At 27.7% G+C, this 48,347-nt stretch carries 40 protein-coding genes and 1 riboswitch; of the genes, 35 read left to right on the forward strand and 5 right to left on the reverse strand.

What is annotated here, in order from left to right; all coding sequences use genetic code 11:
• Positions 1–1,170: N-acetylglucosaminidase (locus Q1J60_RS10150; RefSeq protein WP_300261694.1), on the forward strand; the 1,170-nt coding region annotated here is incomplete at its 5' end.
• A gap of 248 nt (positions 1,171–1,418) precedes the next feature.
• Positions 1,419–1,727 (forward strand): hypothetical protein, encoded by a 309-nt coding sequence (locus Q1J60_RS10155; RefSeq protein WP_300261696.1) that lies wholly within the window; start codon positions 1,419–1,421, stop codon positions 1,725–1,727.
• A 20-nt stretch (positions 1,728–1,747) separates the two neighbouring features.
• On the opposite strand, the gene Q1J60_RS10160 is transcribed toward Q1J60_RS10155, so the two are convergent.
• Entirely contained in the window at positions 1,748–2,956 is a 1,209-nt protein-coding gene (locus tag Q1J60_RS10160) for a 3D domain-containing protein (protein WP_300261701.1), read from the reverse strand.
• A 217-nt stretch (positions 2,957–3,173) separates the two neighbouring features.
• A riboswitch (cobalamin riboswitch) is annotated at positions 3,174–3,352 on the forward strand.
• A 122-nt stretch (positions 3,353–3,474) separates the two neighbouring features.
• Between Q1J60_RS10160 and Q1J60_RS10165 the strand changes: the two genes are divergently transcribed.
• The 15 genes from Q1J60_RS10165 to pepV all read left to right on the forward strand — a co-directional run bounded on the left by Q1J60_RS10165 (position 3,475) and on the right by pepV (position 17,709).
• Positions 3,475–4,317 (forward strand): sirohydrochlorin cobaltochelatase, encoded by an 843-nt coding sequence (locus Q1J60_RS10165; protein WP_300261702.1) that lies wholly within the window; start codon positions 3,475–3,477, stop codon positions 4,315–4,317.
• A complete protein-coding gene (locus tag Q1J60_RS10170; RefSeq protein ID WP_300261705.1) occupies positions 4,317–4,946 on the forward strand; it encodes a precorrin-8X methylmutase in 630 nt (209 codons plus the stop codon). Before Q1J60_RS10165 ends, Q1J60_RS10170 begins: the two co-directional genes overlap by 1 nt.
• 17 nt (positions 4,947–4,963) lie before the next feature.
• Positions 4,964–6,058 carry a cobalt-precorrin-5B (C(1))-methyltransferase CbiD gene (gene cbiD / locus Q1J60_RS10175; RefSeq protein WP_300261708.1) on the forward strand — a complete coding sequence of 365 codons (1,095 nt, stop codon included), beginning with the start codon at positions 4,964–4,966 and terminating at the stop codon, positions 6,056–6,058.
• Positions 6,059–6,089: 31 nt separating this feature from the next.
• Positions 6,090–6,701: a precorrin-6y C5,15-methyltransferase (decarboxylating) subunit CbiE gene (cbiE, locus tag Q1J60_RS10180; RefSeq protein ID WP_300261711.1), complete on the forward strand. Its 612-nt coding sequence runs from the start codon at positions 6,090–6,092 to the stop codon at positions 6,699–6,701.
• Positions 6,702–6,720: 19 nt separating this feature from the next.
• The gene (gene cbiT / locus Q1J60_RS10185) at positions 6,721–7,314 is read left to right on the forward strand and encodes a precorrin-6Y C5,15-methyltransferase (decarboxylating) subunit CbiT (protein WP_300261714.1); all 594 of its coding nucleotides are present in this window, start codon (positions 6,721–6,723) and stop codon (positions 7,312–7,314) included.
• On the forward strand, positions 7,314–7,976 hold the full coding sequence (locus Q1J60_RS10190) for a cobalt-factor II C(20)-methyltransferase (protein ID WP_300261716.1): 663 nt from the start codon (positions 7,314–7,316) through the stop codon (positions 7,974–7,976). Before cbiT ends, Q1J60_RS10190 begins: the two co-directional genes overlap by 1 nt.
• A gap of 37 nt (positions 7,977–8,013) precedes the next feature.
• A complete protein-coding gene (cobM, locus tag Q1J60_RS10195) occupies positions 8,014–8,769 on the forward strand; it encodes a precorrin-4 C(11)-methyltransferase (RefSeq protein ID WP_300261719.1) in 756 nt (251 codons plus the stop codon).
• Positions 8,770–8,771: 2 nt separating this feature from the next.
• Positions 8,772–9,773: a cobalt-precorrin 5A hydrolase gene (gene cbiG / locus Q1J60_RS10200; protein WP_300261722.1), complete on the forward strand. Its 1,002-nt coding sequence runs from the start codon at positions 8,772–8,774 to the stop codon at positions 9,771–9,773.
• Between the two features lie 128 nt (positions 9,774–9,901).
• On the forward strand, positions 9,902–10,624 hold the full coding sequence (cobJ, locus tag Q1J60_RS10205) for a precorrin-3B C(17)-methyltransferase (RefSeq protein ID WP_300261724.1): 723 nt from the start codon (positions 9,902–9,904) through the stop codon (positions 10,622–10,624).
• 18 nt (positions 10,625–10,642) lie between these two features.
• Complete coding sequence (locus Q1J60_RS10210) at positions 10,643–11,407, forward strand: cobalt-precorrin-6A reductase (RefSeq protein ID WP_300261727.1); 765 nt, start codon at positions 10,643–10,645, stop codon at positions 11,405–11,407.
• A gap of 13 nt (positions 11,408–11,420) precedes the next feature.
• On the forward strand, positions 11,421–12,419 hold the full coding sequence (locus tag Q1J60_RS10215; RefSeq protein WP_300261728.1) for an ABC transporter substrate-binding protein: 999 nt from the start codon (positions 11,421–11,423) through the stop codon (positions 12,417–12,419).
• 88 nt (positions 12,420–12,507) lie between these two features.
• Positions 12,508–13,566, forward strand: coding sequence for a FecCD family ABC transporter permease (locus Q1J60_RS10220; protein ID WP_300261731.1), 1,059 nt, complete (start codon positions 12,508–12,510; stop codon positions 13,564–13,566).
• Between the two features lie 5 nt (positions 13,567–13,571).
• Positions 13,572–14,327: an ABC transporter ATP-binding protein gene (locus Q1J60_RS10225; protein WP_300261733.1), complete on the forward strand. Its 756-nt coding sequence runs from the start codon at positions 13,572–13,574 to the stop codon at positions 14,325–14,327.
• A gap of 488 nt (positions 14,328–14,815) precedes the next feature.
• Positions 14,816–16,126: a uracil-xanthine permease family protein gene (locus tag Q1J60_RS10230; RefSeq protein ID WP_300261736.1), complete on the forward strand. Its 1,311-nt coding sequence runs from the start codon at positions 14,816–14,818 to the stop codon at positions 16,124–16,126.
• Positions 16,127–16,311: 185 nt separating this feature from the next.
• Positions 16,312–17,709, forward strand: coding sequence for a dipeptidase PepV (gene pepV, locus Q1J60_RS10235; protein ID WP_300261739.1), 1,398 nt, complete (start codon positions 16,312–16,314; stop codon positions 17,707–17,709).
• Between the two features lie 68 nt (positions 17,710–17,777).
• On the opposite strand, the gene perR is transcribed toward pepV, so the two are convergent.
• Positions 17,778–18,197 carry a transcriptional regulator PerR gene (gene perR / locus Q1J60_RS10240; RefSeq protein WP_300261741.1) on the reverse strand — a complete coding sequence of 140 codons (420 nt, stop codon included), beginning with the start codon at positions 18,195–18,197 and terminating at the stop codon, positions 17,778–17,780.
• Positions 18,198–19,080: 883 nt separating this feature from the next.
• Here perR and Q1J60_RS10245 point away from each other — a divergent pair.
• A complete protein-coding gene (locus Q1J60_RS10245; protein WP_300261743.1) occupies positions 19,081–19,416 on the forward strand; it encodes a hypothetical protein in 336 nt (111 codons plus the stop codon).
• A gap of 25 nt (positions 19,417–19,441) precedes the next feature.
• Positions 19,442–19,618, forward strand: coding sequence for a hypothetical protein (locus Q1J60_RS10250; RefSeq protein ID WP_300261745.1), 177 nt, complete (start codon positions 19,442–19,444; stop codon positions 19,616–19,618).
• Between the two features lie 61 nt (positions 19,619–19,679).
• Here Q1J60_RS10250 and Q1J60_RS10255 read toward each other — a convergent pair whose 3' ends face one another.
• Complete coding sequence (locus tag Q1J60_RS10255; protein ID WP_300261747.1) at positions 19,680–21,152, reverse strand: nicotinate phosphoribosyltransferase; 1,473 nt, start codon at positions 21,150–21,152, stop codon at positions 19,680–19,682.
• A gap of 153 nt (positions 21,153–21,305) precedes the next feature.
• Between Q1J60_RS10255 and Q1J60_RS10260 the strand changes: the two genes are divergently transcribed.
• The 4 genes from Q1J60_RS10260 to Q1J60_RS10275 all read left to right on the forward strand — a co-directional run bounded on the left by Q1J60_RS10260 (position 21,306) and on the right by Q1J60_RS10275 (position 27,373).
• Positions 21,306–23,300, forward strand: a complete 1,995-nt coding sequence (locus Q1J60_RS10260; protein ID WP_300261749.1) for an ATP-dependent helicase — start codon at positions 21,306–21,308, stop codon at positions 23,298–23,300.
• A gap of 204 nt (positions 23,301–23,504) precedes the next feature.
• Positions 23,505–24,701: a M20 metallopeptidase family protein gene (locus tag Q1J60_RS10265; protein ID WP_300261752.1), complete on the forward strand. Its 1,197-nt coding sequence runs from the start codon at positions 23,505–23,507 to the stop codon at positions 24,699–24,701.
• A 59-nt stretch (positions 24,702–24,760) separates the two neighbouring features.
• A complete protein-coding gene (locus tag Q1J60_RS10270) occupies positions 24,761–25,735 on the forward strand; it encodes an RluA family pseudouridine synthase (RefSeq protein WP_300261755.1) in 975 nt (324 codons plus the stop codon).
• A 21-nt stretch (positions 25,736–25,756) separates the two neighbouring features.
• Positions 25,757–27,373: a putative polysaccharide biosynthesis protein gene (locus tag Q1J60_RS10275; RefSeq protein ID WP_300261758.1), complete on the forward strand. Its 1,617-nt coding sequence runs from the start codon at positions 25,757–25,759 to the stop codon at positions 27,371–27,373.
• Positions 27,374–27,414: 41 nt separating this feature from the next.
• On the opposite strand, the gene Q1J60_RS10280 is transcribed toward Q1J60_RS10275, so the two are convergent.
• Positions 27,415–30,021 (reverse strand): calcium-translocating P-type ATPase, PMCA-type, encoded by a 2,607-nt coding sequence (locus Q1J60_RS10280; RefSeq protein ID WP_300261761.1) that lies wholly within the window; start codon positions 30,019–30,021, stop codon positions 27,415–27,417.
• A 319-nt stretch (positions 30,022–30,340) separates the two neighbouring features.
• Here Q1J60_RS10280 and Q1J60_RS10285 point away from each other — a divergent pair, with 319 nt between their 5' ends.
• The 5 genes from Q1J60_RS10285 (at position 30,341) to Q1J60_RS10305 (ending at position 40,726) form a co-directional block, all read left to right on the forward strand.
• Complete coding sequence (locus Q1J60_RS10285; protein ID WP_300261797.1) at positions 30,341–31,696, forward strand: MATE family efflux transporter; 1,356 nt, start codon at positions 30,341–30,343, stop codon at positions 31,694–31,696.
• A gap of 102 nt (positions 31,697–31,798) precedes the next feature.
• Positions 31,799–34,147, forward strand: coding sequence for a helicase C-terminal domain-containing protein (locus tag Q1J60_RS10290; protein ID WP_300261764.1), 2,349 nt, complete (start codon positions 31,799–31,801; stop codon positions 34,145–34,147).
• Positions 34,148–34,246: 99 nt separating this feature from the next.
• Positions 34,247–36,235: a YgiQ family radical SAM protein gene (locus tag Q1J60_RS10295; protein ID WP_300261766.1), complete on the forward strand. Its 1,989-nt coding sequence runs from the start codon at positions 34,247–34,249 to the stop codon at positions 36,233–36,235.
• A 292-nt stretch (positions 36,236–36,527) separates the two neighbouring features.
• Positions 36,528–39,455 carry an acyl-CoA dehydratase activase-related protein gene (locus Q1J60_RS10300; protein WP_300261769.1) on the forward strand — a complete coding sequence of 976 codons (2,928 nt, stop codon included), beginning with the start codon at positions 36,528–36,530 and terminating at the stop codon, positions 39,453–39,455.
• Positions 39,456–39,463: 8 nt separating this feature from the next.
• The gene (locus Q1J60_RS10305; protein WP_300261772.1) at positions 39,464–40,726 is read left to right on the forward strand and encodes a 2-hydroxyacyl-CoA dehydratase; all 1,263 of its coding nucleotides are present in this window, start codon (positions 39,464–39,466) and stop codon (positions 40,724–40,726) included.
• A 300-nt stretch (positions 40,727–41,026) separates the two neighbouring features.
• On the opposite strand, the gene Q1J60_RS10310 is transcribed toward Q1J60_RS10305, so the two are convergent.
• A complete protein-coding gene (locus Q1J60_RS10310; protein ID WP_300261775.1) occupies positions 41,027–41,605 on the reverse strand; it encodes a metal-binding protein in 579 nt (192 codons plus the stop codon).
• Positions 41,606–42,002: 397 nt separating this feature from the next.
• Here Q1J60_RS10310 and yjeM point away from each other — a divergent pair, with 397 nt between their 5' ends.
• From yjeM to Q1J60_RS10345, 7 genes are all read left to right on the forward strand, one after another.
• Entirely contained in the window at positions 42,003–43,499 is a 1,497-nt protein-coding gene (yjeM, locus tag Q1J60_RS10315) for a glutamate/gamma-aminobutyrate family transporter YjeM (RefSeq protein WP_300261778.1), read from the forward strand.
• 288 nt (positions 43,500–43,787) lie between these two features.
• Positions 43,788–44,207: a hypothetical protein gene (locus Q1J60_RS10320; RefSeq protein WP_300261781.1), complete on the forward strand. Its 420-nt coding sequence runs from the start codon at positions 43,788–43,790 to the stop codon at positions 44,205–44,207.
• A 16-nt stretch (positions 44,208–44,223) separates the two neighbouring features.
• On the forward strand, positions 44,224–45,027 hold the full coding sequence (locus tag Q1J60_RS10325; protein ID WP_300261784.1) for a hypothetical protein: 804 nt from the start codon (positions 44,224–44,226) through the stop codon (positions 45,025–45,027).
• Between the two features lie 35 nt (positions 45,028–45,062).
• A complete protein-coding gene (locus tag Q1J60_RS10330; protein WP_300261787.1) occupies positions 45,063–45,467 on the forward strand; it encodes a type II toxin-antitoxin system PemK/MazF family toxin in 405 nt (134 codons plus the stop codon).
• A 14-nt stretch (positions 45,468–45,481) separates the two neighbouring features.
• Positions 45,482–45,751 carry a hypothetical protein gene (locus tag Q1J60_RS10335; protein WP_300261790.1) on the forward strand — a complete coding sequence of 90 codons (270 nt, stop codon included), beginning with the start codon at positions 45,482–45,484 and terminating at the stop codon, positions 45,749–45,751.
• 56 nt (positions 45,752–45,807) lie between these two features.
• Positions 45,808–46,911 carry a CAP domain-containing protein gene (locus Q1J60_RS10340; RefSeq protein WP_300261792.1) on the forward strand — a complete coding sequence of 368 codons (1,104 nt, stop codon included), beginning with the start codon at positions 45,808–45,810 and terminating at the stop codon, positions 46,909–46,911.
• A gap of 182 nt (positions 46,912–47,093) precedes the next feature.
• On the forward strand, positions 47,094–48,347 hold a 1,254-nt coding region (locus Q1J60_RS10345), incomplete at its 3' end, for a SpaA isopeptide-forming pilin-related protein (RefSeq protein WP_300261795.1).

The following is a 48,347-nucleotide window of genomic DNA, read 5'->3' on the forward strand; positions in this document are numbered from 1 at the left end:
TTAAGTGGAAACTCAAAGGTAACGATAATAGGAGAAGAAGGAGCATTCTATAAAATAGAATACAATGGTTCACATGGATATGTAGCTAAGGAATATATAAAAGATGTTACTGAAAGTAATAATAGTAACCAAGATACACAAATACCAGAAAAACCAAGTAAACCAGAAAATACTAAAAAAACTGGTACTGTAACTGCATCTAACGGATTAAATGTAAGAAAAGAAGCTAATATTTCATCTCAAATTGTTGGGATATTAAATAATGGGGAAAACGTTGAAATACTAGGAGAAGAAAAAGAATTTTATAAAATAAGTTATAAAGGGAAAGAAGCTTATGCATCTAAAAACTATATAAATATTTTTGCTGGTAACTCAAATGTTAATCCAGGATTAGATATAGAAAATGCTTCAAAAACCAATTATGGAGTATCACTTAATGAATATATAACTTTACAACAAAGAAATAATCCTTCAAATTATTCATATTCAGAGTTTGAAAAATATATAAATCCAGCTAAGGCTACTAATAAACTGCAGTTCTTAAGAATAGATAAGTTTAGATCAGTTAATGTAGGTGTGTTAAGTAGTAGATTAAATAATAAAGGTGTTTTAACAGGTCAAGGACAAGCTTTTGTAAATGCGGCTAGGGCTTTTAATATAGATCCTTTATATTTAGTTGCTCAATGTCTACACGAAACAGGTAATGGATCAAGTAAACTTGCAAAAGGAGTAACAATTACTGAAATTGCAGATGAAAATAAACCTATATATAACAATAATGGTCAATTAGTAGGATATCATATGATTAAACTATCTAAGCCAGTAACAGTTTATAATTTATTTGGAGTAGGTGCTAAGGATAATTCATCAGTTTTTCCTAATAGAGCTCTAATATTAGGAACAACATATGCTTATAATAGAGGATGGACAAGTATTGATAATGCCATAAAGGGTGCTGCAGAATTTGTTTCATTAAATTATGTTCATAGTTCAAGATATAGTCAAAATACCCTTTATAAGATGAGATATAATCAAAATATATCGAATATTTGGCATCAATATGCTACAACTCCATGGTATGCATCAAGTATTGCTGATATTATGAGTAGTTATCAAGATTTATATTTAGAAAATAATTTTACATTTGATGTACCTGTATTTGCAGGATAATAATTATAGTAATTTACATTTTAATTAAAATGGGAGTCAAGTGACTCCTATTTTTTTATATTAATTATTCTATGCTTTATCTTAGGTTAAAATAATATACTTAAAAAATAAGGATATTATTGTAGAATTGCTTAAGTATTACAAGGCTTAGTTATCTAATAAAATAATAAAAATCTTAAATAAGTAAATGAATAATTAAAACTTTTATTAAGTAAAATAGTAGAGAAGTATTTTTAGGAGAATAGATTTTGGAACTTTTAGATTGGAAATTTATTTTTATTATAATAACTTTTGCTTTCATAGGATTATTATGTATAATTAAAAGATCAAAGGTTGGGCTAACCGCAGCCTCAGTGGGGATTATTGGAAGTTTAATTTTGTGGGGATTTTTTAAAGTAAGTACTAAAGTTAGAAATTTTTTAGATGGAGTAGGTTTAAGTTTTAAAGATTTATTAAATTTTTTATTTATAATTATTATTGCAATAATAGCATTTTTAGTGATTTTTCTTTTTTTAAAAGTATTTGATAATTTTGGAAGTAAAATAAGAAAAAGATAAGACGAAAAGTCTTATCTTTTTTACCATTCACCAGGATAAGCAATTATGTGTAATGTAACTTGACGTCTTCCCCAAGATGTACATTCAGCATGAGAATTCATATAAAGGTCAATAATATTTCCTTTTATAACTCCACCTGTATCTGATGCTATAGCATAACCATAACCAGGGATGTACACTTTTGATCCTAAGGGAATTACACTAGGGTCAACTGCTATTGTACTTATTCCATTAGGGTCTCTTACAGGTTTAAGACCCATAGCAGTTAACATTCCATCACTATATGCAGTGGCTTCCATAGAAAGTGTTTTCTTATATTTGCCATCGCTACTAGGTTGATTAGAACTATTATTTGATATATCTGAGGAATTAGCAGAATTGTTTTTTGCTGCTTCTTCAGCTTTTAATGATTCAATTTTATTTTTAGCAACTTGTACAGAATTATTTGCTGTATCTTTTACGGAATCAATATTAAGTTGTGGTATTAATTGATTCAATGTGCTTACTGCACTTTCAATTTCATTAATTGATGAAGATGAATTTATAACTGAAACTGAATAAGATATTAAAGAAATTTCATTTTCTTTAATTACTTCTAAAACAGCCTCCTTTTGTCTATTTAATTCATCAATTTTCTTTTGTTCTTCAAGCTTTTTGCTATCTAAAGTTTTAAGAGAGTCTTCAGTTGAAGCTTTCAATTCTTTAAGCTCAACTTGATCTCTTTCTAGTTTTTTAATATCACTATTAAGAGAATCTTTTTGTTCATCTAAACTTTTTATAAGGTTTTTATCTAAAGCTGAAACTCTTGCTAAGGCATCTAATCTTGTTATTAAATCTGATATGTCTTCAGATTTAAGTAAGAAAACTATTGGATTCATAGAATCCTTGCTTTTATACATAGCACGCATTCTTTTACCTAAAACAGATTGTTTTTCATCTATTTCAGTTTTTAAAGTGCTTACTTTACTTTCTGTTTCTTTTAAATTTTCTTCAGTATCTTTGATCTTAGCTTTATTATCTACTAACTTAGCATTTAATTCTTGTATTTCATTATTAAGCTTTGATACTTGAGAGTTAAGTGAAATAACTTCATTATCTAATTTTGAATATTTTACTTTGTTCTCCTGTATAGTAGATTTCTTATCATTTACTGTATCAGCAAAAACCACGTGAGTAGCTGAAAGACTAATTGCTATAGCAATTAAAGCTGATAAAATTCTTTTTTGCATAAACTACACTCCTTTAGTTAAACTGTCCACAACTTAAGTGCATTTCATCATATATTACTGAATTATAACATAAAAGTCAAATGTAATACAAATTTAACCTTTAAACATTTAAAATATGGTAAGAAAAATTAATGATTTAATTATAATATAAATATAAGAAATAAGAAATTCACCTTATATTGAAATAATTAAGATTATATATTATAATTAAAAAAAATAATATTGTATATTTTTAGGTTTGATTTTAATTAAAAGGGAAAGTGGTTAAAGTCCACTACAGCCCCCGCTACTGTGATAGGATACAAGTTTCTATTTGACCACTGATTATATAAATTGGGAAGGGAGAAATGAGGATAAGCCTTAAGTCAGGATACCTGCCTAAGAATCATGAACTAAGCTTCGGAGGGAAGAATTTAGTACTTATTTGTTCATAAATTTGAGGAATAATTACTTTTACTTGTAAGCATCTGTTCTTTTACACAGATGCTTTTTATTTTAAAAATTTTTAGAGGTGAAATATGAAAAAAGCTATATTAATAGTAAGTTTTGGAACAAGTCATTTAGATGCATTAAACAATTCTATAAAAAAAATAGAAGATTCAATACAAGAAAAATTCAAAGAATATGATATTTTTAGAAGCTTTACATCACATATGATAGTAAGAAAACTTAAAGAAAAATATAACATGGAAGTATTATTTCCGGAAGATGCTTTGAAAAACTTAGCAGAAGAAGGATATGAGGAAGTTATTGTTCAGCCACTTCATATTATTCCAGGAGAAGAGTTTGATTACATAAAGCATATGGTAAAGGAATATGAACCATGTTTTAAAAAAATAGAGATAGGAAGACCAATATTCTATTATGAAGGGTTTGAATCAGGTCCAGATGATTATTCACATTTTGTAGACGTAATGAAAGGTGTAATAGAAAATAATTCTCCATGTGTATTTGTTGGCCATGGTAGTGCTCATCCATCAAATGCTGTTTATGGATGTTTACAATCTGTTTTAATGGATAAAGACTATGAAGATGTTTTTGTAGGAACTGTAGAAGGATATCCTAATTTTTCAAATGTTTTAAAGAAAGCTAAGAAGAAAGATATAAAAGAAATAACAATAATTCCTTTAATGGTTGTAGCTGGGGATCACGCTAAAAATGATATGGCTTCAGATGAAGAAGATTCATGGAAGAGCAGATTTGAAAGTGAAGGAATAAAGGCTAATGTTGTGTTAAAAGGATTAGGGGAATACGAAGAGTTTGGAAATTTATACATAGAGAGAATTAATGATGTTATTAATGGTACATATAAAGGACTTGGAGAGACTAAAAAGAAGAAGCATAGAAGGGAAATGAAATAATGGATTATATGAAAAGCCCTATGGGAATTGAAAAAAGAAGTTTTGAAATTATAGGTTCTGAAATGCATGAAAATAATTTTTCAGAAGATGAATTACAAATAGTAAAAAGAGTTATACATACTACTGCAGACTTTGAGTATCAAGATTTAATAGAAATAAGTAGAGGAGCCATAGAAGCGGGAATTTCTGCATTAAAGTCTGGAGCTAAAATATATACTGATACAACAATGGCATTATCAGGAATGAATAAAAGAGCATTAAAAGAATTAAATGCATCAGTTGAATGTTATGTTGGATTGGAAGAGGTATTTAAATTAGCTAAAGAAAAAGAAATAACTAGATCAATGGCAGGTGTTGAACTTGCAGCAAAGGAAAATGTAGATATATTTGTTTTCGGAAATGCTCCAACTGCTCTATTTAAACTTAGAGAACTTATTAAGGAAGGGAAAGCTAATCCAAAGCTTATAATAGCAGTACCAGTTGGGTTTGTAGGAGCTAGTGAAAGTAAAGAGAATTTAGATGAACTTGGAATTCCTTACATAAGAGTTAAGGGAAGAAAAGGTGGAAGTACAGTAGCGGCTGCTATAATAAATGCATTACTTTATATGAATTATAAAAGAGATATGTAATAAAGAAGGTAATCTAAATGTTTGATATGTATATAGAAAGTGGTGGAAAGAAACTTAGATGTGGATACACTACAGGATCTTGTGCAGCAGCAGCTGCTAAAGCTGCCACTTATATGCTTTTTTATAAAAAATATATAAGTGTTGTAGAAATAGATACTCCTAAAAATATAAAACTTAATTTAGAAATACAAGATACACAGATTGAAAAAGACTCAATCTCTTGCTCTATATTAAAAGATGGTGGAGATGATATAGATGCTACCACAGGTCTTGAGATATTTGCTAAGGCAGAAGAAATTCAAGAAGGTTTTGAACTATGTGGAGGAGAAGGCGTTGGAGTAGTGACTAAAGAAGGGCTTTTTGTAGAAAAAGGACAACCTGCTATAAATCCAGTACCTAGAGAAATGATAAGAAAAGAAGTTTTAAGTGTTCTTCCTAATGATAAGGGAGTTAGAATAACAATTTTCGTTCCGAGAGGAAGAGAAATTGCTAAAAAAACATTTAACCCTAGGTTAGGAATAGTTGATGGAATATCAATACTTGGTACTACAGGAATAGTTTATCCAATGTCAGAAGAAGCATTAAAGGAATCTATTAGAATTGAAATAAGACAAAAAGCCTTAAATAATAAAGAGCTTGTATTTGTATTTGGAAATATGGGAGAAAGATTCTTAAGAGAAAGAGGATATAAAAAAGATAATATAGTTGTTATATCTAATTATGTAGGTTTTTCTATAGAGTGTGCCTTAGCTCAAGGAATAAAGGATTTAACTATAGTAGGTCATATAGGAAAGTTAAGTAAGATTGCCTTTGGATGTTTTAATACACATAGTAGAGTTTCAGATGTTAGACTAGAAGTTATAGCTTTAGAACTCACTTTAATGGGATATGATTTGGAACTAGTACAAAAAGTTTTAGATCAAAAAACAAGTGAAGGAGCCGTAAAACTTCTAGGAGATGATTTTAAGGAATTATATGAGAGAATTGGAGAAAAGATATTAAATAGATTAGATATATATGCTTATGATGAAGCAAAATTTAATATTCTTATGTACTATGGATCAAAGGAAATGAAATTACTATATGAATCTAAAAATTCAAAACTTGTTTGATTAAACTTAAATTAGAAAGGAATGAAGGCTATTGGTTAAAATATTAGGATTAGGACCAGGCCATGAAGACTATATAATTCCTAAAGTTATTAAAGAACTAGAAAAAAGTGATTATATAGTTGGTTTTGAAAGAGCAGTTTCTAGCTTAAAGTTTTTAAATAGTATAAATGATGAAAAATTTAAGATTGTAAAAGGGCTAAAAGAAATAATAGAATTTTTAAATGAAAATAAGGAAAATAGAGTTTCAATAGTTGCCTCAGGAGATCCAACCTTTTATGGAATTACAAATTATATATGTAAAAATTATGAGGGAGAAGTTTATATTGTTCCTGGAATAAGTTCTTTTCAATATTTAACATGTAAAGTTAATAAAACTTGGAATGATGCTTTTGTAGGAAGTATGCATGGAAGAGAAGAGAATTTTATAGAAGTTGTTAAAGAAAATAAACTTTCTATTTGGTTAACTGATAAAAAGAATACTCCAACTGAGCTAAGTAAAAGGTTAATAGAAAATTCTATAGAATGTACTATATATGTTGGAGAAAATCTTTCTTATGAAAATGAAAATATAACAATTGGAAACCCAAAAAAAATTTGTGAAAAGGATTATGGAGATTTATCTGTAATTATAATTGAAAGATAAATTTTCATTTGGAGGATATATGAAATTTATAAAAGACTCAGAATTTATAAGAGGAAAGTGTCCTATGACAAAAGAGGATATTAGAATTTTTACTATTAGTAAATTAGATTTAGATAAAGATTCTAATTTTTTAGATATAGGAAGTGGAACAGGCAGTATTACTATTCAAGCTTCTAAATTTATAGAAGAGGGAAAGGTATTTTCTATAGAAAGAGATGAGGAAGCCATAAGGGTAACTAAAGAGAATTTAAAAAAGTTTCAGTGTAAAAATGTTACTTTATTAGAGGGTGACGCTATAGAGCATATGCAATCACTTTCAAATGAAATTAAAAAAGAGAAAATTTCAAAATTTGATTCTATATTTATAGGAGGATCTGGTGGAGGTCTTGAAAAAATTATAAATATATCAGATGAAATCTTAAAAAAGGATGGAGTTTTAGTATTAAACTTTATAACCTTAAACAATGCATATAATGCAATAGAATTCTTAAAGAAATTAGAATATAAAACAGAAATTTCTTTGGTTAACATAAGTAAAAACAGAGAAAATACATACATGATGATTAGCAATAATCCAATTTTTATTGTTAAGGCGTTTAAGGAGGAAATTTAATGGCAATATTATATGGAATAGGTGTAGGTCCAGGAGATAGTGAACTATTAACAATAAAGGCAGTAAAGGCTATTGAAAATAGTGATGTTATAGTAGCTCCAAGTGCAGAAGAAGGTGGAGAGAGCATAGCATTAATAGCTGCTAAGGAATACATAAAAGAAGGAACAGAAGTAGTCGTTAAACATTTTCCAATGGGAAAGAAAAACAGAGCTTTAAAAGTTAAAGAGGCTTATGACTTTATTTTAGAAAAACTTAATGAAGGAAAAAATGTAAGTTTTTTAACTATAGGGGATCCTTATATTTATAGTACTTATATACATTTATTAAATTATGTAGAAGAACATGGTTTTAATGTAAAAACTATTCCTGGAATAACATCTTTTTGTGCAGCTGCTAGCATAGTTGATAGAACATTAGTTGTGGGTAATGAACCATTACTTGTCCTTCCAGCTGCTAGAGTACATGATATAAAAGATGAAAAGTTCGTTGTAATAATGAAAGTTTATAAAAAAGAAGAAGAAGTTCTAGATGTCTTAGAAGAAAAAGGATTTGATTATGTGCTAGTTAGTAGAGCTGGTAGAGAAGGAGAAAAAGTTTTAAAAACTAGAGAAGAAATTTTAAATCATAGAGATTACATGTCTTTAATACTAGCAAGCAAATAGAGAAAAAATTATTTTTTATTAGGAGGCAAAGGATAAGATGTTATATTTTATAGGTGCAGGTCCTGGAGCTGTTGATTTAATAACTATTAGAGGAAGAAATTTATTAGAAAAAGCGGATGTTGTAATATATGCAGGATCTTTAGTAAGCAAAGAACATTTAGATGTTTGTAAAGAGGGAGTTAAAATATATAACTCAGCTTCAATGACTTTAGAGGATGTAGTTGAAGTTATAAAAGAAAATGATGGGGAAGATAAAGTAATAGTAAGGCTTCACACTGGAGATCCATCAATATATGGAGCTATTAAGGAGCAAATGGATGAACTAGACAAATTTAATATAAAATATGAGGTTGTACCAGGAGTAAGTTCCTTTACAGCAGCAGCTTCAGCTATAAAGAAAGAATTTACTCTTCCATCAGTAACTCAAACTGTTATATTAACTAGAGTTGAAGGAAGAACACCAGTACCAGAGACAGAAGATTTAGAAAAGTTAGCTTCAATAGGGGCTTCTATGGCATTATTCCTTTCTATATCAATGATTGATAAGGTAGTTGAAAAATTAAAGAGAGGATATGGAAGAGAAGATGTTCCTATAGCTGTAATTTCTAGAGCAACATGGGATGATCAAGAAATAATCATAGGAACACTAGAAAATATATCAGAAAAGGTTAAGGAAGCTGGTATAAATAAATGCGCTCAAATATTAGTTGGAGATTTCATTGACTGTAACTATGAGAAGAGTCTTCTTTATGATAAGCATTTTACTCATATGTTCAGAAAAGGAATTGAATAAATATGATTGGAATAATAAGTGTTACTGAAAAAGGAGACTTTATAGGGGATAAGCTTAAGAATTTTTTTGAAGAAAATAATATTAGTTTCAAAGAAATTTATAAAAGTAAATGTGAAGATTTTTCTTTAAAAGGAGCCACAAAGGAAATGTTTCAAGCTTGTAAGAATATTATTTTTATAAGTTCAACAGGTATTGCAGTAAGAGCTATAACTCCTTTTATAGTAAAAAAAGATAAGGATCCAGGGATTGTTGTGGTTGATGTAAATAATAAGTTTACTGTAAGTTTAGCTGGAGGACACATTGGTGGAGCTAATGAATTAACTTTAGAGATAAGCAAAGTTTTGAATAATATTCCAGTTATAACAACTGCAACAGATAATCAAAATAAAGTTGCACCAGACATGGTTGCTAAAAGTAATAATCTTATTATAGAAGATTTAAAAAAGGCCAAAGATATGGCTTCAAGACTAGTAAATAATAAAAAAGTTTATTTTATGGATGATAATAATTTTATTAAATTGCCTTTAGGATATGAAAATACATGTTTATTAAAAGATAATACTCTTTGGATAACTAATAAGGAAAAAAGTGAAGAGGAAAATCTTAAGGGAGTTTTAAGATTAATAAGAAAAAATATACTACTTGGAGTAGGATGCAGAAAAGGTGTACCTTCACAAGAGTTAATAGATTTTGTAAAATCTTCACTTAAAGATTTAAATATTGATAAGAGAGCTGTCTTTAAAATAGGTTCAATAGATTTAAAAAAAGAGGAAAAGGCTATTTTAGATTTAAGTGAATATTTGAGTTGTCCTTTTGAGACCTTTTCTAAAGATGAGATTAAAAGTGTTCAAGATGAATTTGAAGGTAGTGATTTCGTAGAAAAATCTGTTGGAGTAAGAGCTGTATCAGAGCCAGTAGTTGTTTTAATGAATGGAAATATTATAGTAAATAAACTAAAGAAAAATGGAATGACGTTAACTATTGGAGAGCTTAAGATAAAATAAAGATTAAAATATTTACTAAGTTGAAATTGATTTAAAAAATTATTTAAGAGCTTAATATGGAATAAAGTAAAATTTTTCAATTCTTATATAATTAGTATTATTAAGCTACATAATAAGGAGGAATAAAAATGGGGAAATTATATGTAATTGGAATTGGACCAGGTGGATTAGATGAAATGACTTTAAGAGCGGTTAAGGCTATTGAAGAATCTGATATAATAGTTGGTTACACTAAATATATAGAAATGGTTAAAGACTTAATAAAAGATAAGGAAATTTTCAAAACTGGTATGCGTGGAGAAGAGGAAAGATGTAGAGAGGCTTTAGAACTTAGTAAGAATAAAAATGTTGCTTTAATAAGTACTGGAGATTCAGGAATTTATGGTATGGCTGGACTTATCTTAGAGATGAGAAAAGATGAAAATGTTGAAATAATACCTGGTATTACAGCATCTAGTGCAGCAGGTTCAATTTTAGGGGCTCCTTTAATGCATGATAACTGTAACATAAGTTTAAGTGATTTAATGACTCCTTATGAAGATATAAAGAAAAGAGTTCGTTTAGCAGCAGAGGGCGATTTTGTAATTTCTCTTTATAATCCAAAAAGTAAGGGAAGACCACATTATTTAAAAGAGTGTGTTGATATAATTAAAGAATTTAGAGGAGAGGAAACTCCTATAGCAGTTGTTAGAAATGCATTAAGAGATGGAGAAAGTAAAGAAATATTTACTTTAAAAGACTTTAATGATGAAGCTGTTGATATGTTCTCAATAGTAATTATAGGAAACTCAAAAAGTTATATTAAAGATGGATACTTTATAACTCCAAGAGGATATAAAATAAAAAAATAAAACTGATGGGGTGAGAATATGATTGCACTTATATTAGGAACTTCAGAAGGAAGAGAGTTTTTACAAAAGCTTAAAGGATTTGAAGATAAAATAGTTATATCTACAGCTACAGAATATGGTGGAGAACTTTTAAAAGAATTTAAGGTTGCATTTATGAATACAAAACCTTTAGATAAAGAAGGGCTTTTAAATTTTGCTAAAGAATTTAATTTGAAAGGAATAGTTGATGCCTCTCATCCTTATGCAAAGAATGTTAGTGAAAACACAATAAAAGTATGTAATGAATTAAGTATAGAATACATAAGATATGAAAGAAATGGTGTATTAAAAGAGTTAAACCATACTAATATTATTAGAATAAGTGGGTTAGACAAGCTTAAAGAATTAGATTCTATTATTGATGGACCTATTTTAAATACTACAGGAAGTAATGGAGTAAAGCAAATATTAGAATCTTCTCTTGAAAATAGAGTTATTCATAGAGTGTTACCTTCAAAAAAGGTTATGAATGATCTTATAGATTTAGGGGTTAAGATAGAAGATATAATTGCTATAAAAGGACCTATTGGATATGAACTTAATAAGGCTTTTATAGGTGAATACAAAGCAAAGGCTCTTTTAACTAAAGATAGTGGTGAAAGAGGTGGTGCTTTAGAAAAAGCAAAGGCTGCACTAGATTCAAATATTAAATTAATAATAGTTGAAAAGCCTAAGGTAGATTATGGTAGATGTTTTTCTGATATAGATGAAACAGTAAAATACATTAAAAATATTTTGAAATAACCGGGGGGATAAAATGAAAAGAAAAAGAATTTTAAGTTTAGCTACTATAGGGTTAGTATTTTCCTTAGCTTTAGGAGGATGTACTGGAAGTTCAAAGGAAACTACAGCCTCAAAGAATACTGAAGATGGTTATCCAGTAACAATAAGTACATATGATCAAAGTGGTAAGGAATTTCAGGAAACTTTTGAAAGTAAACCTAAGAGGGTTATTAGTACAAATCAAACTACTACAGAAATAATGCTTGATTTAGACCTTCAGGATTCCTTAGTTGGAACATCATTTATGGATAGTCCTATACTTCCAAGATTAGAAGATAAGTATAAAAAGATAAATGTACTATCAGAAACATATCCAAGTAAGGAAGCTGTTTTAGCTTTAAATCCAGATTTAATAATGGGATGGAAAAGTGTATTTTCAGATAAAAATCTAGGTTCTGTAGAGTCATGGAATGAAAAAGGGGTTAAAACTTTTATTCAAAGAAATTCTGGTATTTCAAAAGAGCAGACTTTAGATGATGTTTATTATGATATAAATGATATAGGTAAAATATTTAATATAGAAGAAAAATCAAATAAATATGTTGATGATATGAAAGCAAGAATAAATAATATTTCTGAAAAAATAAAATCAGTTAAAGAGCCTATGAAAGTTTTAGTAATAGAAGGTGAAGGAGAAAATAAATATAGAGTTTATGGACCTAAAACTTTAGTTTCTGATATGGTTTCAAAAGCTGGTGGTACTAATGTGGCAAAGGAATCAGGTAGTGTTGGAGTTGAAAATATAATAGAAATGAACCCAGAGGCTATAGTTCTTATACATTACTTAAATCAAAATAAAGATAACAAAGAAGAAAAATCATTATTAGAAAATCCAGCTTTAAAAAATGTAACTGCAATAAAAGAAAATAAAATAATATACACTCCTCTTTCAGAAACATATGCAGGTGGTGCAAGAACTGTAGAGGGAATAGAAAGAATAGCAAAAGGATTATATCCAGACTTATTAAAATAAAATTAAGTAAAATGAGCTCTAAGGAACTAATTTAAATAAAGCAGTTTCTTAGAGCTTAATAATATATTTTAGGGAGAGATAAGTAAGATTGTTTAAATTAAGTGGGAGAAAAGACAAAAAAGTTTTCATTGTAGTTTTATTTATTATACTTTTTATAGCATCTATAATATTAGGAATATCATTTGGAGCTGTTGATATTCCACCTTATGATGTTTACAGAGTATTTTTATATAAGGTTTTTGGAATTAAGATTGGGAATTTAGATCAAATATTAAATAGCACTATATTCGATATAATATGGGGTGTGAGAATGCCTAGAGTGCTTTTAGGAGCTTTTGCAGGTATGTCCTTAGCTATTGTTGGCGTAATTATGCAAGCTACCATACAAAACCCTTTGGGAGATCCTTATATATTGGGATTATCATCTGGAGCATCCTTAGGTGCTACTTTTTCAATATTAATAGGATTTTCAGGAGTATTATCAAGTTTTGGAGCACCATTAGGAGCATTTTTAGGAGCTTTGATGGCATCAATATTTGTTTACTTTTTGGCTAAAATAGGAGGACGTATAACACCATTTAAGATGATATTAGCTGGTATGGTAATAAGTTCTATATGTTCATCACTAACAAGCTTAATAATATTTTTATCAAAGGATAACGAAGGGATAAGAACTGTTAACTTTTGGATGATGGGAAGTTTGGCAGGAGCTACATGGAGTAATATAGTTCTTCCTATATCAATATCGGTTATACCACTAATATATTTTTTTACGCAATATAGAAATTTAAACTTAATGGTATTAGGAGATGAAACATCTATTACTTTAGGATTAAATATTGAAAAGCATAGAAAAATATATATGATACTTTCATCTTTGGTAACTGGAGTTATTGTATCAGTATGTGGAACTATAGGGTTTGTTGGAATTATGATTCCACACATTGTAAGACTTATATTTGGAACAGATCATAAAACTTTACTACCTTTTAGCGCTTTAGTTGGAGCTATATTTCTTATATGGGCAGATGTAATTGCTAGATGTGCTATTACTAATATGGAACTTCCAATAGGAATAATTACTTCTGTAATAGGAGCACCTTTCTTATTATGGCTTATGGTAAAAGGAATTGGAGAAAAGGAGTAAGGATTATGATAAGATTAGAAAATCTAGGAGTTTCTATAAGTAAAAGTCAAATCATAAATGGAGTTTCATTTCATGTTAATAAGGGTGATTTTGTTGGACTTATAGGGCCAAATGGAAGTGGAAAATCAACCATATTAAAAACTATATATAAGTTAATTGATAAAAAATATGGTGCAATATACATAAATGGCAAAGAAATAAATACTGTTAGTATAAAGACAATGGCAAGGGAGTTAGCTGTAGTAAGTCAATTTAATCAATATAATTTTAGTTTTAAGGTTAAAGATATTGTTCTTATGGGAAGAAATCCATATAAAAAAACTTTTCAATTAGATAATAAAGAAGATTATGACATAGTAAGAGAGGCTTTAGAAAAAGTTAATATGCTTGAATATAAAGAAAGAGATTTTTTGAATCTTTCAGGAGGAGAAAAACAAAGGGTACTATTAGCAAGAGCCTTAGCACAAAAAACAGAAATTCTTTTATTAGATGAACCTACAAATCATTTAGATATTAAATATCAAATAGAAATAATGAATATAGTTAAAGAGTTAAATATAACTGTATTAGCTGCACTTCATGATATGAATTTAGTTTCAGCTTACTGTAATAAGGTATATATGATTGACAAAGGAAAAGTAGTTTATGGAGGAGAAACAAAAGAAGTCTTAACTCCTAAAAATATAAAAGATGTTTTTGGTGTTGAATGTGAGATAGGAGAAAATTCAAAAGGAAATATAACAATAAACTTTTTATTTTAGATTTTTACTCTGTTTTAAGTTTATAACTTAAGACAGAGTTTTTATTATTAAACATGGTATAATTTAAAGCTTTTGTTGATTTTAGCTAGATATAAATAAAAAAATGCAAATTTATAAAAGGGTTTGGAATAAAATAATATAAAATTACAATAAAAAGTTTGTTTTGAAGTTTGGAGTAAATTAACTCACCATTAATTGTGTAGATAAATTATTAATAAAATGTAAAAAGCTATATTATGTGTTGAAAAACAATATTAATTTAAATATAATCTAATAAAATAAAACTATTCTTTAAAAGATAGTCCAGAGAGGCTATAAGAATTAATTATTTAGATTATAAATAAAAATTTTATTTAATTTAAAGAATTAACTTCTTGCCTTTGATTTCTGGTAAGAAGTTTTATTTTACCTTTTTAAATCAGTCCCGTGAGGCTGAAAAGAGGAGAAACAGAGCTTTCTCCTTAAGAAAAAATAAGGAGGCTTAAATTATGGCACAACAAGTAATAAATAAAGAACAAGGAAGTATAAAGACATTAGGAATTTTATCTTACTTTAAAAATGGAATTTTAGGATTACAACATCTAGTGGCTATGTTTGGAGCTACAATACTAGTACCACTAGTAACTGGCCTAGATCCATCAGTAGCTTTATTCACAGCTGGGATAGGTACTTTAATATTTCACTTATGTACTAAAGGAAAAGTTCCAGTATTTTTAGGATCATCTTTTGCATTTATACCTGTAATACAAGTAATTGCATCTAAATATGGAGATTTAAGATATGCTCAAGGTGGTATATTTTTTGCAGGATTAGCTTATGTATTAATTTCTTTTGGAATAAAGAAAATAGGTGTAGATAAAATAAAAAGATTTTTACCGGCAAGAGTAGTAGGGCCAATGATAATGGTTATAGGCTTAAATCTTATACCTAATGCATTAGAGATGGCTGGAGTAAAATCTTTAATAGCTGGAGAGACAGGATCTATGACTTCAGTTTTAATAGCTACTACTACATTAGGATTAGCATTAATAATAAGTAAGTTTGGAAAGGGATTTTTCTCACAGTTAGCAATAATAACAGCAGTAGTTGTAGGATATACTTTAAGTTTAATTTTAGGACAAGTTGATACAAGCTTAATTCAACAAAGTACTATGGTTGCAGTACCAAACTTTACATTGCCAAAATTTGATTTTGGAGCAATAATGGTAACTTTACCAGTTATTTTAGCTGTATCAATGGAACATATAGGAGATATAACTACTAATGGACAAGTTGTAGGTAAAAACTTTATAGAAGATCCAGGATTAAATAGAACCGTATTAGGAGATGGATTAGCCACTTTAGTTGCATCTTTATTAGGAGGACCAGCTAATACTACTTATGGTGAAAACACAGGAGTGCTAGCTATAACTAAAAATTATAATCCATCAATTTTAAGATTAACAGCTGTTTTTGCCATAATACTAAGCTTTATAGCGAAGTTTGGAGCAGTTATAAGAACAATTCCACAATCGGTAATGGGAGGAATAAGTTTAATGTTATTCTCTATGATTGCTTTTGTGGGAGTTAAAACTATAAAAAATGAAGGGGTTAAGTTAAATAAAACTAATCTAATATTAATGGCATCAATAATCTTTGTAGGTTTATCAGGTTTATTTATGTCAGAGCCTATAGGAATTGAAATAAGTGAAGCTGTAAGTATATCAGGCTTAAGCTTAGCAGCTTTAATAGGTGTTATTTTAAATTTAATAATTACTAAATTTGAATCAGCAAAAAGTAGGAAAGAAGTAGTTGCTTAAAGAAAAATAGCAAGTCATTTATTTATGGCTTGCTATTTTAGTATTAAGTATTTACTTTTATATATTCATTTCTTAGTCTATTGTTTAAATAAAATAGATTAGAAAATTTTGTTTAAATGTGGTAAAATATTAATAATAAATATTAACATTTTGTTAGCTTAAAGTTGATGAGAGGAAGTGTCAAAATGAATTTAATAGGTAACAAAATTGATGAAATGAAAGATGATTTAATTGAGTCAGTACAAAATATTATTAAAATCAAAAGTGTTGAGGATGAACCTAAAGAGGGAATGCCTTTTGGTGAAGGAGTTTCTAAATCTTTAGAATGTGCCTTAGAAATTTCAGAGAAATTAGGTTTTAAAGTAGTTAATTTAGATGGACATGTAGGATATGCTGAATATGGTGATGGAGAAGAGTATGTAGCTGCTTTAGGACATTTAGATGTTGTTCCAGAAGGTGATGATTGGATTTATCCAGCATATGGTGCAGAAATACATGATGGAAAAATATATGGAAGAGGTACAACTGATGACAAAGGTCCAATAATGGCATCACTATATGGATTAAAAGCTATAAAAGAATTAGGGTTACCAATATCAAAGAAAATAAGAATAATATTTGGTACTAATGAAGAAACTGGAAGCAAGGATATAGAATATTATTTAAAACATGAAAAAGCTCCAGTAGCAGGATTTACTCCTGATGCAGAATTTCCTATAATAAATGGAGAAAAGGGTATAACTATTTTTGACATTGTTAAAACTTTTGGAGAAAAAACAACTGATGGAGATGTATTCATTGAGAGTATAAAGGGTGGACTAGCATCAAATGTAGTTGCTAGTCTTTGTGAAACAAAATTAAAAGTTAAAGAGGCAAATAAAGTTTGTGAAGAAATATCAAAATTTGCGAAAGAAAATAATATAAAATTTGAATTATCACATAAAAATGATGAAATAGAGTTAAAAGTATTCGGAGTTTCAGCTCATGGTAGTACTCCTGAAAAGGGTATAAATGCTATAATGAAAACAATTAAAATTTTAGCAGAATTAAATTTAGCACAAGAAAATATAAAAGCTTTCATTAAATTCCTAAATGATAACATAGGAGAAGATGTCTATGGAGAAAAATTCGGAATCTTATTACAAGATGAAGAATCAGGAAAATTAAGTTTTAACGTTGGAGTAATTGATTTAAATGATAAAGTAGGAAGACTTACTTTAAATTTAAGATATCCTGTAACTAAGACTTTAGATGATATGATGAATCCATTTAATGAAAGAATAAAAGGTACTGGAATAGAAATAGAAAACTTTGAACACCAAAAACCACTATATTTCTCTCCAGATCACCCTTTAATAAAAACTTTAAAGAATGTATATAAAGATGAAACTGGAAAAGAAGGAGAATTAATGTCTATTGGAGGAGGGACATATGCTAAAGAAATGCCTAATATAGTAGCATATGGACCAATATTTCCTGGAGAACAAGATGTTATTCATAAGCCAAATGAATATATTAAAATAGATGACTTAATTTTAATAAGCAAAATATATGCAAAAGCTTTATATGAATTAGCTAAATAATTTGATTTAGTTAAAAAATATAGATTAATATTTAAATATAAAAAAGAGTGGTAAATTACCACTCTTTTTTATTCATGCTTATTTTGACATTCTTCACATATTCCATAGAAATACATTTTATTTGAAAGTATTCTATAATTTGAATGTTTTTGGGCTTCTTCATTTAGATGAGTATAATCTAAATTTTCAAGATCATCAACTCTACCACAAGCTAAACATTGAACATGACAGTGATCATTTGAGTTACCATCATATCTAAAGTTTCCTTCACCAACATTAATTTCTTGTATTAATTCTACTTCTACAAGAGTTTTTAATGCCTTATAAACTGTAGCTAATGACATTGTAGGATAGTCTTCCTGTAAAGCCTTGTAAATAATCTCAGCAGATGGATGTTCTTTAGTACTCTTTAAGTATTTATAAACAGCAATCCTTTGAGGAGTTAGTTTTAATTTTTTTTCTTTAAAAATAGTAGTTATATTGTCCATTTCCACCATCCCTATCATGTATAAGAATTAAATATATTATATAATAATTATTATTATATGTCAAAGATTATCTTTTGCTATTAATTTTTATTGAATAAATTTAATTTTCAATTAATATTACTTAATAAAAAATTAATGAAAAAACTTGTAAAAAGAGCCTTTTTATGATAAAATTCATTTGAACTTTGTTAATTAGTTAACTAAATTTTTCCGTGTTTATTTAATTTTCCTTTAAGAACAGTTTTAACTGTTCTTTTTTTATATGATGAATTGTAAAGATAAGTGTGATGATTAATTAAGAAATTACTATATTGAGTCTTTTAAACCTAAACATTTTATAAATGTAGAATTTATATTTTTTCAAATTAAAAAATTCTCTCTATTTTCCTAGTTAAAACATGTTAATATGATTATAGCTTATATTTATCAAAATCATTAGTGTATTATTTTATTTCTCAACTATAGTGATACATTAAGAAGAATTAAATATAGGCTTTTTGTGTTGCACTTCAGTATATAAATCTAGTATATAAAAAGTAAAAAAAGGTATTAAAAATTTTAATACCTCTAAAAATACCTTTATTTTAAATTGATTTTAATTTAAATATTTTCAAACGCTATTAACTATTTTACTTGTATAAAAAGATAATTGCAAGTAAAGTAATTACAATTAATATTAATATATTATAAATAGATTATATTTTTTAATTGTTTTTTTAGAAATTTAAGGTAAAGTTATTAATAATTTTTAATAAATTAATATATTATTAATAATAAAAACAATATTTGTAAATAATAATTTATATAGAAATGGTGAGACTTTACTTAAAGTTTAAAAAGTGGTAAACTTTACTATATAAATAAATTACTTAGGAGGTTAATTATGTCAAAGTATAAAGTTGGAGACGAATTAATTATTGTTACAGATCCTAATCAAGAAACTAAAAAATTAAAAGATTTAAGTTTTTTAAAGAAAGATGGAGATTTTGCTTGTTTATCATGGGGTATAAAAATTATTGATGTATTATATGAAAAACCAAATGTTACATTAACTTATAAAAATGTTATGGGAGAGATTAACAAAGTCTTTGCTGTATGTAAAGATGTTGCTAATTTCGATCACGAAAAAGTTTTGGAAAAGGCTTTACTTAAAGCTTTCCAAAATGAGCTTACAAACATTACAGTTATAAAAAATTCAGGATTAAATACTATATTATAATTAAAGAGGGGATTGAGAGTATAATATGGCATATTGTCCATTTTGGTCAAATGAGAGGGAGAAAGTTAAGTGCTACAATGAATGTCCAATGAATGAGAAAATCACAGGAGAAGAATGTGTATTTTCATTATATTTAGACAAAAGTTTTTTGATTGAGGAAGATTATGAAAAAACAAATTTAGTTTTAAGTCAAGCAAATTAATAAGAGACGCTTCTTTATTTTGAAGCGTCCCTTATTTTGGTTTATAAAATAAATATAAGTTCTATTTATATATGTTAGAATATCTATGAAGTAAATTATGTTTTAAATTCCATAAACCGTTTGATAGATCTACATAATAAGTGTGAGGATTTTCAAATCTTAAAATTTCTGGCCAAAGTTTTTCACATTCTTTTTGAGCGTAATCTCTAATTTCCATTACTGTTGGATTTTTGTAACATACTTTTCCATTTTCAAAGATTTTAACTAGTAAATCTTTAATATAATAATTAGTTAAGGTTTTTCTTTTCCATGCATGAATAGGATCAAAAATCTCTAATGGATTATTAGTATCTATTTCTTCATCATTTAATAATATTAAATCAGCCAAAGCTGTATGAGTATCATTATCAAATATTCTTATTATTCTCTTAAATCCAGGGTTTGTTATTTTTTCTTCATTTTCGCTTATCTTTATTCTAGGAATTATATTACCTTCCTCGTCTTCTACTGCAACTAATTTATAAACACCACCAAAAACTGGTTCAGATCTAGCTGTTATAAGTCTTTCTCCAACTCCAAATGCATCTATTGAAGCTCCTTGGCTTAACACATCTCTTATTATATATTCATCTAGAGAATTTGAGACTATTATTTTACAATCTGTATATCCAGCATCATCTAACATCTGTCTACATTTTTTAGATAGATAAGTTATATCTCCACTATCTATTCTTATTCCTTTTGGTCTTTTTCCTAAAGGTTTTAAAATCTCATCAAATACTTTAATGGCATTAGGAACACCAGACTTTAAAACGTTATAAGTATCTATTAATAATGTACAGTTATCAGGATATGCTACTGCCCACGCTTTAAATGCCTCATATTCATCTCCAAAAAGTTGAATCCAACTATGAGCCATAGTGCCTATAGCAGGTATATCAAACATTTGATCAGCTATTGTACAGGCAGTAGAATGACAACCACCTATAGCAGCTGCTCTTGCTCCATAAATTGCTCCATCATATCCTTGAGCTCTTCTAGAACCAAATTCCATTACAGTCTTATCCTTAGCTGCTCTACATATTCTATTAGCTTTAGTAGCTATAAGAGTTTGGTGATTTATAGTAAGAAGTATCATAGTTTCTACAAATTGTGCTTGTATTACAGGACCTTTAACAATAACCAAAGGTTCATTTGGGAAAACAGGATTACCCTCTGGAATTGCCCAAACATCACAAGTAAATTTGAAGTTTATTAAAAATTCTAAGAATTCATCACAAAATAATTCTTTTGATCTTAAATAGGCTATATCATCTTCTGAAAAGTTTAGATTTGATAGGTATTCAATTAACTGCTCAACACCTGCCATTATACAATAGCCACCACCATCAGGTACTCTTCTAAAATACATATCAAAATAAGCAATTTTATTTTCTATGTCATTTTTAAAATATCCATTTGCCATAGTAAGCTCATAGAAATCAACTAGCATTGTAAGATTTCTAGATTTTTTTACATCAAACTTATAATCCATATAAAAATTATCTCCTTTTAATAAGTTATCAATAACTATTGTAACCAGTAGTTAGAATTATTACAATATATATGTTACTAAAATATTATGGTTTACCAAGGCAATTTTAGTCAATAATTAAAATGAATTTTATTAAACATTAGGAGAATTATAATGTCTAATTTAGATGAATATCAAAATGAAGCTGTAAGAGCAGAGAGTAAAAGTGTTCTTGTTATAGCTCCACCAGGAGCTGGAAAGACCACAGTAATATTAAATAGAATAAAATATCTTTTAGAAGAAAAAAAGGTTAAAGGAATAAATATTATAGTAATAACTTTTACGAAAGCTGCAGCAGAAAATATGAAAAGTAGATTTAAAGAAATGCATAAGGAAGGAATCATTCCATTCTTTGGAACATTTCATGGTATTTTTTATAAAATTTTACTTAGAAATAAACAGGAAATAAAACTTATAGAGTCCAAGGATGCTTATAATGTAATAAGGAAAGTATTATCTTCTTATATAGAAGAGGTAAGCGATGAAAAAATAAAGGAGGTATTAAACAATATATCAAGAAAGAAAGTTTCTTCTAAGGATTTAAACATATCAATGACTAAAGATATTTTTGATAAATGTTATGAAGCATATGAAACTTTTAAAAATGAGAGGGGACTTTTAGATTTTGATGATTTACAAATAAAAGCAGTAACACTTTTAAAAAAAAATCCACATGTATTAGGGTATTATAGAAATTTAATAAAATATATATTGGTTGATGAGTTTCAAGATTGTGATGAAGTTCAATTAGAGTTTTTAAAAATTATAAATAATGATGTTTTTTGCGTTGGAGATGAAGATCAAAGTATATATTCATTTAGAGGAGCAACACCTAAATGTATGATAAACTTTGAGGAAAATTTTGAAGGAAGTGAGAAGGTTTATTTAAAGTATAATTATAGAAGCTTAAAAAACATTGTGGAAGTATCTAAGGATGTTATAAAGCATAACAAAGAGAGATATCAAAAAGAGATAATAGCTTTTAATCAAAATAAAGGGAATATAGAGCTTAAAAAGCCTTTTAATGAGACAGAGGAAGCAAATATAATTGCCTTAAAAATAGAACAAAGTAAAAGATTAGGAAATAAATATTCTGATAATGCTATTCTTTATAGAACTAACATGGAGAGTAGAAGTTTTATTGATGCTTTTATTAGAAGAAAAATTCCCTTTAAACTTTTAGATAAAGAGTATAATTTTTTTAACCATTTTATATGTAGGGATTTAATTGCATATTTAAGACTATCAATAGATCCATTTAATAAAGAAGATTTTAATAAAATAATAAATAAACCCTTTAGATATGTTTCAAAAAGTGCTATTTATGGAGTAATGAATTCTAAGAATAGAGAAAATGTTTTTGATATATTAATGAATGTAGAAGGTATACATCCATTTCAAATGAGAAAATTTGAGGAGTTAAAAAATGATATAGCTTATTTAAATAAGCTTTCTTTAAATAGCGCTATTGATTTTATATTAAGTGATTTAGAGTATAGTCAGTATATAAAAGAGTATTCCTCTAAATTTAAGCAAAATCAAGATGACTTATTAGATATTTTAGAAGAATTTAAAAGTTCAGCTATGGAATTTAAATCTATAATAACTTTTCTTTCTCACATAGAAAGTGTTGAAGAAAATTTAGAAAATATAAATTCTGTAGGAAATATAGACTCTGTCATATTAAGTACCATGCACGGAGTAAAGGGTATGCAATTTAAAGATGTGCACATTGTTAATATAGTTGATGAAACAATACCTCATAAAAATAGTATGGAAAACATAGAAGAGGAGAGAAGACTTTTTTATGTAGGTATAACTAGAGCTATAAACAATTTATATCTGTATGTACCTAAGATTGTAAGAGGTAAATTTAAAGATTCGTCTATATTTTTAAATAATACAAACTTGGATAGCCAATGTAATATAAATGATTATGGATTAAATGAAGGAGATGTCATAAGACATAATTATTTTGGTATAGGAGAAATTTGCACAATAGAGAATGGTACTGTTGATATTAAATTTGTTCAAGGACAAAATAAAAAATTTTCTTTAAGAACATTAATTGAAAATAATTTAATAGAAAAAATAATTTGTGAAGTTTAACTGTAGTAGTAACAAAGGAAATTAGGTGATTTAAAGAAAAATTTTCTTTGTTACTAAAATTTTTAATATAGTACACTTAAATAATATACTCGTAAATGAGTATAAAATATAATTGAAGAAAAAAACATAGTAATATATAATCAAAAATATATAAATTAAATAATATATAACATATAATTTATAAATAAAAAGTAGGTGTTAAAAATGAATATAAATTTAATGGATGAAGCTCAAGAATTAAAAGATTTACTTATAGCTTTAAGAAGAGATTTTCATGAAAATCCTGAATTAGGTTTTGAAGAGTGGAGAACTTCAGGAAAAATAAAAGAATTTTTAGCTAATGAAGGTATTGAATATATAGAAACTGCTAAAACAGGAGTATGTGGAATAATAAATGGAAAACTAAAAGATGAATCTAAGAAAGATAGATGTATTGCTTTAAGAGCTGATATTGATGGACTTCCTATGGATGATAAAAAGACTTGTTCATATTCATCAAAAGTTAAAGGAAGAATGCATGCTTGTGGACATGATGCGCATATAACAATATTATTAGGAGTAGCTAAATTATTAAATAGACATAGAGATAAGTTTAGCGGTACTGTTAAATTATTATTTGAACCAGCAGAGGAGACAACAGGTGGAGCTCCTATAATGATAGAAGAAGGAGTTTTAGAAAATCCTAGAGTAGAAAAAATAATAGGTCTTCATGTTGAAGAAACTTTAGATGCTGGACAAATAATGATAAAAAAAGGAGTAGTTAATGCAGCATCTAATCCTTTTACAATAAAGATAAAAGGAAGAGGAGGACATGGAGCATATCCTCATATGGCTATAGACCCTATAGTTATGGCTTCTCAAGTTGTTTTAGGATTACAAACAATAGTAAGTAGAGAAATAAAACCTGTAAATCCAGCGGTTGTCACAGTAGGAAGTATAAATGGAGGAACTGCTCAAAATATAATACCAGATGAAGTCATATTAAAAGGAGTTATAAGAACAATGACTTTAGAGGATAGAGCTTATGCTAAGGAAAGACTAAGAGAAATAACTACATCTATTTGCACTGCCATGAGAGGTGAATGTGAAATATATATAGAAGAAAGTTACCCATGTCTTTATAATAATAGTGAGGTTGTAGATTTAGTAACTGAGGCTGCAAAAGAAATTATTGGTTCTGAAAATGTTAAGGAGCAAGAATCACCAAAGCTTGGAGTTGAAAGTTTTGCATATTTTGCTTTAGAAAGAGAATCAGCATTTTATTTCTTAGGTGCTAGAAATGAAGAGAGAAATATTATTTATTCAGCTCATAATAGTAGATTTGATATAGACGAGAATTTATTACCAATTGGAGTTTCAATTCAATGTAAAACTGCATTAAATTATTTGACAAGGGAGTAAATTAATATTAATCTATAGAATAGTAATTATAATATGATTTAAATTAGGAGTGAAGCAATTTGAAAATAGAGATAGGTACAAATGAAGCAGGACAGAGATTAGATAAGTTCTTAAGAAAATATTTAAAGGATGTACCTCTAAGTGCAATATTTAAAGCCCTAAGAAAGGGAGATATAAGAGTAAACGGAAAGAAACAAAAAGAAAAGTATTCTCTTTTAGAAGGAGATGTTATAGAGATAAGATATCTTCAAAGTGTAGTAACTAAGGAAAAGAAAAAGCCTAATTTCCAAATGGTTGACTCAGGATCACTTCAAGTGGTATATGAAGATGAAAATATGATTTTAGTTGAGAAATGGCCAGGAGTATTAGTTCATTCAGATAAAAAGAATGGAACTCCAACCTTAACTGATTATGTATTATCATACTTATTTAGAAAAGGAGACTATGTTCCAGAAAATGAATTAACTTTTACTCCTGCATCTTGTAATAGATTAGATAGAAATACTTCAGGAATAGTATTTTTCGGTAAGAATTTTGAAGGATTAAAATTACTTAACGAGATGATAAGAGAAAGGAAAGTTAAGAAGTATTACTGTGCTTTAGTAAAGGGAAAAATACAGCCTGGAAAATATGAGGCATATATATCAAAAGATGATGAGTCAAACAAGTCAACGGTTTATGATACTGAAAGGAATGATACAAAGAAAATAAAAATGGATGTTAAGGTTCTACAAACTAATGGTGCTTTTTCATTATTAGAAATAGAACTTATAACTGGAAGAAGTCATCAGTTAAGAGCTCATTTAGCTCATTTAGGAAATCCTATTGTTGGAGACTTTAAATATGGTGATAATAAAATGAATTCCTTCTTTGAAAATAAATTTGGATTAACATATCAATTCCTTTATGCTTATAAGGTTACATTTAAAGATGTTCCTGAAAAGTTTGATTATTTAAAAAATAAAACTATAGCTCAAGGATTACCTCCAATGTTTAAAAAGATAAAGAAGGATGTATTTAAATTTAGGATTTAGTTTTTAAGATAGGAGATTTTTATGAAAGAGCAGTCTATAACTAAAGGCTTTGCAATACTTTCCATTGCAAGCATAGTTGCTAAATTATTATCTTTAATTTATGTACCTTTTCTTACTAGAATTGTAGGAAGTGTTGGTATGGGGATATATGGCAAAACCTATGACATATTTGTTTTTGTATATGCCTTAACAAATGTAGGTTTACAAACAGCTATATCAAAATATGTTTCAGAGTTAGATGCAGTTGGTAATTATAAAGATGCTTTAAGAGCATTTAAGATTTCAAGAGCATTTTTACTTGGAGTTGGTACTATATTTACTATAGTGCTAATGTTAAGTGCTAATTTTATAGCAAATATGAGTGAGACACCACAAATGGTTTATCCAATAATATTCTTATCACCAACAATTATGATAACAACTGTGTTAGTTACTTATAAAGGATATTTCCAAGGAAGATCTCAAGCAACACCAATAGCTATAGCAACTGTTATTGAACAAGTTGTCAATGTATTTTTAAGTTTATTATGTGCATATTTTCTTATAAAGAAAAGTGTGTCTTTAGGAGTTGCAGGAGGAACTATAGGATCTTCTGTTGGAGCATTAATGGCAGTATTATATTTGATATACATATATAATATATATGGAGTTGAAAAGGAAGCTAAGAGAAAACAAGATCCTGAAGTTAGAAGAATTACAGGTAAAAAAATAGCAAGAACTCTATTTAAATATGGATTACCAATAACTCTTAGTACTGGTCTTCAAAACTTAGGAAATATAATAGATATGTTAACAGTAAGTAATAGACTTGTTGACGCAGCTCAGTTTTCCCAAAGTTATGCTAATGAACTTTATGGATATTTTTCAACAAGATATAAAATTTTATTAAATGTTCCAATGGTATTTATAACTTCTTTAGGATATATGGCATTACCTGCAATATCAAGAGCTTATGCTTTAAAGGATAAAAAAGAGATAAAAAATAAGATTAATTTCTCTATGAGAGTTACATATCTTTTATCAATACCATCAGCCTTTGGATTAGCTTTATTAAGTGAAAACATATATAAATATATTTTTGCAGATTCAAATGGATATATGATGATGGTAATAGGTGCTGCTATGATACCATTAACGGCAATAGTACTTATGCAAAATGTAATACTTCAAAGTGTAAGTCAATTTTACTATGTATTATTCACCTTAGCTCTTAGTATTATAGTGAAGTTTACATTAAATATGACTTTAGTTGCAAATCCAGATATAAATATTTATGGAGCTGTAATTTCTGGAATGGTAGCTTTCGTAATTTCTTTAGTACTTAATCACTTTAGAATGAAAAAAACATTAAAGATGAAAATATCAATGTTAAAATATGCATTTAAACCTTTATTAGCATCAATATACATGGGTATAGGAATAATACTTAGTAAATATGTAATATCTTTATTTATAGATTTTAATAAGTTAAGTTTAATATTAGGTATAGTTATATTGCTATTAATTATAGCTATAGGTGCATTTATGTATCTTCATGCAATTATAATTTTAGGTGGAATTAAAAAGGCAGATATAGAAGAAATTTCACCTAAACTTTTAAGAGTTATGCCAAAATTCTTAAGAAAAAATATAAAATAATAAAAAAGTAAGGTATATTAATGTACCTTACTTTTTTATTTTTAATTTCTAAATAATTTTAACATTTCATTTATTGCAAATGGAATTAAGGATACAAGCATAACCAAAATCCAATCATATAAAAGTAAAGGAGTAACTTTAAATATATTAGCAATAAAGGTTATTGAAATTATTATTACTTGAAGAAAGATTCCAAGTAATATTGAATATACTAAGTATCTGTTAGAAAACAGTCCTAAGGAGAATGCTGATTTAGTATTACTTCTTAAAGACAGTGATAAAAACAATTGAGAGACACTTAGTACAATAAAGGCCATTGTTTGAGCATGAATTAAGGAATCATCATAAAGTCTTTCGCCTAATTTAAATGCAAATAGTGTTATTCCTCCTATTAAAACTCCATTTATTACAAGTTGAACTTTATCAGATTTAATAAATATACTTTCCTTAGGATTTCTAGGAGGATTATTCATAACATCTTCCTTTGTTTTATCAACTCCTAAAGCTAGAGCTGGAAAACTATCTGTAATTAAATTTACCCAAAGAATGTGTATTGGTTGAAGGGGAGAATTCCAATTTAGTAGTATAGCTGTAAATAGTGTTATTATTTCACCTAAATTACAGGATAATAAAAATACTATAGATTTTTTTATATTTAGATAGATCTTTCTTCCTTCTTCTACAGCAGAAACTATTGTTGAAAAATTATCATCAGTAAGAATCATATCTGAAGCACCTTTAGATACATCCGTACCTGTTATTCCCATAGCTACACCTATATCAGCTGCTTTTAAGGAAGGTGCATCATTAACTCCATCTCCAGTCATAGAAACTATATTTCCATGAGATTTAAAGGCTTTAACTATTTTCACTTTGTGTTCAGGAGACACTCTTGCAAAAACTCTGTAATTTATAATTTTTTCATTGAATTCTTCTTCTTTAAATTTATTTATTTCATGACCAGTAATGGCTTGTGAAATATCTTCTGCTATTCCTAGTTCATTTGCAATAGCAAAGGCTGTGTTTTTATGATCTCCAGTTATCATAACTGGAGTTATTCCAGCACTTTTACATAGTTTAATAGAATCTTTAACTTCTAGTCTAGGTGGATCAATCATTCCAACCATACCAATAAAAATCAAATCTTTTTCTAAAGAATCTAAAACTATATTTTCTTTAGATGTATCTTTATATGCAAAGGAAAGAACTCTTAAGGCTTTGTCTGACATTATATTAGAGTTTTCTAAAACTTTATCTTTATATTCTTTGGTGAAGTCTAATAATTCTCCATTTATAGATATTTTATTACAAATTGAAAGTATAGAATCTAAGGCACCCTTAGTAAACACACGAACTTTATTACTATCTACTAAATTTACTGTAGTCATTAACTTTCTATCAGAATCAAAAGGAATTTCATCTATTCTTTTAAATTCTTTTTCAAGTTTTTCTTTTAGTATATTAAGCTTAAAAGAGGATTCTAAAAGTGCTATTTCAGTAGGATCGCCAGTTTGGTTTTTTTCTGAGTATGTGGCATCATTACAAAGAACCATACAATCTGCTAAAAGTTTAGATTCATTTTCATTTAAATTAAATTCATTTTCTTTTATATAAGAATCATTTGTGTAAATAGTAGTTACTGTCATTTTATTTTGAGTTAATGTACCTGTCTTATCAGAACATATTATACTTACAGAACCTAAGGTCTCTACAGCAGGAAGTTTTCTTATTATTGCATTCTTTTTTACCATTCTCTGAACTCCTAGTGCTAATACGATAGCAACTATGGCAGGTAATCCCTCAGGAATAGCCGCAACAGCTAAAGAAATAGAAGTTAAGAACATTTCAAGTAAATCTCTTCCTTGGAAAAATGAAATAATAAAAATTAGTAGGCATATGCTTACAGCTAAAAACCCTAAAATTTTCCCAAGTTCGCTTAATTTTTTTTGTAATGGAGTGTCTTCATTTGATTCCTGTTCTATCATTTTAGCTATTTTACCAATTTCAGTATTCATTCCAGTACCAACAACAATTCCAACTCCACGGCCATATGTAGCTAGGGTAGACATAAAAGCCATGTTATTTTGGTCTCCAATAGGAACTTCTTTGTCGGGTAAAAAAGAAGCATCTTTTTCTGAAGGAATAGATTCACCTGTGAAAGCAGATTCTTCGATTTTTAAGTTTGCTGTATCAATTAATCTGAGATCTCCAGGAATATATCTACCTGCATCTATTATTACAATATCACCTGGTACAATATCTTCTGAAAGAATTTCTTTTAAAGAACCATCTCTTTTAACAAGAGCTTTAGGAGTGGAAAGTTCCTTTAAAGCGTCTAAGGCTTTTTCTGCTTTAGATTCTTGAACAACCCCTATAACTGCATTTATTAATATAACTAACAGTATTATTAAAGCATCACTTATTTCTCCTAAAAATGCAGAGATTATTGACGCTATAATTAGTATATAAATCATTACATCTTTAAGCTGATATAAGAACTGCTTAAATAAAGTTTTCTTCTTTTTAGTTACAAGTTTATTTTTTCCATACTTTTCAAGCCTTCTTAATGCTTCATCAGAGGAAAGACCATTCTTTTCCTCCACATCTAATTCCTTTAATATTTCATTTTTTGATTTTTTGTACCACAAAAATAATCACATCCTTTCTCATTATATTAGCTTATAGATTTTTATAAAAAAAATACTAAAATAATAAATTTTTATTTTATATAAAATAATATGCTTATTGAAATATAATTTTATAATTTTTAATAATATTTTAATTTTTTATAAAATTAAGAGAAAAACAACAGAAAATTTAGTAAAATGAATTTAACTACGTTAAATAACTTTTAAATTTACTTATGGTTTAAATCTAAAAAATTACTAATAGATATTTATTCAGCTAATTTGTGGAAGGAGTTTAAATAAGGTGAATAATATTGAGAAAAAATCAACAGATTTAGGAATGGATCGTATTGGAAAGCTACTTTTTAAACTAGCTATGCCAGCTATAATAGCTCAGCTTGTTAATGTTCTATACAATATAGTCGATAGAATGTTTATAGGAAGGTTACAATCTGGGGACATGGCCATGGCTGGAGTTGGTGTAGCCTTTCCTATTATAATGATAGTTTCTGCCTTTAGTGCTTTAGTTGGTATGGGAGGAGCTCCTTTAGCAGCAATTAAAATGGGAGAAAAGAAAAAAGTGGATGCTGAAGAAATAATGACAAATAGTTTTTCTGCACTTATAGGATTAGCTTTAATTTTAACATTATTTTTCTTTATATTTAAGGAGCCTATTTTATGGGCTTTTGGAGCTAGTGAGGCAACTATAGGGTATGCTTTAGATTATTTAAGCATTTATTTAATAGGTACTATATTTGTTCAAATTGCCTTAGGAATGAATCCTTTTATAAATACACAAGGATTTGCTAAGGTTGGAATGATAACAGTTATGGTAGGAGCTATAATAAATATTGTATTAGATCCAATTTTAATCTTTGGATTTAATATGGGCGTTAAGGGAGCCGCTTTAGCAACTATAATTGGTCAATGTGCCTCAGCCATATGGGTAGTACATTTCTTATTTGGAAAACAAAGTATTCTTAGAATAAGAAAAAAATTCTTAAAGCCAAAATTTAAAATACTATTTTCAATAATGGCTTTAGGAATATCTCCATTTATAATGCAAGCTACTGAAAGCTTAGTAATAATAAGTATGAATAATAATTTGTTAAAGTATGGTGGAGACTTAGCTGTGGGAGCAATGACTATTATGAGTAGCGTAATGCAAATAATATTACTTCCATTAATGGGACTTTCACAAGGGGCACAACCTATAATAAGTTATAACTATGGAGCTAATAAGCTACATAGAGTAAAAAAAGCCTTTAAATTACTTTTGATATCATCAATGATATTTACCACAATTATGTGGAGTGCATTAATGATATTGCCAGAGGTGTTTGTAAAGATTTTTAATAGTAGTAATTTTCAATTAATGGAGATAACTTCATGGAGTATTAGAATATATTTTGCAGGTATTTTACTTTTTGGTGCTCAAGTTGCTTGTCAACAAACTTTCTTAGCTTTAGGACAAGCAAAAATATCATTAATTTTAGCATTACTTAGGAAGATTGTGCTTTTAATACCATTTATATATTTACTTCCAATAGTTTTTGAAAATAAGCTTAAAGGTGTTCTTATGGCGGAACCTTTTGCAGATATAATAGCAGCTCTATCAACAGTGACATGCTTTACTGTATTTTATAAAAAACATTTATCACAAGGTTTAGAAGAAGAGATAAAAAGAAATTCTTAATAAAAACAAAAAGCCTAGAAAGATTAAATTTTTCTAGGCTTTTTGTTTTTTATTAATTATGTGATAAAGTTTATATATACACAGTGAAAATGGGTGATTTAAGTGAAAAATGAATTAATAAAGATTTCTATAAGAAACTTAGTTGAATTTGTTTTAAGAAAAGGAAGTATAGATAGTCGTATGAAAGCATCTGTAAGAGCTTTAGAAGGAATAAAAGGGCACAAAAAAATACAGAGTTCTTATTCTGAAGAGGATAGATCTGAAGTTAACTTAAAAGAAGATATTGACTTTGAAGAATTTACTTTAAGGGTAGAAGGTAGAGCAGATGGAATATTAGAGGAAAATGAAAGAATAATTATTGATGAAATAAAAACTACTACAAAAAACGTAATGGATATAGATTATGATTTTAATGAATTACATTGGGCACAGGCTAAAGTATATGCTTATATATACAGCAAAGAGAAAAATTTAGACTCAATAATAGTTCAATTAACTTATTACAATATTGAAGACTTTGGAACAAAGTTTTTAAGAAAAGTATATAGTTTCAATGAACTTAAAGAGTTTTTCTATGATTTAATAGAAAAATATAAGGAATGGATACTTTTAGAGAAGAAATGGATAGACTTTAGAAATGATTCTATAGATAGTTTTAATTTCCCTTTTGAGTCCTATAGAAAGGGACAAAGGGAACTTGCTGTTAGAGTTTATAAGTCTATTACAGAAGGAAAAAAGTGTTTTGCAGAAGCACCCACTGGCACTGGTAAAACAATGTCTACATTATTTCCTGCCGTAAAAGCTTTAGGAGTCAGAAAAACTGACAAGATTTTTTATATAACTGCTAAAACTACCACAAGAGAAATTGCAAATAATAGTTTGCGTATCATGAGAGAAAAAGGATTAAATATAAGAAGTATTAATATAACTGCAAAGGAAAAATGTTGTAAGATGGAAGAAAAAAAGTGTGTTCCAGAATATTGTCCTTATGCTAATGGATATTTTGATAGGGTTAATATTGCTTTAAAGGAAGCACTAAATAATAAGGAAGATTATGATTTAGAATATATAAATAAATTATCCTATGAATATAATATTTGTCCATTTGAATTTTCTCTTGAGCTAAGTAATTTTTGTGATGTAGTAATATGTGATTATAATTATATATTTGATCCTCAGGCTTCTTTAAAGGGAATATTAGAAGGAAAAGCCAAGGGTTATACCATTTTAATAGATGAAGCTCATAATCTTTTAGATAGGGGAAGAAGCATGTATTCTTCAAAAATATTTAAAGATGATTTTTTAAAACTAAAAAGAGAATTTAAAAGTAAAGATAGGGGCATATATAACTCTTTAGATAAAGTTAATAAATATTTAATAGAAAAAAGAAAGGTTTTAGAAAATTTAGAAACTAAAAGTCTTGTAGAAAAGGAAGAACCAAGTGATTTATATGGAATTTTAAGAGGTTTTTTAGAAAAGGTAGACATTTATGAAAGTAAGTCTAATGAAGAAAATTCAAATCTTTTAGAGCTATATTTTAATGTGTATGAATTCTTAAATATATGTGGGTATTATGGAGAAGAATTTATTAGTTTATATAAATTAGATGGAAATAATTTGGAGTTGTCAATTAACTGTTTAGATCCCTCTAGGATACTTAAAAGTATAATGAATAAATTTAAATCAGTTATAATTTTTTCGGCCACTCTCATTCCTATGGATTACTTTAAAGAACTTTATGGAGAGAAGGAAGGAGATTATTCTGTTAATTTAACTTCGCCATTTGATTATAAAAATAAGCTTACTATAGTTGGAAGGGATGTATCAACAACCTATTCTAATAGAAAGAAAACTCTTCCTAAAATAGTTAATTACATAATAGAATGTGCAAAAAGCAAAAAGGGAAACTATCTTGTATTTTTCCCTTCTTATGAATATATGTGGATGGTTCATGAGGAAATTAAAAAAAGAGAATTTGATTTTAGCTTAGTAGCTCAAGGGAATCATATGAATGAAGAAGAAAAAGAAGAGTTTTTATCTTTGTTTAAAGAAGGAGGAGAAAAAACACATCTTGGCTTAGCTGTTTTAGGTGGACATTTTTCAGAGGGAATAGATTTAACTTTAGATAAACTTATTGGAGTTATAATTATTGGAGTTGGTATGCCTAAAATTTGTTTAGAGAGAGAAAGTATAAAAGAGTATTATAACTCTATAGGTAAAAATGGTTTCGACTATGCCTATGTTTATCCTGGAATAATTAAGGTTCTTCAAGCAGCGGGAAGATGTATTAGAACAGAAAATGATAAGGGAGTAGTACTTTTATTAGATGATAGATACTTTACAAATAAATATAAGAATTTACTTCCAAAAGAATGGTTTTTTAATATTTTAGTAGAAAGTGAAGAGAGAATAAAAAATACTTGCAGAAATTTTTGGAATGAAGTTTACTAAAAATTATTTTGATACAGACTCTTTTTAATGTTATAATCATATGAAGATTTATTTATAGGAGTTTTAAATAAGCTTAAGAAGAGACAAGTAGGTGAAGAGATGAGTGAAAATAAGTTTTTGCCAATTTGCAAAGATGATATGATAGAAAGAGGATGGGAGCAATGTGACTTTGTAATAGTTACAGCAGATGCATATATAGACCATCATAGTTTTGGTACAGCAATTATATCTAGGGTTTTAGAGAATGCTGGATATAAGGTTGGAATAATAGCTCAACCAGATTGGAAGAGCGTTGATGATTTTAAAAAATTAGGTAGACCTAGATTAGGATTCTTAGTTAATGGTGGCAATATGGATCCTATGGTTAATCACTATACAGTAAGCAAAAAGTTAAGAAATAAAGATTTATACACTCCTAAGGGAGAAATGGGTAAAAGACCAGATAGAGCTACAATAGTTTATTGCAATAAAATAAGAGAAGCTTATAAGAATATTAATATAGTAATTGGTGGAATTGAAGCTAGTTTAAGAAGATTTGCTCACTATGATTATTGGGAAAATAAGGTAAGGAAATCAATATTAGTTGATAGTGGAGCTGACCTTTTAGTATATGGAATGAGTGAAAAACAAATTGTTGAAGTAGCTGACTTCTTAAATCAAGGTTTTGATGGAAAATACATAAGACATATACCAGGAACATGTTACATAGCTGATAATTTAGATGAAATTTATGAAGAACATATAGTTTTACCATCATTTAAAGAAGTTTCAAGTGATAAGAGAACTTATGCAGAGTGTTTTAAAATTCAATATGATGAACAAGATCCTGTAAGAGGAAGAACTTTAGTTCAAGAACATAATGGAAAATACGTTGTTATAAATAAACCAGAAATGCCTCTTTCAAGGGAAGAATTAGATAGAGTTTATGCTCTTCCATATCAAAAGACTTATCATCCTATTTATGAAAAAGATGGCGGTATAGCTGCTATTGAAGAGGTTAAGTTTAGCTTAGTAAGTTCAAGGGGATGCTCAGGAAACTGTTCATTCTGTGCAATAACATTCCATCAAGGAAGAATTGTAACTAGTAGAAGTGAAGATTCTATAGTAGAAGAAGCTGAAGAAATAACTAAATATGATGATTTCAAAGGATATATACATGATATAGGTGGACCTACAGCTAACTTTAGAAAGCCAGCATGTAAGAAGCAATTAACTTTAGGAGCTTGTAAGCATAAAAGATGTATGTCACCAGGTATATGTAAGAACATGGAGGTAGACCATAGAGAATATCTTCATTTATTAAGAAGAGTAAGAAAATTACCAGGAATTAAAAAGGTATTTATACGTTCAGGACTAAGATATGATTATATAATGGCAGATAAGGATGATACTTTCTTCAAAGAATTAGTTGAGCATCATGTAAGTGGTCAATTAAAAGTTGCACCGGAGCATGTATCTCCAAATGTTTTAAAGTATATGGGTAAACCAGCAGGAAAAACTTATGATGAGTTTAGAAGAAAATTCTTTAGAATTACAGAAAGATTAGGAAAGAAACAATTCATTATTCCTTATTTAATGTCAAGTCATCCAGGATGTAAGTTAGAAGATGCAATTATGCTTGCCGAATATTTAAGAGATATAAATTATCAACCAGAGCAAGTACAAGATTTCTATCCAACTCCAGGAACATTATCAACTACAATGTTCTATACTGGATTAGATCCTTTAACAATGGAGGAAGTATATATTCCTAGAAGCAAAGAAGAAAAAGCAATGCAAAGAGCTTTACTACAATTTAAAAATCCAAAGAATTATAATATAGTTTATGATGCTTTAGTTAAAGCTGGTAGAGAAGATTTAATCGGTAATGGACCAAAATGCTTAATTAGAGATAAAAATAGCTTTGGAAAGGGAAATAATCATAGTAATCACAAAATTGGTGGAAGAAAGATCAAAAATGAGAACAAGGAAAGAAGAGAGTCAGAAGATAAAAAAAGAAGTTCTCATAGCAAAAAACAAAGAGGAAGTAAATCAAGAAGTTTTGATCAAAAGAGCCAAAGAGGGTCAAAAGTAAAAAAAAGAAGATAATTAAATATAAAAAAGTGGTTATTAAGTAAAAACTCTTAATAACCACTTTTTTTATGCATATATTTACAGTTAATTATTAATCTTTATTTTAATGAAAATATTAATTAATTTTAAAAGTAAATTTAAATTTTGCTTATTACTAAAAATTTAAATTAGATGATATAATTAAATAATTATGATATAGTTAATAAAGAGTTAACAAAAAATGAATTGTTTCTTCAAATTTTATTCATATTTTTAAATGATAATTAATAGAAATATATCAATTATTAATAAAGAGGTGATATTAACTTTGTATTACAAAATAGGTATTGATGCAGGGTCTACAACCTTAAAGTGTATAGTATTAAATGAAGAGGATAATATAGTTTATTCAAATTATGAAAGACATTACTCTAAGGTAAGAGAAAAGCTAATCGAAGAACTAGAAAATATAAGAGGGATAATTGAGAATAAAAAATTTAAGATAGCTATAACTGGATCTGCAGGTTATGGAATTTCAAAAGAGTATAATTTACCTTTTGTTCAAGAAGTATTCGCTACAACCTTAGCTATAAAAAGATATTATGATGATGTGGATGTAGCAATAGAACTTGGAGGAGAAGATGCCAAGATAATTTTTTTAACTGGTGGTTTTGAGGAGAGAATGAACTCAAGTTGTGCAGGAGGAACAGGAGCCTTCATAGATCAAATGGCTCATCTTATGGGACTTACTGTAAATGAAATGGACAACTTAAGTCTTAAACATGAGAATATATATGAGATTGCTTCAAGATGTGGAGTTTTTGCTAAAACTGATATACAACCTCTATTAAATCAAGGAGCAAGAAAAGATGATATTTCAGCTAGTGTATTTCAATCTGTTGTAAATCAAACAATAGGTGGACTAGCACAGGGAAGAAGTATTGAAGGAAAAATAATGTTTTTAGGAGGTCCTTTATATTTCTGTAAGGGATTAAGAGAGAGATTCATAAAAACATTAAAGTTAAAGGATAATGATGTTGTTTCTCCTGAAAATGCACAGGTTTTTGTAGCTATTGGAAGTGCTATATATTCTAAAGAAGATAATAGAAAATATGAATATGATGAACTACTTAGTATAATAAAAGAAAATCATAATGAAATATCAACTATGAATATAATAGATCCATTGTTTAATTCTGAAGAAGAATATAATGAGTTTAAAGAAAGGCACAATAAAGCTAAAGTTATAAGTAGTGATATAAATAATTATACTGGAGAGGCATACATAGGAATTGATGCTGGAAGTACTACAACAAAGGTTGTTTTAATAGATAAATGCGATAATATTTTATATGAATATTATGGATCTAATAAAGGAAATCCTATTGAAGTTGTAAAAAAAGAATTAAAGCATATTTATAATATATGTGGAGAAAGAATTAAGATAGTTGGTAGTGCAGTTACTGGATATGGAGAAGAACTAATAAAAAAAGCTTTTTCAATTGATTTTGGAATAGTAGAAACTGTAGCACACTATATTGCAGCAAGTCATTTTAATCCTAAGGTAGATTTTATTTTAGATATAGGTGGACAAGATATCAAATGTTTTAAAATAAAAAATGGAGTTGTAACCAATATAATGTTAAATGAAGCATGTTCATCTGGATGTGGATCATTTATAGAAAGTTTTGCAAATCAAATGGGATATGATGTAGAAACTTTTTCAAAGCTTGGTTTATTTGCTAAACATGGAGCAGATTTAGGATCAAGATGTACAGTGTTTATGAACTCATCAGTAAAACAAGCTCAAAAAGAAGGAGCTACAGTAGAAGATCTTTCAGCTGGACTTTCAGTAAGTGTTGTTAAAAATGCTCTTTACAAAGTAATAAGAGCAAAAAGTGTTGAAGAATTAGGTGAAAATATCATTGTCCAAGGTGGAACAATGTATAATGATGCGATTCTTAGAGCATTTGAAAAAGAGCTTGGTATGAATGTTATAAGACCTAGTATATCAGGTCTTATGGGAGCTTATGGATGTGCTCTTTATGCAAAAAGAAGAAATTTAAAGGAAAGTAAGTTAATCTCTAAAGAAGATTTAGAGCAATTTACACATAAATCAAAAATCGCTAAATGCGGTTTATGTACTAATAGATGTAATTTAACAATAAACATATTTAATGATGGAGAAAAATATATTTCAGGAAATAGATGCGAAAAACCAACTGGTAATAAAAAATCTGAAAACATTCCTAATATGTATCAATATAAATATAAAAAACTAAGAGAATATGAATCATTAGATGAAGGTAAAAGAGGAATTATAGGATTACCAATGGTATTAAATATGTATGAAAATATTCCTCTATGGGCTACATTCTTTAAAGAATTAGGCTTTAAGGTTATTTTATCTGATGAATCAAATAAAAAGATGTATTTAAAAGGACAGCATACAATTCCATCAGATACCGTTTGTTACCCAGCAAAACTAGCTCATGGGCATATAGAAAATTTGATAAGTAAGAATCTAGAGCATATATTCTATCCATGCATGAGTTATAATTTTGACGAAGGTATATCAGATAACTGTTTTAATTGCCCTGTTGTAGCTTATTATCCAGAACTTTTAAAGACAAATGTAAAAGAGTTAAATAGTAATAACTTTATAATGGAATATTTAAGCTTAAATAACAAAAGGTTATTAAGCAAAAAACTTTATGAGATTTTAAATAAAATTTTTGGAGATATAAAACAAAAGGAAGTTAAGAATGCTTTAGAAAAAGCTTATACAGAGTATGAGAAATATACTAAGGATATAAAAGAAAAAGGTAAAAAATTTATAGAATATGCTAAAAATAACAATAAAAAGGTTATAGTAGTAGCAGGAAGACCGTATCATATAGATCCAGAAATAAATCATGGAATAGACAAGGTTTTAAGTAGCTTAGGAATTGTTGTTTTAACAGAAGATTCTATTGAATCAAGTCATGAAAAGCCAAAGGTTAATATATTAAATCAATGGACATATCAAGCTAGATTATATAATGCCGCTTATTATGTTGCTAAAAATCAAGATATGGAACTTATACAATTAGTTTCCTTTGGATGTGGAACAGATGCTATAACTTCTGATGAAGTTAAAGACATACTAGAGAGAAATAACAAGATATATACTCAGCTGAAAATAGATGAAACTAATAATTTAGGTGCAGCTAAAATAAGAATAAGAAGCTTGCTAGAGGCTATAGCACGGGAATAGGTGATAGAATGGAAATAGAAAATAATAAAAACTTTGCAGTATTTACTAAAGAGATGAGAAAGACTCATACTATTTTAGCTCCTACAATGTTGCCAATACACTTTAAACTTTTATCTGGAATAATGAAAAAGTATGGTTATAAATTAGAATTTTTTAATGGTAATACAAATAGCGCTATTGAAGAAGGGTTAAAAAGTGTTCATAATGATATATGCTATCCAGCTATGATTGTAATTGGACAACTTATGGAAGCTTTAAAAAGTGGAAAATATGACCCAGACAAAACAGCTTTAATAATGAGCCAAACTGGAGGAGGATGTCGTGCATCTAATTATATACATTTATTAAGAAAGGCATTAAAAGAAAATAATTTAGAACAAGTTCCAGTAATTTCTTTGAATGCAAGTGGACTAGAAAAACATGATGGTTTTAAGATGTATCCAGGATTATTAATAAAATGTATATATGCTCTTTATTATGGAGATCTACTTATGTATATGTATAATCAGTGTAAATCTTATGAGATTAAGAATGGTGAAGCAGATAGAATTTTAGATAAGTGGATTGATATTTTAAAAGGTAAATTTGAAAGCTTAAAGTATTTAAAAGTAAGAGAACTATATAAAAATATAATTTTAGATTTTTCTAAGATAGAATTAGAAGAAGTTGAAAAAGTAAAGGTTGGTATAGTAGGAGAAATTTATTTAAAATATTCTCCATTAGGAAATAATGATTTAGAGAAATTTTTAAGAGGTGATAATGCAGAAGTTGTTATGTCTGGTGTAACAGATTTCTTCATGTATTGTTTATCTAATTCAGAAATAGATTATAAGTTGTATGGAATGAAAAAAGTTTCAAGTAAATTCACTAAAATTGGATGTTTATATTTAGAACATTTACAAAATCTCATGATAGATTCAATAAAAAAATATAGTAAGTTTAGGGCTCCAACTCCATTTAAGGAATTAAAAACTTCTGTTGAAGAATATATAGGAAGAGGAGTTAAAATGGGAGAAGGGTGGCTTATGACTGCTGAAATGTTAGAACTTATAAATAGTGGTGTAAATAATATAGTTTGTGCTCAACCCTTTGGATGCCTTCCTAATCATATAGTTGGAAAAGGTATGATTAGAGGAATTATGGAGAAACATCCAGAAGCTAATATAGTTGTTGTTGATTATGATCCATCTTCAACAAAAGTAAACCAAGAAAATAGAATAAAATTAATGTTAGCTAATGCTAAATTAAGTGAATATATATTAAATAGCTAATAAATATAAGGTCTCAAATAAGAAAATGTTTTTTTATTTGAGACTTTAATATTTTAATTTTAAAAGTATCTTAAATAATATAATTTTAAGTTTAGGAAATTTGTAGTTTAATATTATAATATATTTAAGCAATTACTATAAGAGGCGAATATGAATATTTAAATAGCTGAGGATGAACAAGATATAATAAATCTTTTAGAACTACCAATAAAATAAAAAAAGCCTAGTCTATTTAATATTTACTTTGAGATAAAATGTTAAATATACATCAAAGAAAGTATTAAAAGCTAGGCTTTTTTATTATGCAATTCTTCTTATAGGTCGTTTACTTCTACTATATTTTTTACTTGTTTTTCTCTTTTTATAAGAAAATTTCTTTTTAAAATAACTATATATCATATCAGTTATGGTATGAAGACCAGAACCTAAAAATAAGGCTAAAGCTATATTACCAAATAAGACTTTATTCTTTAATATAAAACTAAAAACTAACTTTAACATTTCTGTTGTAGATATATTAATTATAGAAAAAGAATATAATAATGAATAAAGTGTTATAGGAATAATAGATACATAAAGTATTCTTATTATAGGTCCTAATATAAATCCGTGTGTAAAAACACTTCTATGTTCAAATAGTTTTTGATATGGAATCCAAATAAACTTTAAATAACCCCATCTTCTAAATTCTCTACTCTTAATATCTAAATCTCCTGAAAACATATACCCACCAAACATATATATAGATACGCCTAATATTGTAAAGGCAAGGCTACTTCCTAAGTCTTCTAAGAATATCATATTTATAAATAAAAAGAAAGAGGCTATAAAAGGGGTCATAATAACCGTAATTTTGTCATGTGTTTTTCCTGCTGCCAAAATATCACCCCACATAAAATATTCATAATAATAATATAACATATTTGGGAGTAATATCACATAATTTATTATATTAACATATTAAAACTTTAATTTTGGAGAATTTTGGTGTAATATACTTAAACACATATAAAGTTTTTTAGGACGTTAAGTATTTAATTTCAAAATATTGATAAGAGTAAAATAAATTTAATTGTACTATATTCATTAATTTAATTATTAAAAAAACTTTTAATTTTCTGATAATATTATAATAACAATAAAATATTAACTAAATATTAATAAAATGTTATTATATAATTCAAAAAATATTTTAAATATTTAAATTTTATGATAAGATGATATATTATATGTATAAAAATATTATAATTCAATAATTTAACTAAGGAGGAAAAATATGAGCTCAGAACATAAAAGTAAATTGTCTTTAACAGCGCTTATATTAATGATTTTCACATCAGTATATGGTTTTGCTAACATGCCAAAGGCCTTTTATTTAATGGGATATAGTGCTATTCCATGGTACATAATATCAGCATTAGCTTTCTCAATTCCATATGCTTTTATGATGGCAGAATATGGAGCAGCATTTAGAAAGGAAAGAGGAGGAATATACTCATGGATGTCTAAATCTGTAGGCCCTAAATATGCCTTCATAGTTACATTCATGTGGTATTCCTCAAATTTAATATGGTTAGTTAGTAACTCATCATCAATATGGATTCCTTTTTCAAATGTTATATATGGAAAAGATACTACAGGAACATGGTCTTTATTTGGCTTGAGTGTTCCACAGACAATGGCTGTACTAGGATCAATACTTATAATAGTTATAACTTATGCAGCATCTAAAGGATTAAAGAGTATAACAAAGGTTACTTCAATTGGAGGAACTGTTGTTGCATTATCAAACATAGTACTTATTCTAGGAGCAATCATTGTTTTTATAAGTAATGGATTTAAACCTGCTGAAGTAATAAATGGTGCTGCCTTTGTTCATGCTCAAAATCCATCTTACCAATCACCAATTGGTATATTAGGATTTTTAGTTTTTGCAATTTTTGCTTATGGTGGACTAGAAGCTGTCAGTGGATTAGTTGACGAAACTAAAGATGCTAAGAAGAATTTTCCAAAGGGATTAATGATTGCATCTATAATAATAGCTGTTGGATATGCTGTTGGAATTCTTTGTGTTGGATTATTTACAAATTGGCAAGAAGTATTATCAGGAGATAATGTTAATTTAGCAAATGTATCATACGTAGTAATTCAAAATTTAGGTGTAAAATTAGGTCAAGTATTTGGTATGAGTGCTGGTGCTTCTCTTGAATTAGGAGCTTGGTTTGCAAGATATATAGGACTTTCAATGATGCTAGCCTTAATGGGAGCTTTCTTTACATTAAGTTATGCACCTATTAAACAATTAATAGAAGGAACACCTAAAGAAATCTGGCCAAAAAAATGGACAGTGTTAAATGAAAATAATATGCCAGTTAATGCTATGTGGATTCAATGTATAGTTGTTGTTATATTTGTATTGGTAGCCTCTTTTGGTGGAGAATCTGCAAATAAATTCTTTAGTTATTTAATATTAATGGGTAATGTTGCTATGACAATACCATATATGTTCCTATCTGGAGCTTTCCCAGCATTTAAAAAGAAAAAGCATATAGAAAAACCATTTGTTATGTACAAGTCATACAAATCATCATTAATTTGGTCAGTAATAGTAACATTTACAATAGGATTTGCAAATTTATTTACAATAATAAAACCTGTTATTGCAGACAAAGATTATACAGCTATGGCTTTCCAAATAACTGGTCCAATAGTTTTTGCTATAATTGCTTTTATACTTTATCATAATTATGAAAAGAAAATGAAGAATAAATAATTTTAAAACAACATCTTTTTAAGATGTTGTTTTTCTTATATTTTCTTAATATGGATTCTTATTTAATTTATGTAGAAATGTTATTATAATCTTATACAAAAATTGCAAAAATGCGTTAAATATTGATAAATTATTAGTATAAACTACTAATTTGTTTATTAATTATTAAAAACGCATTTTTTTTGTGTTTTAATTAGGAAATTAACTATTTGTTAATAATATTTAAAAATTGAATGAACGAATTTTCCACACATATTGGTATGGAATAACTATATAGTTTTTTAGGAGGTGGAGAAAATTAAAAAAGGTAACTGGAAAAGAGAAGAAGATTTAAAGGTCATTGAACTTTTCTACTTAGGATATACAGCAAGAGAAATTGGTAAAGAAATAGATAGAAGTAAAGAAGCTGTGCAAAAGAGAATACAGTTATTAACTCGCAAAGGAATTATAGATAAAAATAAGATAAATAGGCTTATTTTAAATAATAGAGAGATTTTAAGACTTAGAGAAAATATGCCTGAACGAATTAAAAGAGAAATTAATAGAGCATTAAACCACGAAAGCAATAAATATATTACTGGAAGCAATTTAGGGAAACAATGCAAAAGTGCTTATGAAAATTATGGTAGTGGCAAAAGGCTAAAAGAAGAAACAGAAGATATGGTTTATCCGAGAGATATGCCTAAATATATAAAAATAATAGTTTAGGGAAGGGGGTATAAAAATGGCTTATAAGATACAGTTTACTAAAGAACAAAAAGACAAATTAAGTAAAATTGGAAGTAAAAAGAAAATACAAAATGCTGGTTCTGTATTAGCTTATATTATAAAATATGCCAATAAAGAAACTGGATATTTAGATTTTTCTATAGAAAAGTTACACAGTAAATATGCTGAAAGTAAGAAAAAAATGGTTAATGGAAAAAAGAAACCACAAATTTCTTTAGCGTATTTTAAAAAATTAACAAATATATTACTAGACATAGGAATTTTAAAGCTTAAAAGAAATGGAAAATTTAAATTTTATGGCATAGAAGATTTTGAAAAAAAGGAAAAAGATGATAAAATAAGCTCTGAAAATAAAGAAAATGATATAGAAGAAAAAGTAGAAGAAGAGCCAAATAATAAAGGTTTGTTAGAGAGATTGGCAAAAGCTTACAAAGGTATAGAGTACAATGTTATAGCAACAAAGAAACAATTAAAAACTATAGCAAAAGCTTTACTTGTGGCAAATAATTTAAATTCTAACTCAATTCACGATAAATGTGTTCAATGGCTAGTTTTTAAAAAAATTAAATATAGCCTTAAAAGGATTAATTTAATTGGGGCTATAAAATATATAGAAACAATACTCTATGAAAAATTACTTGAAGTACAAGATAATAATTTTAATGTTCCAATGTGGTTATATAATAATACTGAATTGCCTAAAGTAAACTTTACTCAAAGGAATTATTCTAGCGAGGAATTTAAGAATTGGGAAAAAGAATGGCAAGAAAATTTATGGAATGGAACAACTTTAGCTTAATACATATAAGATTAACAAGAAAGGAGGAAAAAGACATGAGGACAATAAGAAGTGAATTTTTAAAAATAAATCCAACAAGAGCTTATTTAAGAGGAGATATTTTTTATGCAGACTTACCCGAACAAAATGGCTCTGAACAAAGTGGAGTAAGACCAGTTGTAATTATTCAGAATAACTTAGGTAATAAATATGGGAGAACTCTTATTGTAGCACCAATAACATCACAGTATAAAAAAGATTTACCAGTACATAGTGAAATTTATAATAATAGTTTAGAAAGAGATTCTACAATTCTTTTAGAACAAGTAACTACAATAGATAAAAATAAGGTTAAAGAATTTGTAGGTCATCTAACAAGAAATGAATTGAAAAAATTAAATATAGCTTTAGCAATAAGTGTTGGATTAATGGATTTAGATTCTTTAGAATTTATTATATAATAGGAGATTAGCTTATGAGTAAAGAGTATTTAAACATGAAAGAATGTCCTTATTGTAAAAGTTCGGAAGGATATTTTTTCAGAAGTTCATATAGAGGGAAATATCAAGAACGTTATAACTTTAATGGAGAATTAGATGAAGAAATAGGAGATATACATGATCATGCTATTTATAAGCAAGGTAAGATAGCTTATTGCATAAATTGTGGTAAAAAATTATTTAAGGTGAATAACAGTTTAGAATTTTATAATGACATTGAAAATAAAAGATTAAATATAATTTAAAAGTGTTCCCGAAGGACACCAAATTTAAATTAAAGATCAAAGGAGAAGTGAAAATTATGAATAAGAAAATAAAAGCTATAATTGAGTTTGTAAAGGTACATAAAAAGGAGAGCATAGGAGTAGCAGTAGCTCTAGGAATAGCAGTTGTTGGAATAAGTGGATATGCTATAAGTAACCACTATTCTAAAAGTAACACAGAAAAAAGTAGTATAGCTTTAGCAGATAAAAAAGAAGATACATATAAGCAAAATGAAAATAAAGATACAGAAAATAAAGACGAAGCAAGTACAGATAGTGATGTAGTTGTTGAAGAAAAAGAAGATGGAACTTTAGTAGTTAAAGACAAGGAAGGCAAAACCATTGCTGATAGCTCAAAAGGTGATGATGTAACTAAGATTGTCGCTGATAAAAAAGAAGCTGGAAGCAATGTTGCAATAAAAAATAATAAAACTGGAAAGGTTGAAAAAGTAGAGAAAGTTGAAAATGGAAGTATAACAATTACAGGTGGTGGTACTGTAACAGTTAAACCTCCAGTTATAGCTGAAAATACTAAACCTAATAATCCAGTAAAACCAACTGAAAATAAACCAAGTAATTCAACTGGTGGAACTGAAAGTAATTCTAATCCACAAATAAATAATGGAAATAGCACCCCTACCCCACCAGTTGAAAATACTAAACCAGTTGAAACTTCAAAACCAACTGAAAAGCCACAAAATGAAAGTAAACCAGTAGAAAAGCCAGTTGAAACTCCAAAACCAACTGAAAAACCAGTTGAACCAGTTAAGCCAAGTAAACCTAAAAGAACATGGGAATATCAAACTAGTATGAGCAATGAACTTTGGAGCTTATTTAATCAATATAGACAAGAAAAAGGATTAAATACTTTAACATGGAGTAACAAGTATGCTGGTTGGGTAAAATCACAAGCTGAATTGATGGCACAAAAAGAAGATGCAATACATGGGAATTATCCTGAAGGTGGAGATGTAGTTGGATTTAATGGATCTAGTATGACTGCAAGTAAGATATTACAACAATTTAAAAATTCACCTCAACACAATAAAAATTTATTAGATGATGAACTAACAGAAGGTGCTTGTGCAGTATATAAAGATAGTAATGGAGTATATTACTTTGTAATAGGATTTGATTATTAAATAGCTTCTCCTTTACTTAATATAGATTGAGAGTCTTAGATTTAATCTAAGGCTCTTTTTTATATTTTAAAATATATTATTGTAAAGATTATAAGTTTATTAAATAAAGAAAATTCAAGAGAATTACTCATTTGGGGTGATTCTCTTTTTATATAGATTTAAAATTTTTTAGGAGGGATTTCATGAATATATTCAGAAAATCTAAAAGATTATTTAAAACAATTTCAATGATATTGGCAATGTTAATTGTTGCACCAAGTTTTAATGTGTTTGCTGTTGAAATTAATCACACATCATCTACTACTTATTTAAAATATCATAGTCTTATAGACGGAAAAGTTAAATCTATAGGAAAAGATAGATATTATACTTCTAGCAATAATATTGCTTATTGTTTGACTGTTGGAGCAGAAAGTCCAAATGGACAAGATTATACAACAGAAATTCCAAATGATTCGGGATTAGAAGTTATGCTTTATTGGGGATATCCAGCTAAAAATGGTAGTCAATTTGGATTAACTGAAGATGAATATAGATATTGTACGCAACTTGCTTTATGGGCTTATCAAAGAGAAGCTAAAATAAATAGAGGAATTGACAGAAATAGACTTAGAGATGGTGTAGTTCCTGTAAGTAAGTTAAAACCAGCTATAGACTTTTTAGTTAATAAAGCTAAAAATAGAGAATTACCAACTTTCTTTGAAATTAATCCAAATGAAGTTAATGCAAGTGAAAATGGAGATTACTTAGTAAGTGATTCTATAAAAATAAAATCTGATTATTCTTTTAATGACGCTAAAGTTACTGTAAAAAGCACAAGTGATCCAAATTTAAAAGATAAAATTAAAATAGTGGACATGAATGGTAATGAGAGAAATAAATTTAGTGCTAATGAAAGCTTTAGAGCATATATTCCTAAAAATGCTAAAACAGGGGATATGAAAATTTCAGTTAAAGCTACAGTTCCTATTCCTTCATCATTAGCTTATAAAACACCTGTATCTGGGAAACAAGATATGACTGTAGTTCCATTAAAAACTATGCCTAAAGAAAAAGATAATATAACTGTAAGATGGACAGGTTTAACTGGGAATTTAAAAGTCATTAAAAAAGGTGATAATGGAGAGCTTTTAACTGGAGCTAAGTTCCAATTAAAAGATAATAATGGGAATATAGTTGCCGAAAAAACAACTGAAAATGGTGAATTAACTTTTACGGACATAATGGAAAATGAATATACTTTAGAAGAAGTTGAAAGTCCAAAAGGATTTTTAAAGGCAGAACCAGTTAAGGTTACTATAAAAGCTGGAGAAACTGCTGAAATTAATGTTGTTGATACTCAAATAAAAGGTAGAATACAGGTTCTTAAAGTAGATGAAGAAACTGGAGAACCACTTGAAGGAGCTAGTTTTGACATTGTAGATAAAACTAATAAT

It is taken from the genome of Clostridium sp. (assembly GCF_029258205.1).
Taxonomy (GTDB): Bacteria; Bacillota; Clostridia; order Clostridiales; family Clostridiaceae; genus Sarcina.

Coding starts and splice junctions, on each gene's coding strand:
- Q1J60_RS10160 (WP_300261701.1), bottom strand. CDS start 2,956: ATGCAAAAAAGAATTTTATCAGCTTTAATTGCTATAGCAATTAGTCTT.
- Q1J60_RS10165 (WP_300261702.1), top strand. CDS start 3,475: ATGAAAAAAGCTATATTAATAGTAAGTTTTGGAACAAGTCATTTAGAT.
- Q1J60_RS10170 (WP_300261705.1), top strand. CDS start 4,317: ATGGATTATATGAAAAGCCCTATGGGAATTGAAAAAAGAAGTTTTGAA.
- cbiD (WP_300261708.1), top strand. CDS start 4,964: ATGTTTGATATGTATATAGAAAGTGGTGGAAAGAAACTTAGATGTGGA.
- cbiT (WP_300261714.1), top strand. CDS start 6,721: ATGAAATTTATAAAAGACTCAGAATTTATAAGAGGAAAGTGTCCTATG.
- Q1J60_RS10190 (WP_300261716.1), top strand. CDS start 7,314: ATGGCAATATTATATGGAATAGGTGTAGGTCCAGGAGATAGTGAACTA.
- cobM (WP_300261719.1), top strand. CDS start 8,014: ATGTTATATTTTATAGGTGCAGGTCCTGGAGCTGTTGATTTAATAACT.
- cbiG (WP_300261722.1), top strand. CDS start 8,772: ATGATTGGAATAATAAGTGTTACTGAAAAAGGAGACTTTATAGGGGAT.
- cobJ (WP_300261724.1), top strand. CDS start 9,902: ATGGGGAAATTATATGTAATTGGAATTGGACCAGGTGGATTAGATGAA.
- Q1J60_RS10210 (WP_300261727.1), top strand. CDS start 10,643: ATGATTGCACTTATATTAGGAACTTCAGAAGGAAGAGAGTTTTTACAA.
- Q1J60_RS10215 (WP_300261728.1), top strand. CDS start 11,421: ATGAAAAGAAAAAGAATTTTAAGTTTAGCTACTATAGGGTTAGTATTT.
- Q1J60_RS10225 (WP_300261733.1), top strand. CDS start 13,572: ATGATAAGATTAGAAAATCTAGGAGTTTCTATAAGTAAAAGTCAAATC.
- Q1J60_RS10230 (WP_300261736.1), top strand. CDS start 14,816: ATGGCACAACAAGTAATAAATAAAGAACAAGGAAGTATAAAGACATTA.
- pepV (WP_300261739.1), top strand. CDS start 16,312: ATGAATTTAATAGGTAACAAAATTGATGAAATGAAAGATGATTTAATT.
- perR (WP_300261741.1), bottom strand. CDS start 18,197: ATGGACAATATAACTACTATTTTTAAAGAAAAAAAATTAAAACTAACT.
- Q1J60_RS10245 (WP_300261743.1), top strand. CDS start 19,081: ATGTCAAAGTATAAAGTTGGAGACGAATTAATTATTGTTACAGATCCT.
- Q1J60_RS10250 (WP_300261745.1), top strand. CDS start 19,442: ATGGCATATTGTCCATTTTGGTCAAATGAGAGGGAGAAAGTTAAGTGC.
- Q1J60_RS10255 (WP_300261747.1), bottom strand. CDS start 21,152: ATGGATTATAAGTTTGATGTAAAAAAATCTAGAAATCTTACAATGCTA.
- Q1J60_RS10260 (WP_300261749.1), top strand. CDS start 21,306: ATGTCTAATTTAGATGAATATCAAAATGAAGCTGTAAGAGCAGAGAGT.
- Q1J60_RS10265 (WP_300261752.1), top strand. CDS start 23,505: ATGAATATAAATTTAATGGATGAAGCTCAAGAATTAAAAGATTTACTT.
- Q1J60_RS10275 (WP_300261758.1), top strand. CDS start 25,757: ATGAAAGAGCAGTCTATAACTAAAGGCTTTGCAATACTTTCCATTGCA.
- Q1J60_RS10285 (WP_300261797.1), top strand. CDS start 30,341: ATGGATCGTATTGGAAAGCTACTTTTTAAACTAGCTATGCCAGCTATA.
- Q1J60_RS10295 (WP_300261766.1), top strand. CDS start 34,247: ATGAGTGAAAATAAGTTTTTGCCAATTTGCAAAGATGATATGATAGAA.
- Q1J60_RS10305 (WP_300261772.1), top strand. CDS start 39,464: ATGGAAATAGAAAATAATAAAAACTTTGCAGTATTTACTAAAGAGATG.
- yjeM (WP_300261778.1), top strand. CDS start 42,003: ATGAGCTCAGAACATAAAAGTAAATTGTCTTTAACAGCGCTTATATTA.
- Q1J60_RS10325 (WP_300261784.1), top strand. CDS start 44,224: ATGGCTTATAAGATACAGTTTACTAAAGAACAAAAAGACAAATTAAGT.
- Q1J60_RS10330 (WP_300261787.1), top strand. CDS start 45,063: ATGAGGACAATAAGAAGTGAATTTTTAAAAATAAATCCAACAAGAGCT.
- Q1J60_RS10335 (WP_300261790.1), top strand. CDS start 45,482: ATGAGTAAAGAGTATTTAAACATGAAAGAATGTCCTTATTGTAAAAGT.
- Q1J60_RS10340 (WP_300261792.1), top strand. CDS start 45,808: ATGAATAAGAAAATAAAAGCTATAATTGAGTTTGTAAAGGTACATAAA.